The 55,697-nt window shown below is 60.5% G+C and carries 56 protein-coding genes, 1 pseudogene and 1 riboswitch (1 of these 58 running past the window's edge); of the genes and pseudogenes, 27 read left to right on the top strand and 30 right to left on the bottom strand.

Annotation, left to right across the window (positions count from 1 at the left end; all coding sequences use genetic code 11):
* A protein-coding gene (locus tag GA0061102_RS12220) for a LysR substrate-binding domain-containing protein (RefSeq protein WP_092847315.1) crosses the window boundary here: on the bottom strand, positions 1–356 show its beginning. It extends 529 nt beyond the left edge of the window; only the first 356 of its 885 coding nucleotides appear in the window; the start codon lies at positions 354–356; its stop codon lies off the left edge, out of view.
* A 170-nt stretch (positions 357–526) separates the two neighbouring features.
* Here GA0061102_RS12220 and GA0061102_RS12215 point away from each other — a divergent pair, with 170 nt between their 5' ends.
* Positions 527–1,387, top strand: a complete 861-nt coding sequence (locus GA0061102_RS12215; protein WP_092847311.1) for an urea carboxylase-associated family protein — start codon at positions 527–529, stop codon at positions 1,385–1,387.
* A 122-nt stretch (positions 1,388–1,509) separates the two neighbouring features.
* Here GA0061102_RS12215 and GA0061102_RS12210 read toward each other — a convergent pair whose 3' ends face one another.
* From GA0061102_RS12210 to thiC, 6 genes are all read right to left on the bottom strand, one after another.
* The gene (locus GA0061102_RS12210; protein WP_092847305.1) at positions 1,510–1,830 is read right to left on the bottom strand and encodes a hypothetical protein; all 321 of its coding nucleotides are present in this window, start codon (positions 1,828–1,830) and stop codon (positions 1,510–1,512) included.
* 157 nt (positions 1,831–1,987) lie between these two features.
* Positions 1,988–2,602 (bottom strand): thiamine phosphate synthase, encoded by a 615-nt coding sequence (locus tag GA0061102_RS12205; protein WP_092847302.1) that lies wholly within the window; start codon positions 2,600–2,602, stop codon positions 1,988–1,990.
* Positions 2,599–3,372: a thiazole synthase gene (locus tag GA0061102_RS12200; RefSeq protein ID WP_092847300.1), complete on the bottom strand. Its 774-nt coding sequence runs from the start codon at positions 3,370–3,372 to the stop codon at positions 2,599–2,601. The genes GA0061102_RS12205 and GA0061102_RS12200 overlap by 4 nt, the downstream gene beginning before the upstream one ends.
* A 3-nt stretch (positions 3,373–3,375) precedes the next feature.
* Entirely contained in the window at positions 3,376–3,573 is a 198-nt protein-coding gene (gene thiS, locus GA0061102_RS12195) for a sulfur carrier protein ThiS (RefSeq protein ID WP_004125194.1), read from the bottom strand.
* Positions 3,564–4,544: a glycine oxidase ThiO gene (gene thiO / locus GA0061102_RS12190; protein ID WP_092847298.1), complete on the bottom strand. Its 981-nt coding sequence runs from the start codon at positions 4,542–4,544 to the stop codon at positions 3,564–3,566. The genes thiS and thiO overlap by 10 nt, the downstream gene beginning before the upstream one ends.
* 1 nt (position 4,545) lies before the next feature.
* Positions 4,546–6,372 carry a phosphomethylpyrimidine synthase ThiC gene (thiC, locus tag GA0061102_RS12185; protein ID WP_092847443.1) on the bottom strand — a complete coding sequence of 609 codons (1,827 nt, stop codon included), beginning with the start codon at positions 6,370–6,372 and terminating at the stop codon, positions 4,546–4,548.
* 92 nt (positions 6,373–6,464) lie between these two features.
* Positions 6,465–6,596, bottom strand: a riboswitch (TPP riboswitch).
* Between the two features lie 582 nt (positions 6,597–7,178).
* Between thiC and GA0061102_RS12175 the strand changes: the two genes are divergently transcribed.
* Positions 7,179–8,270, top strand: a complete 1,092-nt coding sequence (locus GA0061102_RS12175) for a porin (RefSeq protein ID WP_092847294.1) — start codon at positions 7,179–7,181, stop codon at positions 8,268–8,270.
* Between the two features lie 146 nt (positions 8,271–8,416).
* On the opposite strand, the gene GA0061102_RS12170 is transcribed toward GA0061102_RS12175, so the two are convergent.
* Positions 8,417–9,058 carry a TetR family transcriptional regulator gene (locus tag GA0061102_RS12170; RefSeq protein ID WP_092847292.1) on the bottom strand — a complete coding sequence of 214 codons (642 nt, stop codon included), beginning with the start codon at positions 9,056–9,058 and terminating at the stop codon, positions 8,417–8,419.
* Between the two features lie 492 nt (positions 9,059–9,550).
* Between GA0061102_RS12170 and GA0061102_RS12165 the strand changes: the two genes are divergently transcribed.
* The 7 genes and pseudogenes from GA0061102_RS12165 to GA0061102_RS12135 all read left to right on the top strand — a co-directional run.
* Positions 9,551–10,357 (top strand): EF-hand domain-containing protein, encoded by an 807-nt coding sequence (locus GA0061102_RS12165; RefSeq protein WP_092847290.1) that lies wholly within the window; start codon positions 9,551–9,553, stop codon positions 10,355–10,357.
* 293 nt (positions 10,358–10,650) lie between these two features.
* Complete coding sequence (locus GA0061102_RS12160; protein WP_280949820.1) at positions 10,651–11,268, top strand: RNA polymerase sigma factor; 618 nt, start codon at positions 10,651–10,653, stop codon at positions 11,266–11,268.
* A complete protein-coding gene (locus tag GA0061102_RS12155; protein WP_092847286.1) occupies positions 11,261–11,710 on the top strand; it encodes a hypothetical protein in 450 nt (149 codons plus the stop codon). The genes GA0061102_RS12160 and GA0061102_RS12155 overlap by 8 nt, the downstream gene beginning before the upstream one ends.
* On the top strand, positions 11,707–12,156 hold the full coding sequence (locus GA0061102_RS12150) for a periplasmic heavy metal sensor (protein ID WP_092847284.1): 450 nt from the start codon (positions 11,707–11,709) through the stop codon (positions 12,154–12,156). The genes GA0061102_RS12155 and GA0061102_RS12150 overlap by 4 nt, the downstream gene beginning before the upstream one ends.
* Positions 12,157–12,230: 74 nt before the next feature.
* The gene (locus tag GA0061102_RS12145) at positions 12,231–13,745 is read left to right on the top strand and encodes a DUF1800 domain-containing protein (RefSeq protein WP_092847282.1); all 1,515 of its coding nucleotides are present in this window, start codon (positions 12,231–12,233) and stop codon (positions 13,743–13,745) included.
* A gap of 2 nt (positions 13,746–13,747) precedes the next feature.
* The gene (locus GA0061102_RS12140; RefSeq protein WP_092847280.1) at positions 13,748–14,968 is read left to right on the top strand and encodes a DUF1501 domain-containing protein; all 1,221 of its coding nucleotides are present in this window, start codon (positions 13,748–13,750) and stop codon (positions 14,966–14,968) included.
* 32 nt (positions 14,969–15,000) lie between these two features.
* Positions 15,001–15,276, top strand: a pseudogene (locus GA0061102_RS12135) (aldehyde dehydrogenase family protein); the annotation flags it as partial.
* A gap of 175 nt (positions 15,277–15,451) precedes the next feature.
* Here GA0061102_RS12135 and GA0061102_RS12130 read toward each other — a convergent pair.
* Positions 15,452–15,697: an SMc00767 family acetate metabolism repressor gene (locus GA0061102_RS12130; protein WP_092847275.1), complete on the bottom strand. Its 246-nt coding sequence runs from the start codon at positions 15,695–15,697 to the stop codon at positions 15,452–15,454.
* A 365-nt stretch (positions 15,698–16,062) separates the two neighbouring features.
* Here GA0061102_RS12130 and GA0061102_RS12125 point away from each other — a divergent pair, with 365 nt between their 5' ends.
* Complete coding sequence (locus GA0061102_RS12125; protein WP_092847271.1) at positions 16,063–17,475, top strand: helix-turn-helix domain-containing protein; 1,413 nt, start codon at positions 16,063–16,065, stop codon at positions 17,473–17,475.
* Between the two features lie 139 nt (positions 17,476–17,614).
* Here the strand turns inward: GA0061102_RS12125 and GA0061102_RS12120 are convergent, their stop codons facing one another.
* The 10 genes from GA0061102_RS12120 to GA0061102_RS12075 form a co-directional block, all read right to left on the bottom strand.
* Positions 17,615–19,336 (bottom strand): ABC transporter ATP-binding protein, encoded by a 1,722-nt coding sequence (locus GA0061102_RS12120; RefSeq protein WP_092847267.1) that lies wholly within the window; start codon positions 19,334–19,336, stop codon positions 17,615–17,617.
* Positions 19,337–19,555: 219 nt separating this feature from the next.
* Positions 19,556–20,518, bottom strand: a complete 963-nt coding sequence (locus GA0061102_RS12115; protein ID WP_092847262.1) for a sugar kinase — start codon at positions 20,516–20,518, stop codon at positions 19,556–19,558.
* The gene (locus GA0061102_RS12110; protein WP_092847255.1) at positions 20,515–21,573 is read right to left on the bottom strand and encodes an ABC transporter ATP-binding protein; all 1,059 of its coding nucleotides are present in this window, start codon (positions 21,571–21,573) and stop codon (positions 20,515–20,517) included. The genes GA0061102_RS12115 and GA0061102_RS12110 overlap by 4 nt, the downstream gene beginning before the upstream one ends.
* A gap of 31 nt (positions 21,574–21,604) precedes the next feature.
* A complete protein-coding gene (locus GA0061102_RS12105) occupies positions 21,605–22,420 on the bottom strand; it encodes a carbohydrate ABC transporter permease (RefSeq protein ID WP_092847252.1) in 816 nt (271 codons plus the stop codon).
* Between the two features lies 1 nt (position 22,421).
* Positions 22,422–23,354, bottom strand: coding sequence for a carbohydrate ABC transporter permease (locus tag GA0061102_RS12100; protein ID WP_092847249.1), 933 nt, complete (start codon positions 23,352–23,354; stop codon positions 22,422–22,424).
* Positions 23,354–24,685: an ABC transporter substrate-binding protein gene (locus tag GA0061102_RS12095; protein WP_092847247.1), complete on the bottom strand. Its 1,332-nt coding sequence runs from the start codon at positions 24,683–24,685 to the stop codon at positions 23,354–23,356. The genes GA0061102_RS12100 and GA0061102_RS12095 overlap by 1 nt, the downstream gene beginning before the upstream one ends.
* Before the next feature lie 60 nt (positions 24,686–24,745).
* Positions 24,746–25,405 (bottom strand): GntR family transcriptional regulator, encoded by a 660-nt coding sequence (locus GA0061102_RS12090; protein ID WP_092847245.1) that lies wholly within the window; start codon positions 25,403–25,405, stop codon positions 24,746–24,748.
* A 21-nt stretch (positions 25,406–25,426) separates the two neighbouring features.
* Entirely contained in the window at positions 25,427–26,311 is an 885-nt protein-coding gene (locus GA0061102_RS12085) for a dihydrodipicolinate synthase family protein (protein WP_092847243.1), read from the bottom strand.
* A 251-nt stretch (positions 26,312–26,562) separates the two neighbouring features.
* The gene (locus GA0061102_RS12080) at positions 26,563–27,855 is read right to left on the bottom strand and encodes an amidohydrolase family protein (protein WP_092847241.1); all 1,293 of its coding nucleotides are present in this window, start codon (positions 27,853–27,855) and stop codon (positions 26,563–26,565) included.
* 35 nt (positions 27,856–27,890) lie between these two features.
* Positions 27,891–28,472: a TetR/AcrR family transcriptional regulator gene (locus tag GA0061102_RS12075; protein WP_092847239.1), complete on the bottom strand. Its 582-nt coding sequence runs from the start codon at positions 28,470–28,472 to the stop codon at positions 27,891–27,893.
* Between the two features lie 69 nt (positions 28,473–28,541).
* Here GA0061102_RS12075 and GA0061102_RS12070 point away from each other — a divergent pair, with 69 nt between their 5' ends.
* The 3 genes from GA0061102_RS12070 (at position 28,542) to GA0061102_RS12060 (ending at position 30,770) form a co-directional block, all read left to right on the top strand.
* Positions 28,542–28,973 (top strand): VOC family protein, encoded by a 432-nt coding sequence (locus GA0061102_RS12070; RefSeq protein ID WP_092847237.1) that lies wholly within the window; start codon positions 28,542–28,544, stop codon positions 28,971–28,973.
* Positions 28,974–29,089: 116 nt separating this feature from the next.
* Positions 29,090–29,296 (top strand): KTSC domain-containing protein, encoded by a 207-nt coding sequence (locus GA0061102_RS12065; RefSeq protein WP_092847235.1) that lies wholly within the window; start codon positions 29,090–29,092, stop codon positions 29,294–29,296.
* Positions 29,297–29,459: 163 nt separating this feature from the next.
* Complete coding sequence (locus tag GA0061102_RS12060) at positions 29,460–30,770, top strand: MFS transporter (RefSeq protein WP_092847233.1); 1,311 nt, start codon at positions 29,460–29,462, stop codon at positions 30,768–30,770.
* A gap of 210 nt (positions 30,771–30,980) precedes the next feature.
* On the opposite strand, the gene GA0061102_RS12055 is transcribed toward GA0061102_RS12060, so the two are convergent.
* Positions 30,981–31,652, bottom strand: coding sequence for a GntR family transcriptional regulator (locus GA0061102_RS12055; protein WP_092847231.1), 672 nt, complete (start codon positions 31,650–31,652; stop codon positions 30,981–30,983).
* A 149-nt stretch (positions 31,653–31,801) separates the two neighbouring features.
* Here GA0061102_RS12055 and bioB point away from each other — a divergent pair, with 149 nt between their 5' ends.
* From bioB to GA0061102_RS12020, 7 genes are all read left to right on the top strand, one after another.
* The gene (bioB, locus tag GA0061102_RS12050; RefSeq protein WP_092847223.1) at positions 31,802–32,797 is read left to right on the top strand and encodes a biotin synthase BioB; all 996 of its coding nucleotides are present in this window, start codon (positions 31,802–31,804) and stop codon (positions 32,795–32,797) included.
* Positions 32,794–33,939, top strand: a complete 1,146-nt coding sequence (locus GA0061102_RS12045; RefSeq protein ID WP_092847218.1) for an 8-amino-7-oxononanoate synthase — start codon at positions 32,794–32,796, stop codon at positions 33,937–33,939. The genes bioB and GA0061102_RS12045 overlap by 4 nt, the downstream gene beginning before the upstream one ends.
* Entirely contained in the window at positions 33,936–34,574 is a 639-nt protein-coding gene (bioD, locus tag GA0061102_RS12040; protein ID WP_092847213.1) for a dethiobiotin synthase, read from the top strand. The genes GA0061102_RS12045 and bioD overlap by 4 nt, the downstream gene beginning before the upstream one ends.
* Positions 34,571–35,851 carry an adenosylmethionine--8-amino-7-oxononanoate transaminase gene (locus tag GA0061102_RS12035; protein ID WP_092847210.1) on the top strand — a complete coding sequence of 427 codons (1,281 nt, stop codon included), beginning with the start codon at positions 34,571–34,573 and terminating at the stop codon, positions 35,849–35,851. The genes bioD and GA0061102_RS12035 overlap by 4 nt, the downstream gene beginning before the upstream one ends.
* The gene (locus GA0061102_RS12030) at positions 35,848–36,846 is read left to right on the top strand and encodes a beta-ketoacyl-ACP synthase III (protein WP_092847205.1); all 999 of its coding nucleotides are present in this window, start codon (positions 35,848–35,850) and stop codon (positions 36,844–36,846) included. Before GA0061102_RS12035 ends, GA0061102_RS12030 begins: the two co-directional genes overlap by 4 nt.
* Before the next feature lie 228 nt (positions 36,847–37,074).
* On the top strand, positions 37,075–37,419 hold the full coding sequence (locus tag GA0061102_RS12025; protein ID WP_092847200.1) for a YciI family protein: 345 nt from the start codon (positions 37,075–37,077) through the stop codon (positions 37,417–37,419).
* Positions 37,419–38,666 carry an RNA polymerase sigma factor gene (locus GA0061102_RS12020; RefSeq protein ID WP_092847194.1) on the top strand — a complete coding sequence of 416 codons (1,248 nt, stop codon included), beginning with the start codon at positions 37,419–37,421 and terminating at the stop codon, positions 38,664–38,666. The genes GA0061102_RS12025 and GA0061102_RS12020 overlap by 1 nt, the downstream gene beginning before the upstream one ends.
* Positions 38,667–38,863: 197 nt before the next feature.
* Here the strand turns inward: GA0061102_RS12020 and GA0061102_RS12015 are convergent, their stop codons facing one another.
* The 5 genes from GA0061102_RS12015 to GA0061102_RS11995 all read right to left on the bottom strand — a co-directional run bounded on the left by GA0061102_RS12015 (position 38,864) and on the right by GA0061102_RS11995 (position 43,734).
* Positions 38,864–39,622, bottom strand: a complete 759-nt coding sequence (locus GA0061102_RS12015) for an SDR family oxidoreductase (RefSeq protein WP_092847192.1) — start codon at positions 39,620–39,622, stop codon at positions 38,864–38,866.
* A 33-nt stretch (positions 39,623–39,655) separates the two neighbouring features.
* Positions 39,656–40,057 carry a nuclear transport factor 2 family protein gene (locus tag GA0061102_RS12010; protein ID WP_092847440.1) on the bottom strand — a complete coding sequence of 134 codons (402 nt, stop codon included), beginning with the start codon at positions 40,055–40,057 and terminating at the stop codon, positions 39,656–39,658.
* Between the two features lie 267 nt (positions 40,058–40,324).
* On the bottom strand, positions 40,325–41,230 hold the full coding sequence (locus tag GA0061102_RS12005) for a LysR family transcriptional regulator (protein WP_208858642.1): 906 nt from the start codon (positions 41,228–41,230) through the stop codon (positions 40,325–40,327).
* Between the two features lie 111 nt (positions 41,231–41,341).
* The gene (gene aroE / locus GA0061102_RS12000; protein WP_092847189.1) at positions 41,342–42,190 is read right to left on the bottom strand and encodes a shikimate dehydrogenase; all 849 of its coding nucleotides are present in this window, start codon (positions 42,188–42,190) and stop codon (positions 41,342–41,344) included.
* A 17-nt stretch (positions 42,191–42,207) separates the two neighbouring features.
* On the bottom strand, positions 42,208–43,734 hold the full coding sequence (locus GA0061102_RS11995; protein ID WP_092847186.1) for a GMC oxidoreductase: 1,527 nt from the start codon (positions 43,732–43,734) through the stop codon (positions 42,208–42,210).
* Between the two features lie 123 nt (positions 43,735–43,857).
* Between GA0061102_RS11995 and GA0061102_RS11990 the strand changes: the two genes are divergently transcribed.
* The 3 genes from GA0061102_RS11990 (at position 43,858) to GA0061102_RS11980 (ending at position 45,928) form a co-directional block, all read left to right on the top strand.
* On the top strand, positions 43,858–44,727 hold the full coding sequence (locus GA0061102_RS11990) for a helix-turn-helix domain-containing protein (protein ID WP_092847184.1): 870 nt from the start codon (positions 43,858–43,860) through the stop codon (positions 44,725–44,727).
* Positions 44,728–44,760: 33 nt separating this feature from the next.
* Complete coding sequence (locus GA0061102_RS11985) at positions 44,761–45,099, top strand: hypothetical protein (protein ID WP_245297988.1); 339 nt, start codon at positions 44,761–44,763, stop codon at positions 45,097–45,099.
* A 199-nt stretch (positions 45,100–45,298) separates the two neighbouring features.
* Entirely contained in the window at positions 45,299–45,928 is a 630-nt protein-coding gene (locus GA0061102_RS11980; RefSeq protein WP_092847182.1) for a GNAT family N-acetyltransferase, read from the top strand.
* Between the two features lie 108 nt (positions 45,929–46,036).
* Here the strand turns inward: GA0061102_RS11980 and GA0061102_RS11975 are convergent, their stop codons facing one another.
* Genes GA0061102_RS11975 through mtnK form a run of 5 tightly spaced genes read right to left on the bottom strand, consistent with a single transcriptional unit; the run spans position 46,037 to position 51,461 of the window.
* Positions 46,037–47,155, bottom strand: coding sequence for a RuBisCO large subunit C-terminal-like domain-containing protein (locus GA0061102_RS11975; RefSeq protein WP_092847180.1), 1,119 nt, complete (start codon positions 47,153–47,155; stop codon positions 46,037–46,039).
* Entirely contained in the window at positions 47,155–48,156 is a 1,002-nt protein-coding gene (locus GA0061102_RS11970; protein WP_092847178.1) for a transketolase family protein, read from the bottom strand. The genes GA0061102_RS11975 and GA0061102_RS11970 overlap by 1 nt, the downstream gene beginning before the upstream one ends.
* A 2-nt stretch (positions 48,157–48,158) precedes the next feature.
* Positions 48,159–49,094 (bottom strand): transketolase, encoded by a 936-nt coding sequence (locus tag GA0061102_RS11965; protein WP_092847175.1) that lies wholly within the window; start codon positions 49,092–49,094, stop codon positions 48,159–48,161.
* Positions 49,095–49,098: 4 nt separating this feature from the next.
* Entirely contained in the window at positions 49,099–50,193 is a 1,095-nt protein-coding gene (gene mtnA, locus GA0061102_RS11960; protein WP_092847174.1) for an S-methyl-5-thioribose-1-phosphate isomerase, read from the bottom strand.
* Positions 50,190–51,461: an S-methyl-5-thioribose kinase gene (gene mtnK / locus GA0061102_RS11955; protein ID WP_092847172.1), complete on the bottom strand. Its 1,272-nt coding sequence runs from the start codon at positions 51,459–51,461 to the stop codon at positions 50,190–50,192. Before mtnK ends, mtnA begins: the two co-directional genes overlap by 4 nt.
* Before the next feature lie 145 nt (positions 51,462–51,606).
* Here mtnK and GA0061102_RS11950 point away from each other — a divergent pair, with 145 nt between their 5' ends.
* The 4 genes from GA0061102_RS11950 to tnpA form a co-directional block, all read left to right on the top strand.
* A complete protein-coding gene (locus tag GA0061102_RS11950; protein WP_092847171.1) occupies positions 51,607–53,124 on the top strand; it encodes a sugar ABC transporter ATP-binding protein in 1,518 nt (505 codons plus the stop codon).
* Positions 53,121–54,170, top strand: coding sequence for an ABC transporter permease (locus GA0061102_RS11945; RefSeq protein ID WP_092847169.1), 1,050 nt, complete (start codon positions 53,121–53,123; stop codon positions 54,168–54,170). The genes GA0061102_RS11950 and GA0061102_RS11945 overlap by 4 nt, the downstream gene beginning before the upstream one ends.
* A gap of 52 nt (positions 54,171–54,222) precedes the next feature.
* Positions 54,223–55,275 carry a substrate-binding domain-containing protein gene (locus GA0061102_RS11940; protein ID WP_092847167.1) on the top strand — a complete coding sequence of 351 codons (1,053 nt, stop codon included), beginning with the start codon at positions 54,223–54,225 and terminating at the stop codon, positions 55,273–55,275.
* A gap of 160 nt (positions 55,276–55,435) precedes the next feature.
* Positions 55,436–55,697 (top strand): IS200/IS605 family transposase (tnpA, locus tag GA0061102_RS11935; RefSeq protein ID WP_139115052.1); only part of this gene is annotated, 262 nt, incomplete at its 3' end.

Here is a 55,697-nt window from a genome sequence, read left to right as displayed (position 1 = left end):
GGGTGCTCCTTCCGGAAATCCGGCAGCCGCGGTATCAGCCAGCGCGTGGCGAAGGATGCGATGCAGGCGACGCTGACCGGTCTGTCATGGCTCTCCCGCTTCAACTGCTGTGCCGCGTTCTGGATATGACCGAGGCCACTTGCCACGACAGCCCCGAACTCGCGGCCGGCCGCCGTTGCCGTCACGCCGCGGGCGTGGCGCGTGAACAGCGCAACGCCAAGCCAGTTCTCCATTATCCGCACATGCTGACTTATCCCGGCCGCCGTCAGATTGAGCTCAGCCGCAGCTCGGGCGAAACTCTCGTGGCGCACGGCCGCCTCGAAGGCGCAAAGGGAGGCATAGGGGATATGGCGCATGAACCAAGGCTAAGCAAAACTTAGCCAAAGCGCAAGAACAATGAGCGTTGTGCATTGGCATGATGTCGCTACATTGCGGGCGACATCGTGGCTTGCCCACCGCCGCCTGCGGCGTTGTTGAAAGCCCGAAACCTCGAAACCCGGAGCCGACAAGGGGCTATGTGACCGCAATGCAGACAATTCGTGACATTTCCGCTTCCGCTGATGCCGAGGAACGGCGCAGCAAGCCGCCCGTTGTCGTCTATCCGAATGAGACGCTGCCACCCGCCGGGATGAATATACTCCAAGCCGCAAGGCAAAGCATGACCAAGGTCGCAGAGGTCATCGTGCCGCCGCGGGAAGCGGGCAGCTTCCGGGTGCCGAAAGGGCATTTCTTCCGTATCGTCAGTATGGAGGGCTCCCAGGTCGGCGACCTCAATCTATGGAATGCCGACGATCTTTCGGAACGCTTCTTCAGCGGCAAGACCCGCGCGCTTCATGCCACGCATGTCGGCGTCGGCGATCGCTTGTGGAGCAGCCTGCCACATCTACGTCCGATGGCGACGATCACCCATGACACGCTCGGCTGGTATGGATGGGATAAGGATGGAGCCGGCGTTCACGATGTCATCGGCACGCGCTGCGACCCCTATACCAATCGACTGCTGAAAGGCGACAATTACCATCATTGCTGCCATTCGAACCTGTCGCGCGCGCTCGCTTCAGAAATGAACATGTCGGTTCGGGAGGCGGAAGCCCATGTTCATGATGTGCTGAATGTCTTCATGTGCACGGGGTTCACCCACGACACCCATCAGTATTTCATGAAGGCAAGTCCGGTAAGGCCGGGCGATTTCATTGAGTTCTTTGCTGAGATCGATCTTCTCGGTGCTCTTTCGGCCTGCCCAGGTGGTGATTGCGGTAGCGGCCATTCGAGCGATGCGGCACCGTGCTATCCGCTAGGCGTCGAAATCTGGCGGCCTCATCCGGAGAGCCTTGCCGGTCGGACTTTTCCCGAGCGCAACGCCTATTCGAGAACGCATGGCCTTTAGGCGGGCGAACGGTGTGTACTCACGTCGCCCATAGATACATTGCCGGCGGTTTGGGTCGCCGGCAATACAAAGCCGCTCGTTAAACGAGACGTCCGTCTGTGAGTTGACCAAGCCTTAGCTGCTTAATCGCAGACGCGGACGCGCTCGTAGTGGTAGCCTTCGTCGTAGCGGTTCTGAACCGGCCGGCTTTCAAGCCAGCATCTCGGCGCCGGTTCTTCGTAAACAGGGCCTCCGTAAACGGGGCCGCGGTTGGCAAGGGCGCCACCGACGATGAGGCCGCCGAGGAGGCCTGCGGCTACGCCGCCTGCGATTGCGCCACCATTGTGATGGTGATGATGGTGGTAGCGATAATATTGCTGCGCCTGAGCGAAGTTGGCGGGAGCCAACGTGCCGCCTACAACCGTAGCGGCCAGCAAAACTGTAAGGACCGTTTTCTTTATCATGACTACCTCCAAAGCAGTCTACATTGCTCAGCGAATTCGCGAGTCATCTATTCAACGTTTGAAGCATGAATATGTTCAGCTGAATGTTCGATGAATGCGCCGTTCATCCGCGCTGAAGTCCTGAAATTCAGCGCTTCCACGATGATTTTGCGTGGGATCACGTGGCCGGAATGTGGCTGCGCGTCGCTTTGAGCCATTCCAGCGTCCGTGATTCGGGATCGGGATTGCGTGTGATGTCGGTGACGACCGCGGCGCTGTCGGCGCCACTCTCCAACACGCCGGAAATGCGCTCCACGGTCAGGCCGCCGATCGCCACAAGCGGGATATTGCCGACCCGCGCTTTCCAGTGGCCGATGCGCTGCAGGCCTTGCGGCGCCCACGGCATGACCTTGAGCACGGTGGGATAAATCGGCCCGAGCGCGATGTAGTCGGGGCAGGCGGCAAGCGCTGTTTCCAGCTCGGCTTCGTCGTGCGTCGAAAGCCCCAGTCTTAGTCCTGCCGCCCGGATGGCATCGAGGTCCGCCTCCGCCAGGTCTTCCTGGCCGAGATGAATGAAATCGCAGCCTTCCTCGATGGCAAGCTGCCAGTAGTCGTTCACGATCAGCTGGCATCCATGGACCGCGCAGATTGCCTTAGCCTTGCGGATATCCGCGCGGATTTCAGCAGCGCTGCGATCCTTGATGCGCAGCTGCACCAGCCTGACGCCCAGCGGCACCAGCCTTTCGATCCAGGCGCCGCTGTCGATGATCAGATAGAAGGGATCGAGCCTCACGCGAACACCGCCTTTCCGATCACGGGCGTCGAGGGCACCGCCATGTCGCGGGGCTCCAGCATGCCCGCACCGAACGCCTGCCTGCCGGCATCGATGGCCTTGGCGAAGGCCTCCGCCATCGTGGCCGGATCGCCGGCGCCGGCAACCGCTGTGTTGAGCAGCACGGCGTCGAAGCCGAGCTCCATGACGATCGCCGCATGCGAGGGTCGGCCGATGCCGGCATCCACGATCAGCGGCACCTCGGGAAAATGCGCCCGCATGGAACGTAGGGCAGAAAGATTGAGCGGCCCCGCCGCCGTTCCGATAGGCGCGCACCAGGGCATAAGCACCTTGCATCCGGCTTCCAGCAGCCGTTCGGCGACCACGAGATCGTCCGTGGTATAGGGAAAGACCTCGAAGCCGTCATCGGCCAGAATTCGTGCCGCCTCGACAAGTGCGAAAACATCCGGCTGTAGCGTATCGTGATTGCCGATCACTTCGAGCTTGATCCAGTTGGTCTGAAATACCTCGCGGGCCATCCTTGCCGTCAGCACTGCTTCCGAGACGCCATGGCAGCCGGCCGTGTTGGGAAGAACACGAACGCCAAGCGCGCGGATCATGTCGAAGAAGGCGCCGCCATTGCGCCCGCCGGCCGTTTCACGCCGCAGCGACACGGTGACGATTTCTGTTTGCGATCGCCTGACCGCTTCGGCAAGGACGGCCGGCGAGGGATAGCGCGCGGTACCGAGTAGGAGACGAGATTCGATTTGGCTTCCGTAGAAATCGGGCATGGCTCAACCTCCCTGCATTGGGGTCAGAATTTCGATCCTGTCGTTATCGTTCAGCGCGTGATCATCGCGGTCTTCGCGGTGCACGAGCTCGCCGTTGACGGCGGTTGCCAACCAGTCGCCTTCGTAGTCGAGCGCCGTCAGAAGTTGCGAAAGTGTGGTTGCGGCGATTGTCTGAGCTTCTCCATTGATGATCAGGCGCATCTGGGGCTCCTTTGCCTGGATTGTTCGGAAAGCACGAGGTCGGCAGTTTCGGCCGCGATTGCCGGCGCCAGAAGGAAACCGTGGCGATAGAAGCCATTCGTCACGACGACGTTTCCCTCCCGCGTCACCCGCGGGAGATTGTCGGGAAAGGCGGGGCGGATGCCGGCACCGGTTTCGATGACCGCGGCGTCTGCAAAGGCGGGGTGCAGCGCGTAGGCGGCGTTCAGCAGTTCCATCAGCGAACGCGCCGTGATCGGTCCGTCGAATTCGGTCTCGATCATGGTCGCCCCGACCATGAAGTGACCGCTGCCGCGCGGAACGATATAGACGGGAATGCGAGGGTGCAGCAGGCGGATGGGCCGGGCGAGTGCCACTTCTTCCGTGCGCAGATAGAGCATTTCGCCGCGCACACCGCGCAGGTCAGGAGTGTGTCCGATGCGAGCGGCGCCGGTGCAATCGACGATTTCGGAGAAATCGTCCTCGCTTACATCCATGGCGGCAAAAGCAACGCCTCTCGCCAGAAGCTTTTCCTGCAGTCGGCGCAGCGCCCGGCGTGGATCCAGATGGGCTTCCTGCGGAAAGAACAGGCCTTGCCTGAAACGGCCGGCAAGGACGGGTTCGAGAGCGGCGATTTCGCTCTCCTCTATCAAACGATAGCCGGAGGTGCGGCCGGCGAATCGCTTGAGCTCGCCGTGATCGCGCGGCGGCGCGACGACCAGGGTGCCGTTGCGCGCCACTTCGCCCGGCAGGATCGCATCCCATCGATCGGCGGCGTCGAGGCCGCGCCGAAGCACTGCCTCATCGGCACTTTCCCGTTCGCACCAGGGCGCCAGCATGCCGCCGGCGAGCCAGGAGGCGGCATGGTCGAATTTCAGGCACGGGTCCAGCACGGTTACGTCCGCGCCCCGAACATGAAGTTCATGGGCGACCGTGAGGCCGGCGACGCCGGCCCCTTTGACTAGGACGCGCATCTCACTCGGCCGGATGCGGAAGGTTGTCGATCGGCATATAGAGATCGCCACCTTCACGGTATTTGGCCGCCATTGCGTCCAGCCCCTCTTTCTGGGCCTCGGCGCGAATGTCGTGCGAAATCCGCATCGAACAGAATTTCGGGCCGCACATCGAGCAGAAATGCGCAACCTTATGGGCTTCCTTCGGCAAGGTCTCGTCGTGGAAGCTGCGGGCGGTGTCCGGATCGAGCGACAGGTTGAACTGATCTTCCCAGCGGAACTCGAAGCGGGCGCGCGACAACGCGTCGTCACGCACCTGCGCGGCTGGATGACCCTTGGCAAGGTCGGCCGCATGGGCCGCGATCTTGTAGGTGATGACGCCGGTCTTGACGTCGTTGCGGTCGGGCAGGCCGAGATGCTCCTTCGGGGTGACGTAGCAGAGCATCGCCGTGCCGAACCAGCCGATCATGGCAGCGCCGATTCCCGAGGTGATATGATCGTAGCCCGGCGCGATATCCGTCGTCAGCGGCCCGAGCGTGTAGAAAGGCGCTTCGCCACAGACGGCCAGCTGCTTGTCCATGTTTTCCTTGATCTTGTGCATCGGCACATGGCCGGGGCCTTCGATCATCACCTGGCAGTCTTTCGCCCAGGCGATCTTCGTCAGTTCGCCCAGGGTTTCGAGTTCGGCAAACTGCGCGGCGTCATTGGCGTCGGCGATCGAGCCGGGGCGCAGGCCGTCGCCGAGCGAGAAGGAGACGTCATAGGCGCGGCAGATATCGCAGATCTCCTCGAAATGCTCGTAGAGGAAGCTCTCGCGGTGGTGATGGAGACACCACTTCGCCATGATCGAGCCGCCGCGCGACACGATGCCGGTGACGCGATTGACCGTCAGCGGGATGTAGTGCAGCCGCACGCCGGCATGGATGGTGAAATAGTCGACGCCCTGTTCGGCCTGCTCGATCAGCGTGTCGCGATAGACCTCCCAGGTGAGTTCCTCGGCAATGCCGCCGACCTTTTCGAGCGCCTGATAGAGCGGAACCGTGCCGATCGGCAGCGGCGAATTGCGGATGATCCATTCGCGGATGTTGTGGATGTTGCGGCCGGTCGAAAGATCCATGACGGTATCGGCGCCCCAGCGGGCAGCCCAGACCATCTTCTCGACTTCCTCTGCCATGGAGGAGGTAACGGCGGAGTTGCCGATATTGGCGTTGATTTTCACCAGGAAGTTCCGGCCGATGATCATCGGTTCGGCCTCGGGGTGATTGATGTTGGCCGGGATGATGGCGCGGCCGGCGGCGACTTCCTGGCGAACGAATTCCGGCGTCACATGATCGGGAATATGAGCACCGAAGCTTTCGCCGTCTCGAACCAACGCTTCTGCCTTGGCCTTTCGACCGAGATTCTCGCGGATGGCGATGAATTCCATCTCCGGGGTGATGATGCCGGCACGCGCATAGGCAAGCTGCGTGACCGCCTTGCCGTCTTTGGCGCGCAGCGGCTGGCGACGTCCGGGAAATTCGGGTGTCAACCGGTCGCCGCTGACGAAGCCATTGTCTTCGGGGCGCACATGGCGGCCTTCGTAGGCCTCGACATCGCCGCGGGCGAGCACCCAGTCGCGGCGGAGCTGCGACAGGCCCTGCTCGATGCTGATATCGGCGCCCTCGATCGTATAGGGGCCTGAAGAATCATAGACGACGACGGGCGGTTCACCCGATGTCGGATGGACGCTGATCTCACGCATCGGCACACGGATATCGGCATGGATGTCTCCAGGAATGTAGATCTTCCTCGAGGCCGGCAGTGGGCCGGTGGTGACGGTCGGAGTGAGGTTTTTTGCGGCAATGTTCATGGTTTGAGGCTCCAAATTGCGGTTGGAGACCCAGTCAATCAGCCGGAATGATGGAAAGACGTCGATATGGATTCCACGCGTGAACCCAGAGCCATCGAGCGCTTGCACCGTCCCTACGCCAGTATGAACTGGATCAGGTTCAACGGGTCACTGCGCCACAACAGGCAAAGCCATATTGTCCAGCAGTATCTCAGCCCCTTGCCGGGACCCCCCTGGTGAATGCTGGAAGGCTAAGCTCTCTCTTCCGCTGCTGTCAACCCTATAGCGACGATCGCATTTCGCCTGGTGGCTCCCAGCTGCGCCGGGCACCGGATGGCTTCGACGGGAACGTTCCACCATGAGTCGAAAATATCGGTGCGCGCCGATCGGAGTTGACCACCAAGCTCGGACTTGTCCAGGATGCCGCCCGCTGGCGCGTTCATGCTTCCGGTAGGGCGCAATCGGCGCCTTTCGGCTTTCGCCAGAGGAGGTTGCATGGGCCTCGCTGTCGGCAGTTGCATTTAGGCAACAGCGATCAAGACTAATGCGCGGGTCGGTTTCACATAATTGACAAACATACGGGCTGTTTGTAAATCGGATGCAGGACACAAGTTGTCTTACGGTCGAGCTATCGGCCGGATCGGTAAAGGCATTTCCAGACCTTTGCCGCGGGGTCAATTGTGGAGGTTCGAGGGGACTCAAGCCAACATTAGGTGCGTATTTGCCGGGCTGCCTGGTCGCGTTTGAACGAGGCCGATCTTTAAAGTGGTATTCCAGCCCTGTACTCGCGGTAGGTTCGAAATGCATATTGCAACCAGGAGTTTATCATGAACATCAAGAGCCTTCTTCTCGGCTCCGCTGCTGCGCTGGCAGCAGTATCCGGTGCTCACGCAGCCGACGCCATCGTTGCTGCTGAGCCGGAGCCGCTGGAATACGTTCGCATCTGCGACGCATACGGTGCTGGCTACTTCTTCATTCCGGGCACGGAAACCTGCCTCAAGATCGGCGGCCGCGTCCGTACCGAAGGTGAATGGTATGATGCCTACAACCCGAACAGCAAGCAGGGCACGCTGTGGCACACCCGTGCTGAGCTGAACGTCAATACCGCTTCCGACACTGAATACGGCCCGCTGAAGACCAACATGGTTATTCGCTGGGATTGGAGCGAAGGCAACACGACCAGCACCAAGCTGCTGTTCGCTAACATCAGCCTTGGTGGCTTCCTCGTCGGTAAGGCTGACTCGCAGTACAATTCGTACATCGGCTACGCCGGCGACGTCATCAACGACGACGTCATCTATGACGGCCCGTACGAGCTGAACCAGATCAGCTATAACTACGATGCCGGCAACGGCTTCACGGCTGTGGTCTCGGTCGAAGACAGCAACTCCAGCGGCTCCGGCGCTTCCTACGGCTCCAGCTGGTGGGCAGACGACAAGGCTAACCACTACGCTCCTGACGCCGTTGCCGGTGTTGGCTACAAGGTTGGCAACTTCGGCTTCAAGGTCGTCGGCGGTTACGACTCGATCGTTGAAGAAGGCGCTATCAAGGCTCGCGTCGATGCCGACTTCGGCGTATTCTCGGCCTTCTTGATGGGTGGTTACAACACCGATGGCAAGAAGCTGAACAAGTATGCCGGCACGAACCTTGACCGTTCTGCTTGCCCCGTTGCTGATGCATCGAAGTGCGGCTGGGGTGACTGGGCCGTTTGGGGTGGCGCTAGCGTTCCGATCAACGAAAAGCTGAAGTGGAACCTCCAGCTCGCCTACACCGACAGCAAGATCTTCGCCGCTACCACGAACCTGAAGTGGAACCCGGTCAAGAACCTGCTCATCGAGCCGGAAGTTTCCTACACCAACTTCGATTCTGTGAACCAGGATCAGTGGGCTGGTATCCTGCGCTTCGAGCGTAGCTTCTAATAAGAGATTACCCGGCCCGCGCCGGGTAAGGGAAGCCTGACGTTCCAATCCGTCAGGCTTCTTCAACTGATCGGTTGACCTCCGATCAAAGAGAAAGGATCCGGCTTTCCCTCCGGATCCTTTTTAGTTTTCGAGCCGCTAAGTTTTTAAGCCGCAGACGTCTCTATTTCCTGCATCTGGGCCGATGGGAACCAGGTCTTCAAAACCATCTTGATGAACATCTGTCCGCAGGGCGCGAGCTGGAAATTGCCCCTGTCGAGCGTCCATTCGGTGATCAAGCCACCGATGACGGCGGTTAGCGCCGAGGCAGCCGTGTCCGGCGTCCAGGGTGCCGGCAACTGCGTCTTCTCGTTCATCAACGTGAAGATTCGCTCAAAATTATCGTGCATATCCTGCCGGAAGGAGCTCGCGCGGCTCGTCGTTCCGTCGCAAAAAGCCATGTCGAGATGCATCATCACCTTCAGCATGCTGCGCTTGCGCGGATCTTGCTGAACGTCCTCGAATATGGCTGCAATCGCATCTGCCACGAGATCGAGTGGGTTGGGCGGCAGCTCGCGCGACATCCGCTCGGCCAATTCCTGAAATGGCTGTTGCGCCTCGTCGCGGATCGCAAACATCAGCCCCTGCTTGTTCTTAAAATGCCAGTGCACCGCCCCCCGCGTAACACCGGCTGTTGTGGCTATCTCCTCGAGGCTGACATTCTCATATCCCTTGTCGAGAAACAGAGCTTTTGCGGATTGCAAAATCTCGCTTCTCGTTTCCGCCGCCTCTTCCTTAGTTCGCCGCATTCAGTTCTCCCCAGAAGCACATTTCTAGCCGTACCCCTCTTTTTTGGTATTTTTATTCCGCCTCGCCGCGTCAGTGCCGGTAACCCCATACACCAGGCAACGTCAGGTGGCGAAGCGAACCCCTAAATACTCCCTAGAAATCGAGAGAGAAAATCGCAACGAGACGTATTCGTCAAGCACCTATAAGCCACGCACAAGTTTCATTCGGCAATTTCGCTGCGTTGGGAAGTGCAAAATCGAAAATGTGCAGATGCCGATAGCGCCATGATGGCGACAGGTCGCCACTGGCGATCACCGCTTCATGATTGGCCTATCCGTCAAATCCGGGCGCAACGCGGATTTGACCGCCAGCCTTCGGCAATTCCATGCGCCCATATCGATGGTCGAAGCCATGGCGGCGCTTTCGCGCGGTCGGCCTCGACGGCCTTATGTTCGATTCGTGTACGCGCGGGCTATCGCAATTCTCCTCAACGCTCCCCCCTGGAGGTCCCCATGACGAGCATTACCTCGGTCCTACCAAACAACTATTATCAGTATCTGACATCGCGTTCGACACTGTCCGCAACAGACGATTCCACATCCTTGACACTAGCGGGCGGTTCTTCGCGGGGAAACTCCTCGTCATCATCAGACGGTCAATCTCAGACCGCTGCCGCCGAGCAATTGATGGCGCAGCTGATGAATATCATTCTCAACCTGCAGGCCAGCAGCGATGGTAGCAACGACGACCCCACGTTGAACTCCGACGGCAGCTCCGTCGATCCGACGTCGAGCACGCAGCAGTCCGCGGCCGCCGCTACAGTGAGCAGCAGTCAGAGCGATAAGATCAAAGCCATGGATACCAACGGCGATGGCAAGATTAGCGAGGCGGAATTCGTTGCCGCGCGTCCCTCCAGTGTCAGCGAGGATCAAGCCCGGACGCTGTTCAAAAGCTTCGACAAGAACAAAACCGGCTCGCTGAGCGAAACGCAGTTGGCAGAGGCGATGCGTTCGGGTCGACACATGCATCATGGCGGACATATGAGCGACAAGCAGCTCTCCGACTTATTTTCCTCGATGGACACCAACGGCGACGGCAATGTGACGGAAGCGGAATTCGTAGCCGCCCGCCCGTCCGATGTCGGCGAAGATCAGGCAACGACGCTGTTCAAGAGCCTGGATACTTCAAATTCCGGATCGCTGACGCAAAGCCAGTTCGAAGCGGCTGTGAAGGCGCAGCGCCCGCAAACGCCGGATGTCGGCAACCCCTACACCGCCAATGATCAGGGGCAGACGACAAGCGATCTGCTCACGCTCTGATCGGAAGTGATCTTGGCATCTGAGCCAGCGGATGCGCCGGCAGCCTGGAGGCTAGAGGCTGGGCCTCGGTGTCCAGGCGAGCCGGCTTTTCGCATCTTCGCTGCAGCGCCATCATGCGGCAATAATTATTCGCAAATCGATGATGTGAGAGCGACGGATTTCGGCGCCTTGTGCGTTGAACCGTTGAGAACCCATGCTCGATGTCGAAGGAAAGAGACGCTGCGATCGGATTGGTACCATGCGCCGCAAGCGGCAGGTAGGCAAAGCTCTCTTGTCAACGGCAGGGAAGGGGCGTGCTATGCGAAAGTCGCACGAAACTTGGACGGTGGCGATTGTCGATGAAAAGGGATCGCGCGCCCGAGAGTGGCGACCCGGATGAGGATTTGGTGGGTCGCATCGCCGCCGGCGATGTCCCGGCAATGCGCGTTATGGTGACACGGCAGCTGCCTCGTATCCTTTCGGTGGCGACCCGCATGCTTGGCGATGCCGCCGAGGCCGAGGATGTGGCGCAGGAGACATTCCTGCGGGTGTGGCGAAACGCCGGCGGCTGGCGCCAGCGCAACGCCCGCTTCAGCACCTGGGTGCACCGTGTCGCGATCAACCTTTGCTACGATCGCCTAAGGCGGCGCAAGGACGTTCTTGCCGAACAACCGCCCGACATCGAGGATGAAGGGCCGGGACCGGATGCGGGTCTGATGAGCGAGGATGATCCCTCCCGGCGTGTGGAGCGAGCGATGCAGATGATCGCGCCCCGGCAGCGCGAGGCGATCATTCTGGTTTATTATCAGGCGCTGTCGAATGTGGAAGCGGCTGCGATCATGGATGTCAGCGTGGATGCATTGGAAAGCCTGCTGGCGCGAGGAAGGCGATCCCTGCAGGCGCTTTTGTTGAAGGAACAGAGCGATGGCTGAACATGTCGCGGGCCCGATGAGCGGCGAACGATTTGCTGAACTGGCCGATGCCTATGGCAGCGATATCGGCCGCTGGCCTCAGGCGGAGCGAGCGGCGGCGCGCGACTATGCCAGGAACAACGATGTGGGCGGCCTGCTGGAGCGGGCCGCCGATCTCGATGCGCTGCTTGATACCTATATGCCGAAAGTTGCGCTTGCCGGCTTGGATGGCCGGATCGTCGCGCAGATCGCCCGCCGATCGAAGATCCGCAATTGGTTCCGGTTCGGCTCTGCCGGCATTGGCCTTGTCGGCGTCGGGCTCGCGGGCGCTCTTGCCGGCAGCGTTGCCATCGCCGTGTTGGCGCCGAGCCTGACATCGGAAACGCCGCCCATATCCGATGGGACCAGCACCATGTTCGGCGACATCGGGCCGGACGTGACCATAACGCAGGAAAGCCAATGACAGACCGCAGTTTCCGAATACTGGTCATATCTCTGCTGGTGTTGAACACCTTCCTGATCGCAGCACTTGCAGGTGGAGGGTTGACCTGGATCCGCAATTCGCAGGCGCGTACCGCCATGATGCCCTTGGGCGGCGAGCAATTGCCGTCGTCGCAGAGAAAGGCCCTCCGGGCCGCCCTCAACGAGGCGCGCAAGGAGGAAAGGCAAACCATTCTCGATGCGCAACAGGCCAAGGTCGACGCCGCTTCCATTCTGGGGCAGCCGACACTCGATACGGAAGCGCTGTCGGCCGCTCTGGCCAGAGCCCGCAACGCCGATACTGGGTTGAGGGCCAAACTCGAGCAGCGCGCCGTCGATTTCGCGGCAACGCTTTCCTATGACGAACGCCGCGCTCTTGCCGAAAGCATGATCCGCCGCAGCGTGCCGAAAGCCGCTGTCACAAAATGATCATGCCTGCCGGGCGACAGATCGGGAAGACGACCGCGTTTAAGAAACGTGTTTGAAACAGGAGTTGGCAGGACATGGCTCAGCAATCGAATGATGTTTATGCCGCGCTCGCCCTTTCCCGCTTCGGGTTGGGAGCAGACCGTAACGGCACCGCGCCGATCGCATCGAACCCGCGCGGAGCATTGATGGAGGAAATCACGGAACGCTTCGTTCCCGTTCCGGTCGGACCGCAGCTTCAATCCACCGCTGATCTTCTCGTCTCTCTCTTTGCTTTCCAGGAGCAGCGCAAGGAGGCCAGAGAGCAGGCTGCAGCCGCCATGCAACAGGACAAGCCGATGCAAGGGCCGCAACGGCCACAGCAACCGCCTGTACAGGCCTCGGGTGCCATGGCAGCCCAGCCAAGCAATCCGGCAATGGCTGCGCCAACAGGCAAGCCGGTCGAGAAGCAGGAAAAGCCTGCAATGGCCGCAATGCCATACCTTCCGCAGCAGGTTCTGCTGGCAGAGGTCGATGCACGCTTCAACGGCACCATCCGGCAGCCCTTGATCGGCTTCGGCGAGCGGCTTGCCATGTTCTGGGCAAACCACTTCGCGGTCGCCGTCTCGAAGAGCGAGGAGGTTCATATCGTTGCCGGCGCCTTCGAGCGCGAAGCCATCCGGCCGCATGTTTTCGGGCGTTTCGCCGATATGCTGCTCGCCGTCGAGACGCACCCGGCCATGCTCGGCTATCTCGACAATCAGCAATCGATCGGGCCGAACTCCAGGGCCAACGCCAACAAGAAGCGCGGCCTCAATGAAAACCTCGCCCGCGAGACACTGGAATTGCATACGCTCGGCGTCAACGGCGGCTATACGCAGACCGATGTGACGACGCTTGCCAAGATCATCACCGGCTGGACAGTGGCGCGAGCCGAAGGCAAGCTCGGCGAACCCGGCACCTTCGTCTTCAATGCGGGCGCGCACGAGCCCGGCGACCAGACGCTGCTTGGCCTCACCTATGCCGACAATGGCGTCGGGCAGGGGCGGGAAGCGCTGCGGGATCTCGCCCGCCACCCGGCGACCGCGCAGCATATTGCCACCAAGCTTGTTCGCCATTTCGTCACCGATACGCCGCCGCCGGCGCTCGTGCAGACCGTCGCTGCGACCTTCAGCAAGACGGATGGCGATCTCTCGGCCGTCTACCGGGCGCTGATCGGCTCCGAGGAGGCCTGGGACCCGACGCTGTCAAAGGTTCGCTCCCCGCTGGAATTCATGATCGCTCTCTTACGGGCAAGCGGCGAGACGCCGAAGCCGAATGTCGTTCTCGGCGCTTTGACGGCGATGGGCCAACCCTTCTGGGCGCCCGCCGGTCCCAACGGCTTTGCCGACACCGTCGACGCCTGGGCCTCCAGCGAGAGCCTCAGCATGCGCATGGATGTCGCCAATATGATCGCGAATGCGGTACCGCCTCAGATTGATCCCCGACGTTTCGTTTCCGACAGCCTCGGACCGCTTCTTTCGAATGAGACGCTACAGGCGGTGTCGCGCGCGGAGACCCGTAATCAGGGTCTGGCAATCGCTTATCTTTCCCCCGAATTTCAAAGGCGCTGACCATGACCTGCGAACTCATGACCCCCACCCGTCGTGCCGTTCTTGGCGCTTCAAGCGCCTTGTTCGCCTGGGCCTTCATTCCGCGCTTCGCCCATGCGGCCGGCGGACGCGACCCGCGCTTCGTCACCATCATTCTGCGCGGCGCGCTCGATGGATTGACGGCCGTGCCGCCCGTCGGCGATCCAGACTATGAAGCGCTGCGGCAGCAGATCGCCATGACGACGAGCGGCCCCCAGGCGGCCTTGCCACTCGACAGCTTTTTTGCGCTGCATCCGTCGATGCTGAATTTCAACCGGCTCTATCGGGCAGGGCAGGCGGCCGTCGTGCATGCCAGCGCGACCCCCTATCGCGACCGATCTCATTTCGACGGTCAGGATGTGCTAGAATCGGGCTATGAAATGCCCGGCCGCGTCGAGTCCGGCTGGCTGAACCGGATGCTGGACGGGCTGCCGAAGGGCGACAAGGTTGCGCCGGGCGCATCGGCGATCCGCGGATTGTCCGTTGGTGCCAACGCCCCGCTGGTCATCCGCGGAAAGGCGCCGGTGCTCGGCTGGTCTCCGTCCAACCTGCAGCCGGTGAGCGACGACCTGCCGCCGCGCCTGATGGATCTTTACAATCACACTGACCCTCTTTTTGCGAAAATCCTCGCCGAGGGCATTTCGACCGGCAAGATCGCCGCCGGCCTCGACGTCAAGGCAAAAGGCGGCCCGGGCGACCCCACCGGAATGGAGCAGATGGCGAGAGGCGCTGCGCGGTTGCTCGCGCAGGATGACGGTCCCCGCGTCGCGGCATTGGCCTTCGAAGGATGGGATACGCACGCCGGCGAGGTGGACCGGCTAAACAAGCTGCTCGTCGGGCTCGACAATTCCCTGGCTGCGTTCCAGCAAGAGCTTGGTCCGGCATGGAAGGACACGGCCATCCTCGTTGCGACCGAATTCGGCCGCACGGCCCAGGTCAACGGTACGCAGGGCACCGACCACGGCACCGGAACGGCGGCCTTCCTCGCCGGCGGCGCAATCAAGGGCGGCCGGGTGATTGCCGATTGGCCCGGTCTCAAGCAGGCGCAATTGCGCGATGGCCGCGACCTTGCCGCCACGACGGATCTGCGCGCTGTGGTCAAGGGTATCGCGGTCGATCTGCTCGGCGCTTCTCCAGCCGTATTGACGCGTGATGTCTTTCCCGGATCCGATCATGTGCTGCCAATGAAGGGGCTGATCGTCTGATCGGCGCCGGGCGAAAAACCGGTCTTCCGTTTGAAGACGGCGCAGTGCGGGTTGCCAGCCACACCGAACGTGGTCTCTCGTCAGCGGTCGTCAGCAGTGACGTACAGCGGGCGTCGGCCGTCGCCGGCCGCATCCAGTCCGGCATTTGCCACATCAACGGCCCGACCTTGAACGACGAGGCACGGATGCCATTCGGCGGGGTCAAGGGCAGCGTCTGCGGCCGCTTCGGCGGCAAGGCGGCGATTGCCGAGTTCACCGATCTCAGATGGATCACCATCAAGGATCCCGCGCAGCGCTATCCCTTCTGATCAAACGAAACTGCGGCGACCAATGATTGATTGGCCGCCGCGGATTCCGCCTTCAATCGATGTGTTAGCGCAGGCAGACTGCCGTTTGCAGGCCCGAGACCTGACGGCTGGCGGGGCAAGGCCGCCCCTCTGCGCGCGGGGGGCACATCACGGAGGCAGCCGCTGAAGGTGCACCCTAGTTCGTGCGAACCGCATTGGCAACGATGACGGGGATCAGCAGGTCGCCCCAATTGCCGTTGCCGCCATGGTGGCGCGCCGAGCGAACGAGTTCAACGGAAACGCCAGCCTCGACCGCGTTCATGACCGCCTGGTTGAGGCGATGCAGCTCATTGGCCAGCATACGGATTGTAGCCTGCTGGTCGGTATTCATGGTGAGAGACTGTTCCTCTGCTCTCTCCCGAACGCGTGCTATCGATGGCATTTCATTCTCCTCCTCTTGAGCTGGATGTTACTCTGCAGCTGGCTTGAACCGAGCATGCACTGTTGCTTCACGCATGGCGGCCGTCGGTTATCACCGGCGAACCCCTATTGAAACGCCCTGCCGAGGCGTCGGAAACCAGTTTGTAAAAATCTGTCATACTGATCTCTCTATACTGTTCCGTTGAGCGTTTGGCTGACCGGGTGTGTATAACGAGTTTTACAAGAGACTCGCCCTGAGTGCCAGAAAAACCAAAAGACCTAGATAGATAAAAGGGTTATGATGTGTTATTGTTGACGGCGACCGCCAGTAAATTTGTAATTATTGTAAAAATCGACTTTCGGTGAATCCTGTAAAAGGAATGACAGATGGCTGAGCGCAAGATTTTTGCAGGACCTCGGGTTCGGCGCATCCGGACGGGTCTCGGTCTCACGCAGACGACGATGGCGCAGGCGCTGGATATATCGCCGTCCTATCTCAATCTCATCGAGCGCAATCAGCGGCCACTGACCGTGCAGCTGCTTTTGAAGCTGTCGGCGGTCTATAAGGTCGATCTCGACGAATTGCAGAGCGGGCAGGGCGGCAATGCCGGGCAATTGCGGGAAATCTTCGCCGATCCGCTGCTGGCCGGAGAGATCCCCGGCGACCAGGAATTGATCGAGCTTGCGGAGGCTGCGCCCAATGCGACGAATGGCATGATCCGGCTCTATCGGGCCTATCGGGAACAGGCGGCGAGGCTTTCCGATCTTGCCGAGCTTCTGTCCCGTGAGGGCCGGGTCGCGGAAGTGGCTGGTCCGCGTCTGCCGCTCGACGAAGTGCATGATCGGTTGCAAAGTCGAGCGAATTTCTTCGCCCGTATCGAGGATGCCGCGGAGGGCTTTCATATCCGTCTCGCACCGGGCGACGACATCGCCGGCGCGTTGAAGGCGTGGCTGAAAAGCGAGCATGGCGTTGCCGTGCGTCTGCTGCCGGTGCGCGCCATGCCGGGTTTGCGCCGCCGCTATGATCGCCATTCCATGCGGCTTTTTCTTTCCGAGCGGCTGTCGCCCTTCGACCAGCTTCGCGAGATCGCTACCGAAGTCTGCCTACTGGTCATGCGCGAAGAGATCGCCGCCGAGCTGGACGCGCTCGCTCTCTCGACGCCGGAAGCCAGGCGGATCGCCCGTTTCGAGCTGGCGCGCTATGCGTCGCATGCCCTGCTCATGCCTTACGGTGCTTATCTTTCGGCGGCGCAGCGCCTGCATTATGACATTGACGGGCTTAGCGCCCGTTTCGGTGTTTCCTTTGAGCAGGCGGCCACGCGCCTGACGACATTGCAGCGTCCTGGCGCTTCGGGCATTGCCTTCTTTCTGATGGAGATCGACGGCGCCGGCCACCGCCTGCGGAAGGTCGGGGCACAGGGTTTCCCGCAGGCCCGGTTCGGCGGCGGCTGTCCCAAGCTCAACGTTCACGCAGCCTTTGCTCAGCCGGGGCAGATACTGGCCGAGGTAACGGAAATGCCGGATGGCATGGGTTTTTTGACGGTATCGCGTACCATCGAAGGCCCGCAGGCGGATTTCGGCGAAAGGGCGCGCCGCACGGCGCTTCTCATTGGTTGCGATCTCGCCCATCGCGACGAGATCGTCTATGGCAAGGCGCTGAGCTCTATGTCGGTTGCGATCGGCCCGGCCTGTCGCCTGTGCGAGCGCCAAGGCTGTCTGGCAAGAGCCGAGCCGCCGGTTACGCGGCCGCTTGGTCTCGACGAAATGGCGACGGGTCTCAGCGTGTTCGATTTTCAATGACGTCATCCGCCGCCGCCCAAGGAGCGGCTCGGTCTGCGGGGCTGATGCTTGAGCCGCTACTCATCACACGATCTGGTTGAGCTCGATGGTCGCCGAGGCATGGCGCCTCGGCTTGGAATTACGGGCTCATACCTGCAGATCAGGCATAAAGACCGAATTGTGCATTGTGAAGTCGGGCATACGCGCCGCGGCGAGCGAGCAGCTCGTCATGCGATCCCTGTTCGATAATGCCATTGTCACCCATGACGATGATGCGATCCGCGTTGCGGATGGTCGACAGCCGATGCGCGACAACAAGCGTGGTGCGCCCCTTCGCAAGCTCTGAAAGTGCCTGCTGAATCGCGTATTCGGTCGCCGTGTCGAGTGCGGAAGTCGCCTCGTCGAGGATCAGGATCGGCGGATCCTTCAGGAAGATGCGAGCGATCGCAAGACGTTGCTTCTGCCCGCCCGAAAGCTTGACGCCGCGCTCGCCGGTCGGCGTGTCGAGCCCGCCGGGAAGGGATCGGATAAACTCGTCGAGCGAGGCGCGTTCCAGCGCCTTCATGATGTCCTCGTCGGTCGCACCCAGCTTTCCATAGGCAATATTCTCGCGAATGGTCGAGCCGAACAGGAAGACGTCCTGTTGCACGATGCCGATCTGGCTGCGCAATGACGCCTGTGTCATGTCGCGGATATCGATGCCGTCGATGGTGATGCTGCCCGACGTCACGTCATAGAAGCGTGGCAGCAGCGAGCAGACCGTCGTCTTGCCGGTGCCGGAGGCGCCGACGAAAGCGACAGTCTCGCCGGCGGCGATGATCAGAGAGAGATCCTTGAAGATCGAGTCTCGCTCGGAATAACCGAAGGCGACGCTATTATAGGCGATATCGCCCTTGAGGTGATCGACCGCGATCGCATTCGGCCGATCGGCGAGGTCCGGCTCGGTGTCGATCAGAGACAGGAAACGTTTGAAGCCTGCGATCCCCTTGGGATAGGTTTCGATCACCGACGTGATCTTGTCGATCGGCCGGAAGAAGACATTGATGAGCAGCAGGAAGCTGACGAAGCCGCCATAGCTCAGCTCTCCCGAAATCACGAACCAGGTCCCGGCCATCATGACGACGAGCTGCACCAGGCGCGTGCTGAAATAGCTGAGCGCGATGCCGGCGGTCATATAGGCATAGCCGTCCAGCTTGGTCGCCTTGTAATCTTCGTTGTCGCTGGCAAACAGCTGGCTTTCGTATCTCTCGTTGGCGAAGGCCTTGACCACCCGGATGCCGCCGACGGTTTCCTGCATCCGCGTGTTGAAGTTGCCGACCTTGCCGAACAGGCTGCGCGAGTTCAGCGTCATCTTGGAGCCGTAGCGGCTGACCAGCCATGTCATGAACGGCACGATTGTCGTCGTCAGCAGCGCGAGCTTCCAATGGACGCTGAACATCAGCAGGAAGGCGCCGATGAAGGTCATGATCGCGATGAACAGGTCCTCGGGGCCATGGTGGGCAATCTCGCCGACCTCCTCGAGATCCTTGGTGACGTGAGTAATGAGGTGGCCGGTGCGGTTGTTGTCGAAATAGCGGAAAGAGAGCTTCTGGATATGGTCGAAGGCCTGACGGCGCATGTCGGACTCGATCGAGATGCCGAGCGCATGGCCCCAATAGTTGACGATGGCCGAAAGGCCAGTGTTCAGCGCATAGACGACAAGCAGCAGCGCCGCCGTCGCAAAGATCAGAGCCCAGTCGCGGCTCGGCAGCAATTCATCGACGAAAAGCTTGACTGCAAGAGGGAAGCCGAGTTCCAGCAGGCCCGCGAGCACGGCGCAGCCGAAATCGAGGAAAAACAGCTTTTTATAGCGCGCATAATAGGAGAAGAAACGACGAAGCATGAATGCCCTCCATGGGCACAGAAGAGGATGTCGGTAGACGAGAATGGACTGGACAGCAGCCCCATTCGGCATTGCCGTTCAGCGTCAATTGGTGCTGAAATTTCTCATCTGGCGATCCTCCTGCTTGAGTCGCGCAGTTTTTATAATCCAGGCGTGCATCGGTGTCACCCCTCATAAACAACGGATGGCCGATGGGGTGCCGGGATTTGAATGCGCTGCCTATGCCAGGCTTGGCGCGTCATGCATGCCGAGGCGTGCGATGACCTCGGCGCGTGTCGGCGCCCCCGATCGGCCTCCAAACACCTCGCACTTCATTGCGGCGGCGACGGAAGAGAGCTGGATGGCGTCTGCGGGCATCTTGCCTTCGGCAATGGCGAGAGCAAAGGCACCGTGGAAGATGTCTCCGGCTGCCAGCGTGTCGACGGCTTTGACGGCAATTGTCGGGCTATGCCGGATGCTGTCGCTTTGATCGTCGAACCAGAAGCTGCCGGCCGCACCCGCCGTCACGCAGATGAAGGAATGGTTGAATCTTCGCTTCAACAAGCGCGCCATCTCAGTGAAATCTTCGGCTCCGGTAAGGCGCTGCGCGGCAGGTTCGGAAAATACGATATGAGTGGCTTCCGGCGCCAGTTGCTCGATGATGCCATCCGGCGCCACATCGCCGTCGAGGACGGCCGGCTTGCCCAAGCCTCGTGCCGTTCGCAGAACCTCGAGCGCCAGTGACGGCCAGCGCACATCAACGAGCACGGCGTCGAAAATGGCGATATCTTCCGGCGTGAGCGCCTTGTTGCTGTGATGCAGTTTGGGATCGTAGAAGGGAACGATCAGCCTTTCACCGTGGTCGTCCACGAGGATTGTCGAGACCGCCGAGCGAGCACCGTCGACGCGCAGCATGCCGTCGGTGAAGATGCCGGCGTCAGCAAGCTCACGGATGATCCGTTCGCCGGTCTCGTCGTGGCCGACAGCACCCCAGAGGCTTGTCCGGCCTCCAAGCCGCGCGACGGCATAGGCAGCACTCGATGCCATGCCCTCGGCTATCTGCAGCATCTCGTAGGGCAGAACCTTACCCTCACCGGATGGCAACGTGTGAACTCGAAACAGCGTGTCGAGAACCGCTGCCCCTACGCAGAGGACATGCTTAGGAGCGCCCGCCGGCGGATCGAAAACCGAACAGGAGGTCAAAGCCGCTTTCCGCTTGCCTTGTCGAACAGGTGGATGCTCGTCGGATCGATTGCGATATCGATCTGGTCGCCGAAGCGGATGTTCAGACGCTCGCGGAACAGGCAGGAGATCTCTTCGCCGTGGCAGTCGAGCTTGGCGTAGATTTCCGATCCTGTACCTTCGACCATGCCGACACGCCCGGAAATGCCTGTTGTTGAAACGCGGATGTGTTCGGGGCGTATGCCGTAGACCAGCGGTCGCCCGCCATACTCCGTGGTGTTGGAGCCCTTCGGCAGCGGCAAGATGAAGCCCTTGTCGCTCCGAAAGACGCCTTCTTCGATCCTGCCGTCGACGAAGTTCATCGAGGGCGAGCCGATGAAACCGGCGACGAAGAGGTTAGCGGGGCGATCGTAGAGGTCGAGAGGTGTGCCGACTTGTTCGATCAGACCGCCGTGAAGCACGACGATCTTGTCGGCCATGGTCATCGCCTCGACCTGGTCGTGCGTCACGTAGATCGTCGTCGTGCCGATGCGCTGATGCATCGATTTGATCTCGCCACGCATCTGCACGCGCAGCTTGGCGTCGAGATTGGACAGCGGCTCGTCGAACAGGAAGACCTGCGGATCGCGCACAAGGGCGCGGCCCATTGCGACACGCTGGCGCTGGCCACCGGAAAGTTGGCGAGGCAGGCGATCCAGTAGGTTTTCCAGGCCGAGGATGGCGGCCGCCTTCTGTACCTTAGTGGCAATCTCAGCCGAACTCGCCTTTTTCAGCTTCAGTGCGAAGCCCATGTTTTCCGCGACGGTCATATGCGGATAGAGCGCGTAGTTCTGAAACACCATGGCGATGTCGCGATCGCGTGCCGGCAGATGGCTGACTTCGCGGCGACCGATGTGGATTTCGCCGTCGCTGACTTCTTCGAGCCCGGCGATCATGCGCAGCAGCGTGGACTTGCCACACCCCGAAGGGCCGACTAGCACCACGAATTCGCCGTCGGCGATATCGACGCTGATGTCGTGAATGACTTTCACCTGGCCGTAGCGCTTCTGGATGTTTTGTATGTTTACCGGTGCCATGAATGTGGTCCTGTCGGAAAGGTGAGGTGCGTCATTTGACGGCGCCGGCGGTCAGGCCGGCGATGATCTGCCGCTGCGCAAACATCGTCAGCACGAGAACCGGCAGAGTCACGATCAAGGCGGCCGCCGCTAGCGGCCCCCAGCTCACCTGTTCGAAGGAGAGCATGTTGTAGACGGCGACCGGCAGCGTGCGGGTCTCGCGGCTGGCAAGTACGATGCCGAAGACGAAGTTGTTCCAGGAGAAGATGACGGAGAGAATGAAGGCAACGACGATGCCGGGGCGCGCGATCGGCAGGGCGACGAGGCGAAAGACCTGCCACGGCGTCGCGCCATCGATGCTTGCGGCCTCCTCCAGCTCCATCGGGGTCGTTTCGAAATAACCGATCATGATCCAGACGACGATCGGTACCGTCACGACGAGATGGATGATGATCTGCGGCCAGAGCGTTCCCAAAAGATTGAGCCATTGGAACAACAGGAACAGCGGAATGAGGAAGGAGAGGCCTGGCGTCATGCGGGCGATCATGATGACGATCGCCGATTTTTCCGCCTTCATACGCGCAATGCCATAGCCTGCCGGCACGCCGATTATGAGGGCAAGCAGGGTAGCCGCACCCGTCACGAGGATCGAGTTCCAGAAATACAGGAAGAAATTGTTTTCCTGGAAAACGTTGACGTAGTTCGTCCAGGCAATGCGATCCGGAATGAGGATCGGCGGATAGGCGCCGTTGTCGATCTCGTATTTCAGCGAAAGCGAGATCATCCAGAGGAAAAACAGCACAACGGGCGAAACGATGACTAGGGCCACGAACAACAGGCCGATGCGGTTGAGTGTCGAACGCTTCATCTCAGTGTCCCTCCGCGTCGGTCCATCGCGTGTGCTGCCGCATCATCAGGAGGATGAAGGAGAGCGCGACGATGAGGATGAAGAACACCACTGCCATGGCCGAGCCATAGCCGATGTCGTAATAGGAAAACGCGGTGTTGTAGAGGTAGATATTGATCGTCTCGGACGCCGTCCCCGGGCCGCCCTGCGTCATCGCATAGATGATGTCGAAGCTCTTGATCGCGTCGATGCCGCGAATGATGACCGCAATCATCAGGAAGGGTGAGATCATCGGCAGCGTCAGATAGCGGAACTTCTGCCAGGCGTTGGCGCCGTCGATTTCGGCGCTTTCATAGGGTTCGCGCGGCACCGAGGCGAGGCCGCCGAGCACGATCAGCATGACCAGCGGCGTCCACTGCCAGACCTCGACGAGGACGAGTGACGGGATGACGCTGTTTTGGTTGTAGATCCATTCCTGCGGCCCGATGCCCACCAGCGACAGCAGGTAGTTCAGCACGCCGAGCTGCGGGTGGAACATCATGGTCCAGACGAGCGCCACGGCAACCGGCGTCGCCATCATCGGCATGACGAAGACGCCGCGCAGAAAGCCGCGCAGCGGGAAATTGGCATCGAAGATGAGAGCGGCCAGCGTCCCGAAGATCAGCGGGCCGACGACGGACAACACAGTATAGAGAACCGTATGCCATAGCGATTCCCAGAAGCGCGCGTCGGTTGCCAGCCGGACGTAGTTGTCCCAGCCGATGAAGCTCTGCGACTGGCCGAGCGTCCATTTGTTCACGCTCATCCACAGGGTGAAGACCCAGGGGAAAACGATGACGGCGGCGATGACGATCAGTGCCGGAACGACAAAAGGCCAGTAGTTGGGAGCAAGCCTTTTCGGCTTCCTCCTTCCTTCGGTCACCGCTCTGGTCTCTTCGATGCTCACGGAGGCCATTATCCCTCGCTTCGCGCCAGCACCGGTGCGAACTGCGCCGTTGCGTTTTTGAGTTCGCTCGCCGGATCTGCGCCGCCGATCATGTTCGTCAAGCCGACGCCATAGATGTCGCGGAATTCCGTGACCGGGATGATGACGGGCAGAGCAAGCTGGGAGACCTTGGCGGAGCCGGCGACAGCATCCAGCCAGGCGGCCGGCATCTTGACGCCCTCGCGAACCTTCTTGTCCTCCAGAATGGACTGGCGGAAAGGAACGCCGGCGCCGGCCTGCAGCAGGCGCGCACCCATGTCATGCGAGATCGCCCATTGGCAGAAGAGGTAAGCCGCTTCCTTCTTCTGGCTGGCGGCCGTCACGCCGATGCCATCGCCGGTGGTCGCTGCAGCCTGTGCGTTCGGTCCCTTCGGCATGATGCCGTAGCCGACCTGGCCGACAACGCGGGATTTTTCCGGGTTTTCGATCGGCGGCGCGAAGCCGACGCCATCGAGCCACATGCCGATTTTGCCCTGCAGGAAGGCCGACTGCGCTTCGGCCCAGTTGAAGCCGGAAATGCCGGGAGGTGCCGATTTCGTCATCAGGCGCTGATAGAGCTTCGCAGCATCCACAGCGCCTTGCGACTCGGTCTGCAGCTTGCCGTCGGCCGAAAGCGGCGTTGCGCCATAGCCGAGCATCAAGGTTGTCCAGACCGGCGTGTTGGCGTTCTTCAGGCCGCGGGCGACGAAGCCGTAAGTGTTGGTCGACTTGTCGGTCAGCGCCTCGGCGGCCTTGGCCATATCTTCGAAGGTTTCCGGATAGGCAAGGCCCTTCTTTTCGAACAGGGTCTTATTCCAGTAGACGATCCAGTAATCGACCGAGAAGGGCAGGGAGCGCATGACGCCTGCCGAGTCCTTGGCGAACTTCAAGCCTGCTTCGGCAAAATCGCTCTCCGTCAGCGACGGATCGGTGAGCGACGGATCCTTCATGAAGCCGCTGATATCGGCGAGCCAGCCACCCTTTTCGAACTGGCGCTTCTGAACGTGATAGCTCAGATGCACGACGTCGAAGCTGGGCTTGCCTGAGCTGAGCTCGATCGTGGTCTTCTGGCGCTGCTGCTGCTCCGGCGTCGCCTCGGCGTTGACCTTGATACCCGTCAGCGCTTCGAACTCGCTCAAATATTTGAGGATCGTTTCGCTGCGCGGGCTCTTGACCAGGTTGACTTCGAGCGTCGTGCCGGAAAAGCGCTTCCAGTCGACGGCCGCCGACGCGGTGCGGACGCCCAGAAGGCTTGCCGCGCCAAGTGCGGCCGTGCCAGCCATGAAGCCGCGACGTGTCGGATTGAAAAATGACGATGACATCCTGTTCCTCCTCCTTTGGCCGAAAATCTCCTCATTCGCGGCCGCGTTATTCAAAGCTCTTCAAATCTTCAATGCGCGGTCTCGTGCTCCACCGATATGGGATACGAGAGCGGTAACGGCCTCATCGGCCGATCGACGCTGAATGGCCTCGAGCACTTTCAAATGCTCTTCCATCACGGGTCCGACATGGCCGTTGATGCGGAACCTGTCCTGACTGATCAGCCGCATCTTGATGGAATTGACCCGATAGGCATTCGAAATGATGGTATTTCCCAGCGCGTCGATAAAGGCGTCGTGCATGCCCCAGTCCACCGATTGCGCATGCAGCTCCAGTTCCTGCGAACTGTCGCCGGCGCGGATGGCATCGGCGATATCGCGATGATCTTTCAACAGCTTGGCGATCGTCTCGTCGGATGCCGAGTAGGTGAACAGCGCCACCGCTTCCTTCTCTAGAAAAAGGCGAAGCTGGAACGCTTCGCGGATCAGGTCCAGATCGATATGGGCGATCTGCAACCCGCGCTGCGGAACCGTTTTGATCAGCCCTTCGGCCTCCAGGCGAGGGATCAGCTCGCGGATCGCTCCGAGCGTCAGTCCCGTCAGCTCGACGAGCCGTCGTTGTGAGATGAACTGGCCCGGGCGAACGTCGCGCGCCAAAAGATGACGCGTGAAGCTCTCGTAAGCCTTCTCTCTCAACGTCGGCTGTTCGCCTGGTCCGTCCATCGGCAGCTCCGGGCTGTTCGCTTAGGCTGCCTTGGCGCGAAACAACGCGCTGAAAGCAGCAAAGAGCTTGTCAGAATCTTGCCTGTTCATTGACACGAGCGGCGGGCGTACAGCAAGCCAGCTTTCATCATTTGTCAGGCGGGCAAGGATCGCCTTGATGGATGGAATGACAGGGTAGTTTAACAGCTCGCCCACAAAGCGCTCGACCTTGGTGTCGTCGTCGCCCTGTTCCGCCATGGCCTGCACTTCGCGGGGAAGCAGGTTTGCCATGCCGGAGATCGCGCCTTGTCCGCCGAGGCGAACGCCGCGTGCCAGATGGCGCTCGTCGCCGATCAGAATGATGAGATCGCCATGCGTCTTTAAGAGCGTTTCCGTATAGGGCCAGTCACCGGAGGAGTCCTTGACGCCGACGACGACATCCGGAAATGCGGCGCGCAGGCGACCGACGAGAGAAACGGAGAGCGGCACCATCGTTACGGACGGGATATTGTAGACGATCACGTCACGGGCGTGGGCGCCGAGCATGGTGAAGACGGCAGCGAACCATTTGAAGAGGCCATCGTCGCTGACGTTCTTGAAATAGGAAGGCGGCGCCAGAAGGATGTTGCGAACGCCTTTGGCGAGCGCCTGGCCAGCTTGAGCGGCAGCATCCTCGGCGGCATCGACGAGTACGCCCATGACGATCTGTGAGGGAGCGATGCCCGCCGCGATCAACGCTGCCAGGACCTGTTGGCGCTCCTGCATGCCGATCGAGGCACCTTCTCCCGTGGTGCCGAAAAGCGTGACGCTCTTGCAGCCATTGGCAAGGCAATGCTTAGCCTGTTCGATGACGCCCGGGATGGCAATCTCACCGTCGGTGTCAAAAGGCGTTGCCAGTGCGGCCGACAGGCCAAAATTCTCTTTCATCCGATCCTCCCGATCTTATAAGATCAGTGCGTATCACGCTGACATGTTAGTTGTAAAGCGAAGTTTCGATCAGTCGTTGTTCGCAATGTCCGACCTGTGGATGAAGCATGTGGCGGCGACCTGACATGCGCCGCCATCGGCCGCGCAAGTCGCTCCGCGGCTTGACTGCCATTCGAATTACCTGGCTTGCTCCGCAGAAGGCGCTTGTTTGGCACACGCCTCGATAGCGTCCTGATGGAGCAGCTACTTCCTCACGAGCCGACAGGCACGTAGTCCAGCCCGCCATCGATCTGTGAAGGCCTGCCATCGAGGAAGAGTTCGCCGATGCGCGGCGCGGACCGGGCGATGACTTTGCCACCTTTGATGACGGCGAGACGATTGGGTTTGAGGCGCAAAGCCTCCTGCGCATCGACGGCCTGCAATATGACGAGATCGGCATTGCAGCCCTTTTCCAGCCCGTATCCTTCAAGCCCAAGCGTTCGGGCAGAGTTGATGGTGAGCGCGTCGAAGATCTTCTTCTTGTCTTCGATGCCGGCCATCTGAGCGACATGGATGGCCATGTGGCCGACTTCGAGCATGTCGCCCGAGCCCATCGAATACCAGGGGTCCATCACGCAATCATGGCCGAAGGAAACGTTGAGCCCGGCGTCCAGCAGCTCGCGCACCCGCGTCATGCCGCGCCGCTTCGGGTAGGTGTCGTGCCGGCCCTGCAGCATGATGTTGATCAGTGGATTGGGAATGACATTGATCCGAGCTTCTGCCATCAGCGGGATGAGCTTGGAGACATAGTAGTTGTCCATCGAGTGCATCGACGTCAGGTGCGAACCGGCAACGCGACCCTGCAGCCCGAAGCGGATGGTTTCGGCCGCCAGCGTCTCGATGTGGCGCGACATCGGATCGTCGGTCTCGTCGCAATGCATATCGACGGGAAGACCACGATCGGCGGCGATCGTGCAAAGCGCTTCCACCGAGGCTCTGCCTTCATCCATGGTGCGCTCGAAATGCGGGATGCCGCCGACGATGTCGACGCCCATATCGAGGGCGCGGGTAAGCGACGCCACGCCATCCTTAGCCCGGTAATAGCCATCCTGGGGGAAGGCGACGAGCTGCACGTCGATATAGGGTTTGACCCGATCCTTGACCTCAAGAAGAGCCTCGACCGTCACCAGCTTCGGGTCGGACGTATCGACATGGCTGCGAATGAAAAGAAGTCCTTGCGTTACGGCGAGATCGCAATAGCGCAACGCACGCTCGACAAGCTCTTCCTTCGTGACGATCGGACGCAGCTCTCCCCAGAGCGCGATGCCTTCGAGAAGAGTGCCGGAGACGTTCATGCGCGGCAGACCGAGCGACAGGGTCGCGTCCATGTGAAAGTGCGGATCGACGAAGGGCGGACTAGCCAGCCGATTGGTGGCGTCAATTTCCTCCTTCCCTGCCGCCGTGATCAAGGCTTCCACGGCGGCGATCTTGCCATCCTTGATCGCGATATCGATGCCCTTGCGGCCATCGGGCAGGTTGGCATTGCGAATGATCAGATCGAACATGAAGGCTCCTCGGAATTCTGCCTGGGTATGACGGCTCAGCCTGCAATGCGTTCGATCATATGCGCAATAGCCGCGCGATAGCGATCTGCATCGCCGCCGGCATCGACGGCGAGGGCGGCACGATCGAATGCGGCTGAAAGAATATCGGCGAGCGCTTCGATGGCCGTGTCTGGCCCGCGGCCATGGCTGAGCGCTGCTGCCAGCCCGTGCTTCAGGCTGAGTGTGGTGGTTTCCTCGTCCAGCTGCTTCATTTCGAGGAAACCCAGTACGGTCGGTCCTTCGATGAGCAGAAGCCGGGTGCGGCCGACGATCCGCATGGCATCGAGATAGGCGTTGCTCCCGGCCACCAGCGCTTCGAGCGGCGTAAATTGCTCCGGTATCGCTTGTTCGATGGCCCGCGTCACCGCAAGGGCTTCGTCTCTGACGACGGCGCGAAAGAGCGCGCGCTTGTCCTCGAAATGGTGATAGAGCGCCCCGCGCGTAATGCCGGCCGCGGCGACGATCTCCGGCGTCGAGGTCTCGGCATAACCTTTGTCCACAAACAACGCCCGCGCAGCCGCGATGAGTGCGGCTTTGGTCTTTTCGGTTCTGTCCCGATTGGAGCGATAGTCTTGCATGCATGCAGCCTGTATGTTATTTCGAAAAATACAGACAGACTGTATGTTGTTTTGAGGGAGAAGTGAAGCATGAAGGTGACGAGCTATTATCCGGTCATCATGACGGAACGCGTGAAAGAGACCGCAGCCTTCTACATCGGGCATTTCGGCTTTCAGGAAAACTTCGCGAGCGACTGGTACGTGCATCTGCAATCGGCTGAGGACAGCGGCATCAATCTCGCCATTCTGGACGGCCGGCACGAGACGATCCCTGAACAGGGGCGGGGCAAGGTGGCTGGGCTATTGCTCAATTTCGAGGTGGACGATGTCGATGCCGTCCATGACCGTCTGCGAGAAGCCGGTCTGCCCATTCTGCTTGCCATTCGCGACGAGGCTTTCGGTCAGCGACATTTCATTACCGCCGATCCAAACGGCGTGCTGATCGACATCATCAAGCCGATTCCGCCGAGCGCGGAATTCGCAGCCCTTTATGCCGACGACGCCTTGCCGAAGGACCGGTAAGCTATTGAGCGGCAATCGATAAAATCCACCGATACAACTGTATCTTTCATTAACTAGGTCACTTCACCCATCTTTTGGTTTTCTATGCGAAAAGCCGGATGAAAGAGAGGTGACCCATGCAAGAACTTCAGGTTTCATCGAAAATCATCAAATCCGTCTTCTTCAGCTCGGACGACGGACGGCTTTACATCCGCTTCAAGAACGGCGAGGAGCGCCAGTTCACCGGCGTACCGCAGAAGGCAGCGCTGGCCATGGTCAAGGCGTCTTCGCCCGGTCAGCACTATATCGAACACATCCGCACTCAGTTCGAACGCGTCGCGTAAGGTGCGAGGTTAAAAGCTCCCAACCCGATGCGGGAGAGGGCCTGCTCGTTTGCCGTCGACCGCGGACCCGATGGGCGAGATGAGCTTTGTAAGTCAATGCATTGATAACAGCCGAGTTGCGCTATCTATATCAATCTGAACCATCTTTCTGGGAGGACGATGCGTGGTTGATGAAAAGCAGCTTATCTCGAAGATCACCTGGCGGCTCATGCCGTTCCTGGGGATCCTTTATCTAATTGCCTATATCGACCGCCAGAATGTCAGCTACGCGAAGCTGGAAATGGTCGGCGATCTTGGCATGAGCGAATATGCCTATGGTCTTGGCGCTTCGCTGTTCTTCATCGGCTATTTCATCTTCGAAGTGCCGAGCAACCTGCTTCTCGACAGGTTCGGCGCCAGCAAATGGTTCGCGCGTATTCTCGTGTCCTGGGGGATCGTCACTGTCGCGCTCGCCTATACGCAGAATGCGACGATGTTCTATATCCTGCGCTTCCTGCTCGGCGCTTGCGAGGCGGGCTTCTTTCCGGGCGTACTCTATCTGCTGACCCTCTGGTATCCTTCTGCCTATCGCGGCACCATGGTCGGCCTTTTCATGATCTTCAGTGCCTTCGCCAATGCGATCGCTGCGCCGCTTGGAGGCGCCCTCCTGGATCTGAATGGCCTTTACGGCATGGCAGGATGGCAATGGGTCTTCCTCGTCACCGGCGGGCCAGCGATCATTGCCGGCATTGTCACGCTGCTCTATCTGCCCGATCTGCCATCGAAGGCGACCTTCCTCAGCGATATGGAAAAGACCTGGATCAAAGACCGGCTCGCCGCAGAAAATTCGAGCATGGAGCAGAATGCTTCCGATGGCTTCCGCGCCTTGATCAATCCGCGCGTGCTGCTGATGGCGCTTTGCTATATCGGCTTTCCGCTGGCCGCCTACGGGCTCAGCTATTGGCTGCCGACCATCGTCAAGAATTTCGGCGTCAGCAACACCACGAATGGCTTCCTGAACATCATTCCCTGGCTGCTCGTCGCCGTTGCGCTCTACGCTGTACCAGCGGCGGCGGATAAGGCGACTTCCAAGACGCCGTTCATCGTCATCCCCGCCCTTCTCGGCGCCGTGTGCCTTGTTCTGTCCGCCATCATCCCCGACCATACCTTGCAGTTTGCCTTCCTGTGCATTGCAGCCGCCGGCATCTTCGCAGGCCAGCCGGTCTTCTGGAGCCTGCCCTCGCGCTTCCTCCAGGGTGCCGGGGCGGCGGCCGGTCTCGCCGCCATCAATTCCGTCGGCAATCTCGGTGGCTTCATCGCCCAGAACGTCGTTCCATGGATCAAGGATTCGACCGGTAGCACGATCGCGCCGATGTTTTTCCTGGCCGCATGCCTCCTGGCGGCGGCTCTTTTGGTTCTCGTGGTCGGGCGCATGGTGCCGAGCGCGCCGGTGGCGGCGGATCCCGGCCCCTCGGGTGCTGCACGCGTGAAATGATCGTGGCTGGGTGCCAGGTCACGAAAAGTGATGAGACCGCCGTGCGCGTGGCGGAGAAGGATCGCGAGGAATGTCTTGTGCTGCTGCACGGCTGGCGGCGGAGCGCGAGCGATCTCTCCTCGAGCCGACAGGCGGCATCGGCGGCACTGATGTCTTTGTGAACCAACTTATCGGCGCCGAAAGATCTTGCTTCGGCGCCGCCGTCGGCGGTCATTCAACTCCGGGTGCTGCTTTGCTCGTGTTCGACTGGGGTGATCTAACGCCCGGCTCATCCACGTTTCGCTCCAGTCCGCGAATGTGGGCACCAAGCAAGTTTACCGCCCGGTTGATGTCGCGCCGTCGAAGCGCGCTGACGATCTGCCGGTGAGCATAGCTGGAATCCGGTTGCAGGTCCGTGGAGCGGGCTGCCGAGAAGATGATGCGGGAATTTGCAAGTTGGAGGTCGTCCAACATGGACAGCAGTCTCGGCATTTTGCAGGGCGCAACCAGCGATCTGTGAAAGGTGCGATTTGCCTTTTCCCATTCGGTCATGGTTTTCGCCTGCTCTCCCTCGGCGAGTGCCTGCTCGATTTTTTCATAGCTCGCCGCATTCAACCGGGGGGCCGCCAGCCTGAGGGCCAGCGTTTCCAGGGCGGCGCGGATTTCTACGATCTCCCGGATCGATGCGGGGTCCAGCGGAGCAACCCGCATGCCTCGGCGCGGTTCGCTCGTCGCCAAGCCTTGGGCGCGCAAGAGCTGGAGAGCTTCGCGAGCCGGGACGTGGCTCGCCTCGAATTCCTCGGCGATCCGATCTTGGCGGAGAGGGGTTCCGGGAAGGAGTTCGCCCGAGACGATACGTTCTCCGATGACGTGGGCAATGCGTTCTGCGACCGTTTCTGCCATGCCTCTATCCTAGATAATCTATGATAATACCGCTTGATCTCAATTGCGAGATGCCAATAACCTCGAAGGTGGCAGCATAATTATAGATTATCTATTATTCAAGTGCCTGATGGAGGTGCTGCCTTGGACCATCGCGCCAGGAGAGTGCCATGCAGAACGCTGAAGCAACCCTAGGGACCACCGAGCATACCGAACGCGAAAAATGGACGTCTGAAGCAGCTCGCGATCTTTACGAGCTGCCATTCAACGATCTGCTGTTTCGCGCGCATAGCGTCCATCGGGAGAATTTCGATCCCAATCTCGTTCAGCTCAGCAAGTTGCTCAACATCAAGACGGGCGGCTGTCCCGAGGATTGCGGCTATTGCAGCCAGTCCGCCTTTCACAACTCCAATGTGAAGGCCACGAAGCTCATGGATACCGCAACGGTGATCGCCGAGGCTCAAAAGGCAAAACAGGAGGGCGCGACCCGCTATTGCATGGGGGCCGCCTGGAGCAGCCCCAAGCCGCGCGACGAAGCGGCGATCGTCTCGATGATCGAGGGCGTGAAGGCTCTCGGTCTGGAAACCTGCATGACGCTCGGAATGCTGTCGGACCAGCAGTCCCGCACCTTCGCCGAGGCAGGGCTAGACTACTACAATCACAATATCGATACGTCCGAACGGTTCTACCCTGAGGTTATCACCACCCGGACGTTCGACGACCGGCTGGAGACGCTCGCCCATGTACGGCAGGCGGGGATCAAGGTCTGCAGCGGCGGCATTTTGGGATTGGGCGAAGAGGTAGGCGACCGGATCGACATGCTGCTCACCCTGGCAAATCTGCCGACGCCGCCGGAAAGCGTGCCGATCAATATGTTGATCCCGATGCCCGGATCCAAGATGGCTAAGGCTGCTCCCGTCGATGTTATCGACTTCGTTCGCATCATTGCTCTCGCCCGGCTGATGATGCCGCAATCCCATGTCCGTCTTACCGCGGGACGGGCGTCCATGAGCGACGAGATGCAGGCGCTTTGTTTCTTTGCCGGTGCCAACTCGATCTTCATCGGCGATACGCTCCTGACAGCCGCCAACCCTGGCGAAGATCGCGACAGCAGCCTGCTGCGCCGCCTGCGTCTGACGCCGGCGACGTTGGAGATGCGCGAATGAGCGCCGGTCTGCTCGATCTTTACGATGCGAAACTGCAAAAGCTTCGGCAGAGGGGGCGCCAGCGGGAGCTAAGCCGGGACATCGGATCGGACTTCACGTCCAACGACTATCTCGGCCTGGCCTCATCGCCTCGCATGCGGGCGGCCGTAATCGCCGCTCTCGAGCGTGGCGTGCCGGTCGGTGCCGGGGGCTCGCGCCTGCTGCGCGGTAATCATGCCGAGCACGAGGCGCTTGAGGAGGAAGCCGCTGCTTTTTTCGGCTGCGAGCGAATGCTCTATTTCGGCAGCGGTTACGCCGCCAATCTCGCAGTTCTTTCGACCTTGCCTCAGCGCGGCGATCTGATCGTGCATGATGCCCTGGTCCATGCGAGCGCCCATGACGGGATCGGGGCGGGAAGGGCGGCCGCCGTTTCGGTCGTGCATAATGATGCCGACGCCGTCGAGGATGCCATCCGTTCCTGGCGCAGGAGCGGCGGCAGGGGTGTGCCCTGGATCGTCGCCGAGAGCCTCTACTCGATGGATGGAGACCGTGCGCCGTTGTCCGATTTGGTCGAGATCGCAGATCGCAACGAAGGCTTCCTCTATATCGACGAGGCGCATGGAACCGGAGTTCATGGCCGAGCCGGGCGGGGTTACGCTGCCGATCTTGAAGGTAGGGACAATGTCATCGTCCTGCATACCTGCGGAAAGGCTCTGGGATCTGCTGGGGCATTGATCGGAGCAAGCCGTACGATTTGCGACTATCTCGTCAATCGGGCTCGCTCTTTCATCTATGCGACGGCGCCATCGCCATTACAGGCGGCGAGCGTCCGTGAGGCTCTGGCTATCCTTGCGGACGAGCCGGAACGGCGCGAAACGCTGCATGATCTCGTCGCATTCGCCAACAGCCAATTTGCCGAGCGTCTGGGTCTGGCCGGAACCGGCACGCAGATCCTCCCCGTCATTATCGGTGAAAACGGTCGGACGATGTTTGTCGCCGAACGCATGCGCGCCAGCGGCTTCGATATCCGCGCGATCCGGCCGCCCACCGTTCCGGTAGGTACCGCACGCCTGCGCATCACAATCACGATCAACGTCGATAGGCCGACGATCGCAGCCATGGTCGACCGGCTGGCAGAACTCCTGACGACGGAGGCTCCATGAAAAACTGTCTCATCGTAACCGGAACCGATACCGGCATTGGCAAGACGGTGTTCTCGGCTGCGCTCGTTAACGCCCTCGGCGCCTGCTACTGGAAGCCGGTGCAATCGGGTCTGGAGGACGGGACCGATAGCGAAACGGTTGCCATGCTCGGGCAGGTCCCCCAGGATCGCATTCTGACCGAGGCATGGCGCCTGCGAACGCCGGTCTCACCGCATCTGTCGGCGCAAATCGACGGGGTTGCGATAGATCCCGACATGCTGACGCCACCGCCGACGTCATCGCCTCTGGTGATCGAGGGAGCCGGAGGGCTGCTCGTGCCTCTGACCTCGGAATGCACCTTCGCCGATATATTCGCGCGCTGGCGCCGTCCGGTCATTCTTTGCGCACGCACCGAACTCGGCACGATCAATCATACATTGCTCTCGCTCGAGGCGATGCGTCGGCGCGAGATACCCGTTCTCGGCGTCGCCTTCATCGGCGACGACCGCCCCGACACGATGAAGATCATCAAGGAAATGGGCGGCGCTCCGATCCTCGGTCGTCTGCCGCATCTCGATCCTTTGACCCCTGCCGCCTTGCGCGCCGCCTTCGCCGATCACTTCGATCTTGCCGTTTTCCGCGAGGTCTTGGCATGACGACTTGCCGCACTTCCTCGCCGATTTGGCATCCCTTTACGCAGCATCAGCTTGATCCGGTGTTCAAGAAGATCGTCCGGACCGAGGGGGCCTATCTGTTCGATCAGGATGGTCGCTCGGTCCTCGACGCCATCTCCTCATGGTGGGTCACCACCCACGGGCATCGCCATCCTGTTATTACGCAGGCAATAGCGAGAGCGCTCGAGCAGCTCGACCAGATTATCTTCGCGGAATACAGCCATGAGGCGGCGGAGACGCTGGCCAAGGGGCTGATCGAGCTCGCACCACCAGGATTGTCGCACGTCTTCTTCTCAGACAGCGGATCCACGGCGGTAGAAGTCGCACTGAAAATGGCCCTCGGCCTGTTTCACAATCGTGGCATCCCACGCTCGCGGATCGTCGTCATGGAACATAGCTATCACGGCGATACGATCGGTACGATGTCGATCGGCGCCCGAGGTGTGTTCAATGCCGCCTATGACCCCTTGCTGTTCGACGTCGCAAGTATTCCCTTTCCAACGCCCGGCCGGGAGCAGGAAACCCTCGATGCACTCGAAGCATGCTGCCGGAACGGAGACGTTGCCGCCTTTATCGTCGAGCCGCTCGTGCTCGGCGCCGGCGGAATGAAGATGTATCCAGCTCATCTGCTGAAGGAGTTTCGGCGGATCGCCACACGCCACGGGACCCTGCTGATCGCCGACGAGGTTATGACGGGCTGGGGCCGGACCGGGACGCTATTCGCCTGCGAACGGTCTGGCATCACGCCGGACATCCTGTGTCTGTCCAAGGGGATAACCGGGGGTGCGCTGCCGCTGGCGGTGACGCTCTGCACACCGGAGATCTTCGAGGCTCATCTGTCCGAAGACCGAAGCCGCATGTTCTTTCACTCCAGTTCATATACGGCCAACCCGATCGCTTGTGCGGCGGCAGTGGCCAATCTTGAAATCTGGCGTGATGAACCGGTCTTATCGCGGATCGAGAGTATCGAAGCCATCCACCGCGACTGGCTCTCCGACTTCCGGTCCGATCCGCGTTTTGCTGCAGTCCGGCAGCAGGGCACGATCGCAGCACTTGATCTCGCCGTTCAAACAAAGGGCTATCTCTCGGAAGTAGGTCCGAAATTGCGCGCCTTTTTCCGCGAAAGGGATCTTCTCATCCGTCCTCTCGGCAACGTCATCTATCTGATGCCGCCTTATTGCGTGACGGCACATGATCTGCGGCGGGCCTACGAGGCCATTGATAAGGCGGCCGATTTCATCGGTGCGGCCGCGTCATGAGCACTGTCACGAGCAGGATCGCAGGCCTCGGTCACTATGTCCCCGAGCGTCGCATCGACAATATCGAAATCGAGACGTGGCTGGGCCTGGAGGCGGGTTGGATCGAACAAAGAACCGGCATACGCAAGCGACATTGGGCGGCACCCGGTGAAACCTTGACCGATATGGCCGCGCATGCCGGATTCATGGCGCTCGATCACGCGGGTATTGATCGTACGGCGGTCGCATTGACGCTGCTGGCGACGTCCACGCCCGACCATCTGCTGCCGCCTTCAGCACCTCTGCTTGCGCACAAGCTGGGTCTTTCCGCCTCGGGCGCCATCGACCTCGCTGGCGCCTGTTCCGGCTTCCTTTATGCGTTGACGCTGGCGGATGGCTTCGTGAGAACCCAGAGGAGGCCGGTCCTCGTGGTCGCCGCCAACATCCTGAGCCGACGCATCAACATGAAGGAGCGAGCAAGCGCCGTGGTCTTCGCGGATGCCGCGGGCGCAGTGGTTCTGGTTCCTTCGGTCGATCCGCGATCGGGTGTTGTCGGCGTCGATCTCGTGTCGGAAGGCGCGGGCTACGATCTCATTTCCATTCCTGCCGGCGGCAGCGCCTACCCCTTTCACGCCGGCATGGACCCGGATCTCTTAACCATGACCATGCGGGACGGAAAGGCTGTTTTTATGAAGGCGGTTCACATGATGAGCCAATCCGCAGGCCGGGCCTTAGCGCAGGCCGGAAGCTCACCGGAAAGCATCAACCGCTTCATACCGCACCAGGCGAACATCCGTATCATCGACGCCGTCTGCGAGCAGCTGACAATCCCAATCGAACGGGCGGTCAGTACGATCGGCGATTTTGGAAACTCTTCGGCCGCAACGATCCCGCTCTCCCTGTCGCTGGAAAATCACAAGCAGCCCTTCGCTCCAGGTGAGCAGTTGCTTTTTGCCGCCGCAGGTGCGGGAATGACGGGGGGAGCAATTGTCTTTCGAATGGGTGAGGCGCCATGAAATGCGGTGGCCTGCGCCAGCTAATCGTGACCGAAAACAAACAATTGCGAGACGACCCAAAAATGAAAGTCTCCGTGCTGGGTGCGACGGGGTATCTGCTGAGGTCGTTTTTCTGATCCCAGCGAAAAATATTTCGATTGGAATGTCGATCGAGACCATAGCCGTTCGTCATCGACGTCCCTTCTTTGAAGGAGCAGAAACCTAAACAGGCAAATTGAGGAGCTTAAGATGAAATACATGGCCTTGATCTACTTTGCACCCGATGCATCGCCGGAATTCGGCCCATTGATGGCGGCTTATCAGGCAGCAAACGAGCGCTTCGCCAAGGATGGCGTTCTGGTTGCGGGCGATGCCCTCGAAGCCGCCTCGACGGCAACGACGGTGAGCGTCCGCGACGGCCGCATAGAGACCTTGGACGGTCCGTTCGCCGAGTCCAAAGAACAGCTTGGCGGCTTCTACATCTTCGATTGTGCTAATCTCGATGAAGCGATCCGCTATGCCGCAATGATCCCCACTGCGACCTATGGCCGCGTCGAAGTACGTCCCATTCGGAACTATGCGAACAAGCTCTGATGGTCAATGCGCCAGCAGCCGTCCAAACGGCCAACGAGATCGACAGGCTCATCCGTACCGACGGTGGCCGGTTGATGGCGTGCTTAATTGCAAGGCTCAGGGATTTCCAACTCGCCGAGGACTGTCTTCAAGATGCGCTGGAATCGGCCTTGATCCACTGGGGTCGCCATGGTCTACCGCGCTCGCCCGAGGCATGGCTGATGCGCACGGCGCAACGCAAGGCAATAGACCGTATCCGCAGGGCCGCCAATTTCCGCTCAAAGTCGGACGAACTGGCGGCGCTGATCGCACTCGACAGCGAAGCCGCCGAGCCGCCGGAAGAAACGGCGATTCCCGACGAGCGGCTTCGCCTCATCTTCACCTGCTGCCATCCGGCGCTTGACCGTAAAGCCAGCGTGGCGCTGACGTTACGCTCCATCTCGGGCCTGACGACCGAGGAAATCGCCCGCGCCTTCGTCGTCAGCACTGACGCGATGGCGCAGCGCCTGGTGCGCGCGCGTCACAAGATTTCCAAGGCGGGCATTCCCTATTCCGTTGCGGGACCTGAAAGCTGGAGCGAGCGGCTCGACGCCGTCCTCGCAGTCATCTACCTCACCTTCAATGAAGGCTACGCCGCATCGTCCGATCGGCATGTAAGGGTCGACCTCTGCGACGAGGCGATCCGGCTTTGCCGCATCCTTCTGACACTCTGCCCGCATGAAGCCGAGATCGAGGGGTTGCTTGCCCTCATGCTTCTCCACCACTCCCGCGCGGCGACCCGCCTGGGCGATCTCGGCGAGATTATCCCTCTCGAATGTCAGGATCGGACTGCCTGGAACCGGACCATGATTGCGGAGGGCACATCGCTTCTCGAAAGGGCGCTCAGGCGCGGGAGACCAGGTGTTTATCAGCTTCAGGCGGCGGTCGCGGCCGTGCATGCGGAAGCGCCCTCGTTTCAGGAAACCGACTGGCGTGAGATCGCGCTGATCTACGATGCCTTGATTACGGTCAAGCCGAACCCGGTGTTCGAGCTGAACCGCATCGTTGCCTTGTCCTATGCCGATGGTCCGGCAATCGCACTCGACCGGTTGGCCGCCATCGCCGGCCTGCTTGCCGAATATCAGCCCTATCACGCAGTCAGGGCCGATATCCTCGCCCGGCTCGGCAAGGACGATCTCGCACGCATGGCCTATGAGAAAGCCATAGAGCTTTCAGGCACGGAGGCCGAACGGAACTTTCTTGGCGAGCGGATGGGACGATTGGCGTGATGCCGATCCATGGATCAGGCGGATTGTCGCTCGTTGCCATTTCAGGATCCACCCTTGTCGCAAAACTTCTGCGGCCTAACAGTCTATGCCGGGATTGCCATGCACATTTTCGCGTGAGCCAGCCCAGGCTATGAATACATGGCCTGGGCTGGCGATGGTTGCTTGCATTGTCTGTTGTCCAGCCAAACCCCTCGGCTTCAATCGTCAGCGAAGCGTGCGGATGCGAACTCGTTGAAGCTGTTGACGAGCGCATGCTCATGTGGGCCGACATTCGACCTGAAAGCCTTTGCGCCCTCGACCAAGATCTCGTCGGCGTCCGTGCCAAGCACGGCCATCGTTTCTTCGATGAACTGATCCAGCGGCATCGCCTCTGCCGCTTCCCGGCTGTTCATCAGGTCCGTGCGCACCCAGGGCGGAGCGATCTCAAGCACCCGCACGCCGGAATTCCTCAGCAGAAACCGCTGTGACAGCGCATAGGAATGGAGCGCCGCCTTTGTCGCGGAATAGACCGCCGTGACCGCCATGGGGACGAAACCGAGCACCGAGCTGGTATAGGCGACGACGGCGTCTTCCTTGCCTTTCAAATGCTCGATCAGGGCTGACGTCATGCGGATCGGGCCGACAAGATTGGTGATGACGGTATCGATCGTCAGCTTGTCGTCGATCTGACTGGCGGCCTGATCCGGCAACATGATGCCGGCATTGTTGATAAGGACATTGAGATCAGGATGTTCCGCGATCAGCTGAGAGGCCACCGCATTGATGCTGGCAGGATCGGTGATGTCGAGTTTGATCGCTGCCATGCCGGGGTTGGCGGCGACGACTGCTTCGAGGTTGGCACGGCGGCGGCCGGAAATGATGACCTTGTTGCCGCGCTTGTGCAGCGCTTCGGCGAGCCCACGCCCGATGCCCGAGCCGCCGCCGGTTATAAAAATAGTGTTGCCAGAGAGTTTCATGGCTTTTCTCCTTGAAGAGGTGAAGTGAGATGATCAGTAAGGGAACTTGTCGCCGAACATCGGCAGGCCGCTGAGGGACTGGGCCTCGGTCGCCTCGTCCTGAAGCACATCCCAGTGTTCGGCGAGTTTGCCGCCTTCGATGCGCACGACGTCGGCAGCAATCCAGGCGGCGGGCCGGCCATTGCCGATGTAGCGCCCGTGCGTGATCACATAATCGCCTTCGGCGACGATGAACTGGTTTTCGTATCGCAACGTGTCGGGGAGGGTGCGGACCAGATTGAACAGACCATTGCGGCCGGGCGCGATATGGGCGCTATGCTGGATGTAGCTATCCGACCAATAGCGTTCGGCGGCGCCATAGTCGCGCTTGTTGAACAGCAGATCGAAGGCTTCGAGAACGAGCGCCTTGTTTTGCTCCGGTGTTGTCTTGGACATGATGAAAAACCTCACTTTGGTGTCGTGTGAGGTAAAGATCATCTATGCGTGCTTCCGGCGGTAGCTGTCGGATTCCGCTAATTTCTATGCATGGAACGCATTAATCGCTAGAGCGGTTCAGTTTTTCACGGAATCTGAGAACAGCTCTAACTTATTGTTTTTAATTAATTCCGGACGGAAAACCGCTGCGCACTTTTCCTGGGATTGCGCGAGAGAGTGGCGCCATCGTCGCAGCCCGCCAAGACACGTTCCGCCAATAGGCGGCGATCACATCGATCCATTGTTTGATCTGCGCCGGAATTCGACGGCAAGGTGATCAATGGCTGCCCGTGCTGCGGCGCGTGTTGCCCGTCCCATCGGGAAATAAGCGTGGACGGGTATGCCGGCCAACGTCCAATTGGCAAGCAGGCGCACCAGGCTACCGTCCGCGAGTTCGCGGCGGCACGCCCAGCCGCTCGTCGATGTTATCCCGAAGCCCGCCACGGTGGCTGCTATGGCGCCCTCGTTCTCGTCCGTCGAAAAGTGCGGTTCCAGCTTGATTGCCGATTCCTGGCCATTCCGCTCAAATCGCCAGGCGGTGGGAACGGCAGCAGCCGTGCCGCCGACGATATGGTGCCGGACGAGGTCATCGGGTGTCTCGGGCATGCCATGGCGCGCGAGATAACCGGGAGATGCGACGATGACGCGAGGGATGGTCGCGATCAGCCTGGCGGTTGCCGTCGAGTCGGGCAGCCGGCCAAGCCGTATGGCGACGTCCACCGCATCCTTGATCAGATCCTGACGCTTGTCGCCGAGTTGCATTTCGATGTGCAGCTGTGGGTGTCGTTCGGCGAAGGAGGCAAGGTTGGGAATGACATCGTGAATGCCAAAGCTGGTCGGCGTGCTGATCCTGAGCAATCCACGCAATTCTCCGCCTTCGCGCACACTTTGCTCGGCGTCGTCCAAAGCGAGGAGGATGGATTCTATCCGGGCCAGAAATTCCGCACCGGCTTCGGTCGGCACGACGGCCCGCGTCGTGCGTGTCAATAGCCGCACGCCAAGCTCGGCCTCAAGATCCGCAACGATCCGCGATGCCTGAGGCTGCGACAGGCCGCACTCCCGTGCAGCAGCCGAGAAACTGCCGAGGCGGGCTACGCGCGTATAAAGACGCAAGGCGAAATTATCCTTGATCAAATAGAGCTTACTCCAGCGTCGGCGTCTCGGGTTAGGCCGACGAAAGCTATTCGCCTATCGGAGGTTTGAACAGGGGGGAGCATCGAGAGCTCTCGCAGTGAGCGCGCCCGCTCATAATCCCAAATCGGCAAGTGCCTTGCGCATGATATCGGCGTCGGCATCGATGCCGGCCCAGTAGCGGATGGCGATGATGCCCTGGTTGATCAGCATTCCAAGGCCGTCGGCCGTACTGCATCCCAGTGCCTGCGCCTGTTTGAGGAACGGCGTCAGCGATGGGTTCGGGATACCGTCGGCAACCACCATGTCGGCGCGCAGGCTGCTGAACTCGATTTCCGGCACGGCGTCGACATCCGGAAACAGGCCGATCGACGTGGCGTTGATGAGGATGTCCGTACCTTCCGGTATGTGATAGTGGCCCACCCAGGGCTCGTAGCGTCCGATCGCAGGCGTCTGTTCGTCGATGACGGCGGCGACCTCCTCTCCGCGTTGGGGGCTGCGGTTGACGACCGTAATTTCGGCAGCCCCGGCCAGCGCCATCTCAACGCCGACGGCCCTGGCTGCGCCACCGGCTCCTAGCAGCACGACACGCTTGCCCGCCGGATCGATGATTTCGCGCAGCGCCGCGACAAAACCCTTTCCGTCGGTATTCTCGCCGATCAACCGACCGTCGCGGCGAACGACAGTGTTGACTGCGCCAATAATGCGGGCGGATTCACCCAGCCCGTCCAAATGCTCGATCACCGCCACCTTGTGAGGAAGCGAGCAATTGAAGCCTATCCAGCCCATGGCGCGGGCGCCACGCACGGCATCTGCCAGGGCTTCGGGAGCGACCTCGCAATTGATGTAGCGCCAGTCGAGACCGTGATGGCGATAAGCTGCCCCGATCATGGCGACCGTCGGGTTTTCGGCAGCGGGCATCGCGAAGGAACCGGTGAGCGGCGAAAGAAAATTGTGAACCATGGAGAGCTCCCAAACGATCAGGCGGCGAGAGTGCCGTTGCGCCAGGCGGTGCGCAGGTGATTGCCGACACGCAGAGCCTGCGCGCAGATGGTGAGTGCCGGGTTGAGCGCGGCGGAGGACGGGAAGAAGGACGCGTCGATCACGTAAAGATTCTGGTGGTCATGCGCTCGGCAGAGGGAATTCAGAGCCGACTGCGCCGGATCCGCACCCATGCGCACCGTGCCGCATTGATGGGACGGTGCCTCGATGCCGAAGGAGTGGCGCAGCACGACCGGGAAAATTCGCCGCAGCCGGGAACGGACATGCTCCACGAAGCGATCATGCGCCGGCCCGTCTCCAGGGTGATAAGCAATTTCGACCCGACCATCAGGCAGAAGGCGGACACGGCTTTCGGCACGCGGCAGGTCCTCGGACATGCACAGCCAGTCGACGCTATGCCGTCCGAGGAGATTGGCAAGCGGGCGCGGCACCCAAGGGTAGGCGGAGCGGATCATCGGCCCTTTGATGTTGCCGAGCATTTGAATGTTGCCGCGCGCAGCGCTGTCGTTGGGCAGCCCATGATAGAAATCGTTGGCGGACAAGGTCTTTGGAAATTTCGTGTCGTTCACGCGAAACGGCATCAGCCCCATCAGCCCGGTCAGATGATGGTTCATCAAATAGCGGCCAACGACGCCCGAGCGGTTGGCAAGTCCGTTCGGATTGGAGGCGTCAGATGAGCGCAGCAGGAGAAGGGCGGAGTTGATCGCACCGGCGCTGAGGACGAACAGCGGCGCTTCGACGCGCTCAAGCTGGCCGTCACGCAATACTTCGGCCGCGGCTATGCGCCCATCCGCTTCGGGGAGGAGCCGCATCACCTGCGCTTCCGTCCACAGCGTGATGTTGTGATGGTTCAGGGCAGGCCGGATCAGCCGCGTTTCGCCATCACCCTTTGCGCCATAGCGACAGGGGAAGGCATCGCAGGTTCCGCAGCGGCGACAGCTGCCGCCGGGGCCGAAGTCGACTGCAGACGGCATGAAGAAGGGGCGAAGGCCCTGCGCGCGCAATCTTTCCGCCATATGGGCAATGATCGGTTCATGGGGAATGGCCGCATGGGGATAGGGGTTTGAACGAACGGCCTCCGTTGGATCCTCTCCCGCCTGCCCACGCACACCGAACAGGCGCTCCGCCTCGTCATAGTAAGGTTCGAGATCGGCATAGGAGACAGGCCAGGCCGGGGATATGCCGCCCTCGTGCCGTGCCTCGCGAAAATCGCTTTCCCGGAACCGGAACATGGCGGTTCCGTAGAATTTCGTGTGTCCGCCGACATAGTAATATTGGCCCGGGCGGTAGCGGCGGCCGGTCTCGTCCTGATATTCTTCCTTGGTCCGGTAGCGCGCCTGGGTGAAAACCGCTTCGGCGTCGGCATTCTCCGGTTCGTTGGGCAGGAAATCGCCGCGTTCGAGGATGAGGATCCGTGCTCCGGTCCCCGCCAGCTGGCGTGCGATCGTGCCACCGCCAACACCCGATCCGATGATCACTACATCCGGTCTAATTGCCGCGTCCATCTGCTCCTCCTGCTGCCTGGCATGATCAGACTACGGATGGCAATGGATTGCGCCATTCCCTTCAGCCGCAAGAATTTGTATGATAGCCGCATTCTATTGGGATCTATGCGGAGTAATGCGCCAATGCAGCCATGGTTCGAAACGGTTGCCATTCCCGCTGATCGGTCCTGGCTCCTGTTCGATCGGCAATTGCCCGACTTCCCGTTCAACTGGCACTACCATCCGGAATTCGAGCTGACGCTGACGGTCGATAGCAGCGGCGTGCGCTTCGTCGGCGACCACGTGGAGCGCTACGGCGATGGCGATCTCGTTCTGCTCGGGCCGAACCTGCCCCATGCATGGCAGTCCGAGTCACTCGTGGGAGAGGCGCGGCTGCACCGGGCGATCGTGTGCTGGTTCACCCGCGAATGGATCGAGGGCTTGATGGCGTTGATGCCGGAATATCGCGGCCTTGCTTCCTTGGCTGCTGCGGCCGGACGCGGACTGGAGTTCGATGCGGCGACGGTCGCGCGTCTGCGCCCGCGTATGCTGGCGCTCGGCGGGTTCCCGCCGGCGCGGCAAGTACTGGAATTGCAGGGGATATTGTTGGATCTCGCGGCAGTTTCAGGGAGGTCGCTGGCTTCGGGGGAGGTTTCCGTCAGCGAGACGCCGCGCGACCGGGAGCGGATGCGCCGGGTACTCACCTGGCTGCACGCGCATTATCGTGAACCGCTGCGGCTCGCCCCGCTCTGCGTCATCGCGCATCTGACGGACAGCCAATTGCAGCGGGTGTTCAAGCGCAGCACTCGCATGTCGATCAGCCAATATGTGATGCAGTTGCGCATCGGCCGGGCCTGCCAAATGCTGATGCAAACCGATATGCCCATGAGCCATATCGCCAGCGAATGCGGCTTTTCCGATACGGCGCATTTCGCCCATCAGTTTCGCGCCGCCAAAGGCCTGCCGCCGACGCGCTATCGGCAAAGCTTCAAATCATCGGCAGCGAGCGCTTGAGCGGCCGGGCATCGCTTATTTCGGGCTATTGATATGACGCCGGAAGAGCGCTCGGCAGCTCTTACGCCCTTGGCTGCCGCGCTGGGCGTCCGTCCGCTGGAACTCGATACGCAGGGGAAGAAAGGACCGCCTCTCCGGGCGCGGCTGGCGAGAGCTTTCCTCGTCATACTTTTGATCCTCGGCGGCGTTTTCGGCTACTGGGTCTGGTACGTGACCAGCGCCGGCTCGCAGTTCACTTCGCCCGGCATGGACCTCAACAACGTGATGCCGGCTCCTCTCAACCGCTGGGGTTGTGATCAGCTGAAGAAGCGTTTCGGCGATCAAAGTGCGCCCTTCGGATGCGCCGCTTCCGACTACACCAGCTGGAAGTGAAGCCGAAACGAGATGGATCGACTTTTGCTTGGCGCGGGTCCCCCGGGGGAGCTCGCGTCAACTTCGACTAGATCCCCGGCGACAATAGCTTCGGCCTCCATTCTCCATGAGAGCGCGAACGGTGATGACGGGTGGGTTGTTGCAAGGTTGCGGCGCTACTTCTATGTTCGGGTAATTGTCGTCCCAACCACTAGAGATGATGAGCGTTGATCCTCTGATCTTGAATGCGTGGCTTTCAGCGCGGTCGATCGCGCGGGGCCTTGCTCCACCTCTGCCTGAATATGGCGGCTTCCGCATCGATACCAACAGCGATGTCGAAGTGAGCCGCTGGATTTTTCCGAAACTGGGACCGGGCCTCAAGGAACTCGTCCGTTCTATCGATGACCCGCGCTATTTCGTGAAGCTTTGTGGTGAGGCCGGCGAATTGCGATCGGCGCTTCCGGACTTTTGGACGCTGCATGCGCCTTGCTACTTCATGCGAGCCAACGGCGTGCATCCGAAGCGACCATTGGCTCAAGGATATGAGATCGATATCCGGCGTGTCGGGTCTGCGGTGGAGGTACGCGTTTTCTCGGATACGGGCTTGCTGGCGGCCAGCGGATATGGGGCCGAGACGGAGGATGTTTTTGTCTACGACCGGATAGCGACCGACCCGGCGCATCGCCGGAAAGGCTTGGGAAATGCTGTCATGACAGCGCTCCAGGGAGCGAAAGCATCACCAACCGTGCCGGAACTGCTGGTCGCGACGGAAGACGGGCGCGCGCTTTATACCACATTGGGGTGGAAAACCATCTCACCCTATTCGACCGCATCCATCCCGGTCCCGTAACGTCGGCCTATGATGTGTTCTGGCCAGCGTCACAAAAATCCAGCCAATCGGCAAGATCGGCGTGTTCCGACGCACCCCTGTCAGGCAGGCCCGGATGCTCTTGACCGATCACGCGTTAACGGCATCGCACAAACGCTGGCATGCCTCGACGAGGTTGTCTTGCTCCAACAGCGCGCCGCCAACCAAATACATGATATCGTTGCCATAGGTCTCACGCATCTCGGCGACCCGGTTCAATGTCATGCCGCCGCCTGGGGCGGGGACAATGGTCTTCACGCCGCCAAGTTCGACCGAGCAAGCGTCAGCGATCGACACACACTCCTCGCGCGTAAAGCCGAACCGGCCACCGAAATTCGGATAGATGACCGCATCTGCCCCCATCAGCCGGTGCAGAGTTCCGAAGAACGTACGATGGCTAAATCCGCAGTCGGGCGAGACGACGTTCGCGCCGGAAAAGGCCGGATGCGAGACGATGGGCAGGGTGAAATCCGGATCTGCGGCAAGGGTGCGGATGACATCGTAGCCGGCAAGCGCCGGAGCGATCATGATGCCGCCAGCGCCCGCTTCCTGAGCCTGCTTTGCTCGCTCGATAATGGCATTGGCGGGACCTGTCACATTGGGCACGAATCCGGTTTTGGCGCCGCTCCTGGCGTTCGCCTCGCCGACGGCCTCGACACACGCCTTCAGCCGCTCGTCGAATGGCGATGTCTTCTGATCGACCAGGCCATGATCGTCCTTGACGTAATGCATACCGCCAAGCGCGAAATCATGGGCAAGGCGGGCAAGCTCTTTCGTCGAAAGGCCGACCGGCTTGATCGCCGACATCAGCAATGGACTTTCGCCAATTCCGGCGCGCGCTCGAAGACCGGCGATGCCATGCCGTGGCCCTTTGCAAAGATCGAGGATGCCGGGCGAAAGGCCGATATCCTCCACCTTCAAACCTGGTTTGATGGAGCTGTTACCGAACACGATATTGAGAAATTGCAGGAAATCGCCGCCGATGTCGTCTTCCGAATACGAGATGGTTGCAAGGAAGCCCTGCCGGCTGTTCGGGTCCGTTTCCAGGGATTCCAGCCGGCCGAGAATTTCCTCCTCGACGTAGCCTTTCGGCACGACATGGCGTGGGATTTCGACAGTCTGCTCGAGCGCGATATCAAGCGCACGGCTCTTCGCCTCCGCCGCGTCGGCAGCGCGGATGAAATAGGTGACGGTAAAGCGCGGAGCCATCAAAGCGCCTCGGCCTTCTGCGCCGAATGAACGTGATCGAGACGCACCTCTGCCAGTTCATTGTCGCCGATGGAAAGCGGCTTGCCGAGGAGCTGCTCGATGGCGCCAACAAGGGCACCGGCGTCAAGCCCGTACTTCTTCATCAGATATGGCTTGGAGGCACCATGCGCAAAGGTGTCGTTGAGGCCAAGCCGCTTCAGCCTAATGCCGAGGCCCTCCTCGGCGAGGATTTCCGCCACCAGCGAGCCGAGACCGCCGACGATCGTGTGGTTCTCCAGGGTGACGATGCCCTTCTTGCCGCGCGCGGCCTTGAGCAGGCCGTCGCGATCGAAGGGCTTCAAAGTCGAGGCGTGCAGGTGATGAACGCCGATCCCCCGCGCGGTCAGCGGCCCACTCGCGCGCAATGCTTCTTCTGTACAAACACCCGAACTGACGACGAGAATGTCGTCGCCTTCAGATAGCGTACGCAGCCTGTTGAATTCGAAAGGTGTCGAGAAGAGGCGCGGTACCTCGCCGCGCAGGACGCGGACGTAGACGGGGCCATCGATGGCGTCCGCAACCTCGAGGACCGTTTCGACTTCCGTTGCATCGCCGGTTTCAAGCACGGTCATGTTCGGCACCGCACGCATCACGGCGATATCTTCGATTGCCTGGTGGGTAATGCCGCCTGGTGTCGTAATGCCAGGCAGGAAGCCCATGAGCCGCACCTTGCGATTGGAGTAGGCGATCGAATTGATCAGCTGATCATAAGGGCGGCGATAGAGAAACACCGAGAACGTGTGGAGGAACGGGCGATAGCCCTGCATTGCAAGGCCGCCGGCAAAGGAAAGCATGTTCTGCTCGGCCATGCCGAGCGTAAGAAACTGTTCCGGATGCCGATCCCGAAAGCCGTCGACCTCGCAGGAGGAGGTAAGATCTGCCGAAAGGCAGAGAACCTCGGGCCGCGCAACGGCAAAAGCCTCGAACGCCTTGGCATAGGGACGGTTGACGATCTCGACCATGTTCAGGCCCTTTCCACTGCGTTCATGTCGATGCCAAGCTCGGCGGCAAGTGCCGCCTGCATTTCCAGCCGCTCGTCCGCGCTCTTGAAGCGAACATAGTGCAGTCGCGGGAAGCGCTTCTTGAGGAAGTTCATGCCCTGATAGGGCGAGGTATTGGCGAGGATCACCAGCGGCTTGCCGGCTTCCGCGCTTTCGGCTGCCTGCCGCAGGGCGTTGAGATCATGGCCGTCGACCGAGCGGCACGTCACGCCGAAGGCGCTGACGCGGGCGGCGAGATCGCCGAGATCGAGCACCGAAGACATGGCGCCGTCGCATTGCTGGCGGTTCACGTCGACGATCACGCGGATATTGTCGATCCGGTGATAGGCCATGGCCGCAAGGCATTCCCAGGTCTGGCCCTCCTGGAATTCTCCGTCCGACATGTAGACCCAGACCTTGCCCGGCTCGCCTTTCTTCTGCCGTGCCCAGGCGACGCCCGACGCCATGGAAAGGCCCTGTGCCAGCGATCCGGTCGTCACTTCCATGCCCGGGCTGTGTTCGGCGCCGATCATCTCGACCGAGCCGCCGTCCTTGTTGAAATGGTCGAGCGCATGTTCGTCCATGCGCCCCATCTCGATAAGGGCCGAGTAGATGACCAATGCATAGTGCGCGGGTGAAATGAAGAAGCGATCGAATTCAGGTGCGAACGGACCATGGTAGCCGGCGCCGGTAAAGGCATCGGGATTGTGCGCCGAGGGCACGCCACGGAAGGGCAGGGGCACTTTCGGAAGCGTCGGTTCGCCAAGCTTCAAGAATTCATTGTAGAGCAGCGCGAGGCTCTCGGCGGCCGAACAAGCCTGGCTCAGATAGCCGCCGTTGTTCTTCATGGTGTGGAAGAAGACGCGGCGGCGAATTCCAAGCGCAATGTCTTCCGTGGATTTCTGATTGGAGAGGGTCATCGTCTCAGCTCCGTTCGGGGAAAAGTGCCTTCAGACCTTCCGGCGACGGCGTCGCGATGCCGCGTTCCGTAATCAGGCCGGTGATCAGGCGGGCAGGCGTGACGTCGAAGGCGGGATTTGCCGCAGAGCTTCCTTCAGGCGAGATGCGAACGCTCGCTATCGAGCCGTCCCGTGCTTTGCCCTGAACGAAGCTGACTTCGTCCGCGGATCGTTCCTCGATCGGGATTTCCTTGATGCCGTCATGCACCGTCCAGTCAATCGTCGGTGACGGCAATGCGACGTAGAAGGGCACGCCATTGTCGCGGGCTGCAAGCGCCTTGAGGTAGGTTCCGATCTTGTTGCAGACATCACCGTTCGCGGTGGTGCGGTCGGTCCCGACGATCACCATGTCGATATCGCCATGCTGCATCAGATGACCGCCGGCATTGTCGACGATCAGCGTGTGCGGTACGCCATGGCCGTTCATCTCCCAGGCGGTCAGGTAGGCACCCTGGTTGCGTGGGCGGGTTTCGTCGACATAGACGTGGACGGGAATGCCTTCCTCCGTTGCCATGTAGATCGGCGCAGTCGCGGTCCCGTAGTCGACGGTCGCAAGCCAGCCGGCATTGCAATGCGTCAGGATGCGGACTGGCTCGCCCGGCTTCTTTTTCGCGGCGATCTCGCGGATGACCTTGAGACCGTTTGCGCCGATTGCGCGGTTGAGCTGGACATCTTCCTCGGCAATTTCGGCCGCACGCTTGTAAGCGGCGTCGGCACGCGCATCTTCCGGCAGCACCCGCAAGTGCTCGCGCATCGCATTGAGCGCCCAGCGCAGATTGATGGCTGTCGGGCGTGTTTCGTTGAGTTCTTCCCAGACGGCGTCGAGATGCGCATTGGAAGGGTCCTTCGCCATGGCGATCGCGACACCGTAGGCGGCCGTTACGCCAATCAACGGGGCGCCGCGCACCCACATGTCGCGAATTGCGACTGCGACCTCACTTACCGTTTTTAGCGTGACGACCCTGAACTCATGCGGCAGCCAACGCTGGTCGATAATGTCGACGGAGCGGCCGTTCTCGTTGAGCCAGATGGTATGGTAGTGGCGTTCTCCGACTTTCAAGCGAGTGTCTCCTTCTCAAGCAGCTCCGCCGTTGCGCGGACATCTTTGAGGCTGTGGATGCGATGTCGATTGACGGCGAGATGCCGACCAAGTTTCAGCGCTTTCTTTTCGCAGGCGGCACGACGATCGGGATCGGCGATGGTTTCGAAATCGGCATTGTGGGCGAGACCGAGGATGCGGCGATGCATCTCGATACCGGCAAAGCCCAGCATTTCGCGATAGATCTCGTCGAGGACGATGTTCAGCGCCTGTTCGGCACCCAGCATGTCTCCTTGATCTTCGAAGAGGCTTGCCTGGTAAAGGATACCCTTGCGCTCGTTGCGCCAGAGATTGGCGAATTCGGCGCGGAATGTTTCCCAGATGGTTTCGACGGTATCAAGCAAATAGACACGCATCTCATCTCGTTTGGAGCCGTCGCTCTCATGACCGCTTTGCGCGAGATAGCTCATCCAGAAGTTGGCGAGTAGCATGCCGACGTCGAAGCTGATCGGACCGTAAAAGGCAAATTCCGGGTCGATCACCCGGGTTTCCTCCTCGGTGACCATCACCGAACCGGTATGCAGGTCGCCATGGCAGAGCGTCTCGGCCTTTGCAGAGAAGAGATGTTTCAGCCTCTGTGCCTCGACCTTGAGGTCACGATCACCGCGCAATTCCGCGACAAGCGGATCGAGTTGCGGCGAGGTGTGCCGGTTGAGCGTCGCTTCGAAATAGGGATCCGAAAAGACGAGGTTTTCGGTGATATCGCAGAGTTCGATATTGTCGGCGAAGAGGGCCATGTCGGCCTTCTTGTCGCGCGTGATCATGGAAAGATCCGAGCCGCGAAAGAGCGTGCGCGCGCAGAAGAGACCGAGATCCTGCCCGATTTTCGGAAGGATCCTTCCGTCGATCAATGCTCGCCGCAGGATGACATGCGGGGTCAGAAATTCCATGGCGATGATGGCTTGGGCCGCGTCGAAGCAGTAGATTTCCGGCACCATGCCTGGGTCGCGCTGGGACTGGCGCGCGAGGGCATGATACTCGAAATATGAGCGCTTCAGAGGAAGCGGCCAGCTTTCGCCGACGAGGCGCACATATGGAAGCGCCTGCTTGACAATGGCGGCTCCACTTTCGCCCGTGACGATGAAAACGAGATTGAGGTTGCCGTCGCCGACTTCCCTGACCTCCCATCGCGCGGAATCCTCGCCGATTTTTTCCTTGAGAATGGCGTTGCCGCCAAGCCGGCCCGGTAATGTCTCGACGCTGAGCGCCGCAAAGACTTGGGTGTCCATAATGCTCTCCTCCTGCGCATGTCGCGGCCTCCACCGTGTTTCGACATGCCGTCATGGGCACAACTAAGTCAGCATTCTGTCAAATGTCAATGGCCTTGACATTTGATGAAAAGCTATCCTAACCTGCCACCATTGGGAGAAGACAATGAGCGACAATGCAGTGTTTCGCATCGAAGGCGTGCGCAAATCCTTTGGTGCGGTGGCGGTACTCCAGGGGGTGCGTCTCGACCTCAAGGGCGGCGCCGTTACGGCTTTGATGGGTGCCAATGGTGCCGGCAAATCGACGCTGGTGCGCATCTTGAGCGGCGTTTATCCGCGCGATGCCGGCATGATCACCCTTTCGGGGGCGCCGTTCGACCCTTCGACGCCTGCGGAGGCGATCCGCGCCGGCGTCGTGACGGTGCACCAGAACATCAATGACGGTGTCGTTGCCGATCTCGATGTGGCTACCAATCTGACGCTCGACCGCCTGAGCGGGCGCGGCGCGCGGCTCTTCTTCAATCCGCGCCGGGTTCGGCGTGAGGCCGCTCAGGTCGCCTCGCGCATGGGTCTGACGATTGATCTCAAATCCAACATCAACGACTTGAGCCTTGCCGATCGCCAGATGGTGGCGATCGCGCGCGCCATGGCGCATGAGCCGAAAGTCCTGATCCTCGACGAGCCGACCTCGTCGCTGTCGAGTGCAGAAGCCGATCGCCTGTTCGAGCTTGTCGATCGGCTGAAGGCTCGAGGCGTTGCCATTCTTTATATTTCGCATCGAATGTCCGATATCCGCCGGCTTGCAGACAGCATCGTGTCACTGCGCGACGGCCGTATCACCGGCCGTTTCGAAGGTCCGGATCTCGACTATGAAGGTGCCGTGAATGCAATGCTCGGCCGCAAAGTCTCTGCCGACGCGATCGGCGTGCGCGAAGCAAACGTTCCGGTTTTTCGCGCGCAGGGCTTGCAGCTGTCCGAGCATTCGCGGCCGTTCGACTTTGAGCTCGGCGAAGGCGAGATCGTTGCGGTCACCGGCCTCGTCGGCGTCGGCAAGTCGGCGCTTGCCGAGGTGCTTGCCGGAGCGCGCATGCCAGCAGCCGGTCAGATGACGCTGGACGGCCAAAGCTATCAGCCGAAATCGACGGGCCAGGCCATCGGCCGCGGCGTGTTCCTCGTGGCCAAGGACCGCGCGATCAGCGGTATCGTGCCGGATTTCAACATCTACGAGAATATCAGCCTCCCGTTTCTGCGGCGGCTGTCGCGTTTTGGAGTATCGAGCCGCGGCACCGAACGGGTGAGGGCACGCCAGCAGATATCCGCGCTTGGCGTCGTCTGCCGCAATGAGCGGGACGAGATGCACACGCTCTCCGGTGGCAATCAGCAAAAAGTCATGGTCGGCCGCTGGCTCTCGGAGCCGTCGCTTCTCCTCGTTCTCGATGAACCGTTCCAGGGCGTCGACATCGTGGCCCGCCGCGACATTGGCGAAAAACTACGCTCCTCGGCAAACGGGCGAGCCACCATTCTTTTTCTCACCGAGCTCGACGAAGTCTTTGAAGTGGCCGACCGCATTCTTGTCATGTCGGAGCAGACGATCGTCGGCGAGCATCGCAATTCCGGCATCGATGTCGAGCGCCTGCTGTCTGAGATCGCAGGTCAATCCACTCAACAGGTCAGCGCAATATGAGCAGTGAACAGAGCAAATCCGCAGGCGCGGTCCCCTTGTCCCAACCGACAGCGAGCTTCAGAGACATCGCCATCAAATATGGCTTCCTCGTACTGCTTGCCGGCATGATCTTTTACTTCTCGCTCGTCACTGGCGGCTTCGCTTCGCCGCAGAGCGCGGTCTTCATCCTGCAGTCGGTGTCGATCACCGGGATCCTTGCCCTCGGCGTCACCGCAACCTTGGTGGTGGGAGGCTTCGATCTGTCGATCGGGTCGGTCGCGACGAGCGCGATGATGGCCTCTTCCTATGTCATGGTCGTCATGGGTGGCGATGCTGTCACCGCAACGCTCGTCTGCCTTGCCGTTGGCGTGTTGGTCGGGCTCATCAACGGCATCATCATCGTCTATATGCGCGTGCCGGACCTGCTCGCAACGCTCGGCATGATGTTCCTTCTGCTGGGTCTCCAGCGAATTCCGACCGAAGGCCGCTCCATTGCCACCGGAATGACGATGCCGGACGGGTCTGTCGCAAACGGCGCGTTCAGCCCCGGCTTTCTCGCCCTCGGCCGCCACCGCTTCGACTTTATCCTGCCCAATCTCGTGCCGGTTTCGGTCGTGGTGTTGATCGTACTGGCGATCCTGATCTGGTTCTTTCTGGAATATACGAGGTTCGGACGGATGATGTATGCCGTCGGCTCGAATGAACGGGCGGCCGGCCTCGCCGGGGCACCTGTCAATGCCTATAAGATTTCCGCCTACATCATCTCGGGCATCTTCGCCTCGATTGGCGGCATTCTGCTCGCAGCCCGTCTCGGCCGTGGCGACATTGCGTCGGGGAACAACCTTTTGCTCGATGCCGTTGCCGCCGCGCTCATTGGCTTTGCCGTGCTTGGCGCAGCAAAGCCCAATGCCCTGGGGACGGCGACCGGCGCCCTCTTCGTTGGTATCCTGCTGCAGGGCCTGACGATGATGAACGTGCCCTACTACACGCAAGATTTCGTCAAGGGCGCGGTTCTCGTCGTTGCCCTGATTTTCACCTTTGCATTCTCAAAGAGGAGCAAACGCTAAGGGCGCATTGCCCTGGCGGATAATCATAATTTCACTGGAGGAGGAGACTGATATGAAGATGACACGCAGAACGCTAGGCGTATTGACGCTCGGCTTGATGGGAGCGGCGGCGTTTGGTGCGCCATCCTTTGCGGCAGAGATGCCAAAGCCCTTCGACAAGGCAGGCAATGTCAAGATTGCGCTTGTTCGATATCTCTCGACCGGAGATTTCTTCCAGTCCTATCTGGCCGGTGTGGAGGCGCAGTCCAAGGCGCTGGGCGTCCAGCTGCAGGTGTTCGACAGCCGCCAGGATGCAGCTGTCCAGGCCGACATGGTCGACCAGGCCATCGCACTCGGCGTGCAGGGCATCATCATCCAGCACGGCTTGACGGAATCCATGAAGGATGCTGCCCAGCGCGCCATCGACGCCGGCATCAAGGTCGTCGCCTTCGACGTGAATGTCGAGAATGCCAAGATCCCGCAGATCGAACAGTCCGACCGCGACCTTGCTCGCCTCGCACTCGAGCAGGCCGTCAAGGACAATGGCGAAAGCTTCAAGGCCGGTTATGTCTACGTCGCCGGTATTGCGCCGCTCGACCGACGCGACGAGACCTGGAAGGAGTTCAAGAAGAAATACGCTGGTATCAAGGAAGCCGCCCAGTTCGGCACCATGGACAACCCGATCGCCAACTCGGTTGCCAATCAGGCCCGTTCGGTGGTCTCGGCCAATCCCGACATTACCGTGATGTTTGCGCCTTATGACGAATTTGCCAAGGGCGTGAAGATCGCCGTCGACGAGGCCGGGCTTTCCTCCAATGTGAAGATCTATTCGGCCGATATTTCGACGTCCGATATTGCCGCCATGCGCGAGTCCGGCTCCGCCTGGGCAGCGACGGCAGCAACCAATCCGGCCGTGGTCGGCCAGGTCTCCGTCCGCGCACTTGCCATGCTGCTTGCTGGCCAGGATCCGGGCCATCAGGTCGTCGTCCCGCCGACGCTCATCACCCAGAAGGCGCTGAACGAGCAGAACATCAAGAATATGGAAGAACTCGGAGCCAAGCTGCCGCAGTTTGCCCACGCGGATGTCGCCATGCCGGCCTGGATGCCGAAGGCCGTAGCCAAGTAACAAACGCTTTCCCCGAGAGCTGGCGGCCGCAAGGCCGCCTTTTTTATATTCATGAATAAACCTCCACCTACGGTGGAGGACTGGACGAGTTCTACACGGTAGTTGAGAGACCTCCTGCTTGAACCGCTGGGTTGGCCCAGACTTCGAACAAGGAGGTTCTGTGGATGAACAACCGCTCTCGCATGCGACGTGGGACTGCAAGTATCACGTTGTTTTTGGCAGCAAATACCGCACGAAAAGACTGTACGGGGACGTACGGCGTGAATTGGGAGAACTCTTACGTCGGCTGGCACAGCAGAAAGGTTGCCAGATCGAAGAGGGTCATTTGATGCCCGACCATGTGCATATGTTGATATCGATCCCGCCGAAATACTCGGTTGCGCATATTGTCGGCTTTTTGAAGGGCAAGACAGCCCTTTACG

Origin of the sequence: Martinezella miluonensis (assembly GCF_900094545.1) — a bacterium.
Lineage (GTDB): Bacteria > Pseudomonadota > Alphaproteobacteria > Rhizobiales > Rhizobiaceae > Rhizobium > Rhizobium miluonense.
This window is presented reverse-complemented; position numbering and strand designations above follow the sequence as displayed.

Excerpts from the sequence above, each read along its gene's own strand:
- GA0061102_RS12215 (WP_092847311.1), top strand. The coding sequence starts at position 527 with ATGCAGACAATTCGTGACATTTCCGCTTCCGCTGATGCCGAGGAACGG.
- GA0061102_RS12210 (WP_092847305.1), bottom strand. The coding sequence starts at position 1,830 with ATGATAAAGAAAACGGTCCTTACAGTTTTGCTGGCCGCTACGGTTGTA.
- GA0061102_RS12200 (WP_092847300.1), bottom strand. The coding sequence starts at position 3,372 with ATGCCCGATTTCTACGGAAGCCAAATCGAATCTCGTCTCCTACTCGGT.
- thiS (WP_004125194.1), bottom strand. The coding sequence starts at position 3,573 with ATGCGCCTGATCATCAATGGAGAAGCTCAGACAATCGCCGCAACCACA.
- thiO (WP_092847298.1), bottom strand. The coding sequence starts at position 4,544 with ATGCGCGTCCTAGTCAAAGGGGCCGGCGTCGCCGGCCTCACGGTCGCC.
- thiC (WP_092847443.1), bottom strand. The coding sequence starts at position 6,372 with ATGAACATTGCCGCAAAAAACCTCACTCCGACCGTCACCACCGGCCCA.
- GA0061102_RS12175 (WP_092847294.1), top strand. The coding sequence starts at position 7,179 with ATGAACATCAAGAGCCTTCTTCTCGGCTCCGCTGCTGCGCTGGCAGCA.
- GA0061102_RS12170 (WP_092847292.1), bottom strand. The coding sequence starts at position 9,058 with ATGCGGCGAACTAAGGAAGAGGCGGCGGAAACGAGAAGCGAGATTTTG.
- GA0061102_RS12165 (WP_092847290.1), top strand. The coding sequence starts at position 9,551 with ATGACGAGCATTACCTCGGTCCTACCAAACAACTATTATCAGTATCTG.
- GA0061102_RS12155 (WP_092847286.1), top strand. The coding sequence starts at position 11,261 with ATGGCTGAACATGTCGCGGGCCCGATGAGCGGCGAACGATTTGCTGAA.
- GA0061102_RS12150 (WP_092847284.1), top strand. The coding sequence starts at position 11,707 with ATGACAGACCGCAGTTTCCGAATACTGGTCATATCTCTGCTGGTGTTG.
- GA0061102_RS12145 (WP_092847282.1), top strand. The coding sequence starts at position 12,231 with ATGGCTCAGCAATCGAATGATGTTTATGCCGCGCTCGCCCTTTCCCGC.
- GA0061102_RS12140 (WP_092847280.1), top strand. The coding sequence starts at position 13,748 with ATGACCTGCGAACTCATGACCCCCACCCGTCGTGCCGTTCTTGGCGCT.
- GA0061102_RS12130 (WP_092847275.1), bottom strand. The coding sequence starts at position 15,697 with ATGCCATCGATAGCACGCGTTCGGGAGAGAGCAGAGGAACAGTCTCTC.
- GA0061102_RS12125 (WP_092847271.1), top strand. The coding sequence starts at position 16,063 with ATGGCTGAGCGCAAGATTTTTGCAGGACCTCGGGTTCGGCGCATCCGG.
- GA0061102_RS12120 (WP_092847267.1), bottom strand. The coding sequence starts at position 19,336 with ATGCTTCGTCGTTTCTTCTCCTATTATGCGCGCTATAAAAAGCTGTTT.
- GA0061102_RS12110 (WP_092847255.1), bottom strand. The coding sequence starts at position 21,573 with ATGGCACCGGTAAACATACAAAACATCCAGAAGCGCTACGGCCAGGTG.
- GA0061102_RS12105 (WP_092847252.1), bottom strand. The coding sequence starts at position 22,420 with ATGAAGCGTTCGACACTCAACCGCATCGGCCTGTTGTTCGTGGCCCTA.
- GA0061102_RS12100 (WP_092847249.1), bottom strand. The coding sequence starts at position 23,354 with ATGGCCTCCGTGAGCATCGAAGAGACCAGAGCGGTGACCGAAGGAAGG.
- GA0061102_RS12095 (WP_092847247.1), bottom strand. The coding sequence starts at position 24,685 with ATGTCATCGTCATTTTTCAATCCGACACGTCGCGGCTTCATGGCTGGC.
- GA0061102_RS12090 (WP_092847245.1), bottom strand. The coding sequence starts at position 25,405 with ATGGACGGACCAGGCGAACAGCCGACGTTGAGAGAGAAGGCTTACGAG.
- GA0061102_RS12085 (WP_092847243.1), bottom strand. The coding sequence starts at position 26,311 with ATGAAAGAGAATTTTGGCCTGTCGGCCGCACTGGCAACGCCTTTTGAC.
- GA0061102_RS12080 (WP_092847241.1), bottom strand. The coding sequence starts at position 27,855 with ATGTTCGATCTGATCATTCGCAATGCCAACCTGCCCGATGGCCGCAAG.
- GA0061102_RS12075 (WP_092847239.1), bottom strand. The coding sequence starts at position 28,472 with ATGCAAGACTATCGCTCCAATCGGGACAGAACCGAAAAGACCAAAGCC.
- GA0061102_RS12070 (WP_092847237.1), top strand. The coding sequence starts at position 28,542 with ATGAAGGTGACGAGCTATTATCCGGTCATCATGACGGAACGCGTGAAA.
- GA0061102_RS12065 (WP_092847235.1), top strand. The coding sequence starts at position 29,090 with ATGCAAGAACTTCAGGTTTCATCGAAAATCATCAAATCCGTCTTCTTC.
- GA0061102_RS12055 (WP_092847231.1), bottom strand. The coding sequence starts at position 31,652 with ATGGCAGAAACGGTCGCAGAACGCATTGCCCACGTCATCGGAGAACGT.
- bioB (WP_092847223.1), top strand. The coding sequence starts at position 31,802 with ATGCAGAACGCTGAAGCAACCCTAGGGACCACCGAGCATACCGAACGC.
- GA0061102_RS12045 (WP_092847218.1), top strand. The coding sequence starts at position 32,794 with ATGAGCGCCGGTCTGCTCGATCTTTACGATGCGAAACTGCAAAAGCTT.
- bioD (WP_092847213.1), top strand. The coding sequence starts at position 33,936 with ATGAAAAACTGTCTCATCGTAACCGGAACCGATACCGGCATTGGCAAG.
- GA0061102_RS12035 (WP_092847210.1), top strand. The coding sequence starts at position 34,571 with ATGACGACTTGCCGCACTTCCTCGCCGATTTGGCATCCCTTTACGCAG.
- GA0061102_RS12030 (WP_092847205.1), top strand. The coding sequence starts at position 35,848 with ATGAGCACTGTCACGAGCAGGATCGCAGGCCTCGGTCACTATGTCCCC.
- GA0061102_RS12025 (WP_092847200.1), top strand. The coding sequence starts at position 37,075 with ATGAAATACATGGCCTTGATCTACTTTGCACCCGATGCATCGCCGGAA.
- GA0061102_RS12020 (WP_092847194.1), top strand. The coding sequence starts at position 37,419 with ATGGTCAATGCGCCAGCAGCCGTCCAAACGGCCAACGAGATCGACAGG.
- GA0061102_RS12015 (WP_092847192.1), bottom strand. The coding sequence starts at position 39,622 with ATGAAACTCTCTGGCAACACTATTTTTATAACCGGCGGCGGCTCGGGC.
- GA0061102_RS12010 (WP_092847440.1), bottom strand. The coding sequence starts at position 40,057 with ATGTCCAAGACAACACCGGAGCAAAACAAGGCGCTCGTTCTCGAAGCC.
- aroE (WP_092847189.1), bottom strand. The coding sequence starts at position 42,190 with ATGGTTCACAATTTTCTTTCGCCGCTCACCGGTTCCTTCGCGATGCCC.
- GA0061102_RS11995 (WP_092847186.1), bottom strand. The coding sequence starts at position 43,734 with ATGGACGCGGCAATTAGACCGGATGTAGTGATCATCGGATCGGGTGTT.
- GA0061102_RS11990 (WP_092847184.1), top strand. The coding sequence starts at position 43,858 with ATGCAGCCATGGTTCGAAACGGTTGCCATTCCCGCTGATCGGTCCTGG.
- GA0061102_RS11985 (WP_245297988.1), top strand. The coding sequence starts at position 44,761 with ATGACGCCGGAAGAGCGCTCGGCAGCTCTTACGCCCTTGGCTGCCGCG.
- GA0061102_RS11980 (WP_092847182.1), top strand. The coding sequence starts at position 45,299 with ATGAGCGTTGATCCTCTGATCTTGAATGCGTGGCTTTCAGCGCGGTCG.
- GA0061102_RS11975 (WP_092847180.1), bottom strand. The coding sequence starts at position 47,155 with ATGGCTCCGCGCTTTACCGTCACCTATTTCATCCGCGCTGCCGACGCG.
- GA0061102_RS11970 (WP_092847178.1), bottom strand. The coding sequence starts at position 48,156 with ATGGTCGAGATCGTCAACCGTCCCTATGCCAAGGCGTTCGAGGCTTTT.
- GA0061102_RS11965 (WP_092847175.1), bottom strand. The coding sequence starts at position 49,094 with ATGACCCTCTCCAATCAGAAATCCACGGAAGACATTGCGCTTGGAATT.
- mtnK (WP_092847172.1), bottom strand. The coding sequence starts at position 51,461 with ATGGACACCCAAGTCTTTGCGGCGCTCAGCGTCGAGACATTACCGGGC.
- GA0061102_RS11950 (WP_092847171.1), top strand. The coding sequence starts at position 51,607 with ATGAGCGACAATGCAGTGTTTCGCATCGAAGGCGTGCGCAAATCCTTT.
- GA0061102_RS11945 (WP_092847169.1), top strand. The coding sequence starts at position 53,121 with ATGAGCAGTGAACAGAGCAAATCCGCAGGCGCGGTCCCCTTGTCCCAA.
- GA0061102_RS11940 (WP_092847167.1), top strand. The coding sequence starts at position 54,223 with ATGAAGATGACACGCAGAACGCTAGGCGTATTGACGCTCGGCTTGATG.